Origin of the sequence: Microbacterium pseudoresistens, from assembly GCF_013409745.1 — a bacterium.
In the GTDB taxonomy this organism is placed as follows: domain Bacteria; phylum Actinomycetota; class Actinomycetes; order Actinomycetales; family Microbacteriaceae; genus Microbacterium; species Microbacterium pseudoresistens.
Map to the genome: position 1 here is coordinate 1,461,388 of NZ_JACCBH010000001.1, position 55,648 is coordinate 1,517,035.

General features: G+C 69.7%; 53 protein-coding genes (2 of these 53 running past the window's edge). 29 read left to right on the top strand and 24 right to left on the bottom strand.

Annotated features, from left to right (window positions below; translation table 11 throughout):
- The 6 genes in view from prpB to fgd are tightly spaced (at most 13 nt apart) and all read left to right on the top strand, a layout consistent with a single transcriptional unit that may run on beyond the window.
- Positions 1-425, top strand: the 3' end of a protein-coding gene (prpB, locus tag BKA02_RS07245; RefSeq protein WP_179432657.1) for a methylisocitrate lyase. The gene continues 478 nt to the left of window position 1, outside the view; the window shows 425 of its 903 coding nt (coding positions 479-903); its start codon lies beyond the left edge, outside the window; its stop codon occupies positions 423-425.
- Between the two features lie 3 nt (positions 426-428).
- Positions 429-1,619, top strand: coding sequence for a bifunctional 2-methylcitrate synthase/citrate synthase (locus tag BKA02_RS07250; protein ID WP_179432659.1), 1,191 nt, complete (start codon positions 429-431; stop codon positions 1,617-1,619).
- Positions 1,619-2,800, top strand: a complete 1,182-nt coding sequence (locus BKA02_RS07255) for a thiolase family protein (protein ID WP_179432661.1) — start codon at positions 1,619-1,621, stop codon at positions 2,798-2,800. The genes BKA02_RS07250 and BKA02_RS07255 overlap by 1 nt, the downstream gene beginning before the upstream one ends.
- A gap of 13 nt (positions 2,801-2,813) precedes the next feature.
- Positions 2,814-3,800 (top strand): TIGR03557 family F420-dependent LLM class oxidoreductase, encoded by a 987-nt coding sequence (locus BKA02_RS07260; RefSeq protein WP_343045367.1) that lies wholly within the window; start codon positions 2,814-2,816, stop codon positions 3,798-3,800.
- 13 nt (positions 3,801-3,813) lie between these two features.
- Positions 3,814-4,599: a coenzyme F420-0:L-glutamate ligase gene (gene cofE / locus BKA02_RS07265; protein WP_246285992.1), complete on the top strand. Its 786-nt coding sequence runs from the start codon at positions 3,814-3,816 to the stop codon at positions 4,597-4,599.
- A complete protein-coding gene (gene fgd / locus BKA02_RS07270; protein WP_179432665.1) occupies positions 4,596-5,612 on the top strand; it encodes a glucose-6-phosphate dehydrogenase (coenzyme-F420) in 1,017 nt (338 codons plus the stop codon). The genes cofE and fgd overlap by 4 nt, the downstream gene beginning before the upstream one ends.
- A gap of 102 nt (positions 5,613-5,714) precedes the next feature.
- Here the strand turns inward: fgd and BKA02_RS07275 are convergent, their stop codons facing one another.
- Entirely contained in the window at positions 5,715-6,566 is an 852-nt protein-coding gene (locus BKA02_RS07275; RefSeq protein WP_179432667.1) for a TIGR03620 family F420-dependent LLM class oxidoreductase, read from the bottom strand.
- A gap of 129 nt (positions 6,567-6,695) precedes the next feature.
- Between BKA02_RS07275 and BKA02_RS07280 the strand changes: the two genes are divergently transcribed.
- A complete protein-coding gene (locus BKA02_RS07280) occupies positions 6,696-7,688 on the top strand; it encodes an LLM class F420-dependent oxidoreductase (RefSeq protein ID WP_179432669.1) in 993 nt (330 codons plus the stop codon).
- A 33-nt stretch (positions 7,689-7,721) separates the two neighbouring features.
- Here the strand turns inward: BKA02_RS07280 and BKA02_RS07285 are convergent, their stop codons facing one another.
- The 6 genes from BKA02_RS07285 to BKA02_RS07310 form a co-directional block, all read right to left on the bottom strand.
- A complete protein-coding gene (locus BKA02_RS07285; protein ID WP_179432671.1) occupies positions 7,722-8,117 on the bottom strand; it encodes a PPOX class F420-dependent oxidoreductase in 396 nt (131 codons plus the stop codon).
- A complete protein-coding gene (locus BKA02_RS07290) occupies positions 8,114-8,968 on the bottom strand; it encodes an ABC transporter ATP-binding protein (protein WP_179432673.1) in 855 nt (284 codons plus the stop codon). Before BKA02_RS07290 ends, BKA02_RS07285 begins: the two co-directional genes overlap by 4 nt.
- Positions 8,965-10,071 carry a putative F420-0 ABC transporter permease subunit gene (locus BKA02_RS07295; protein WP_179432675.1) on the bottom strand — a complete coding sequence of 369 codons (1,107 nt, stop codon included), beginning with the start codon at positions 10,069-10,071 and terminating at the stop codon, positions 8,965-8,967. Before BKA02_RS07295 ends, BKA02_RS07290 begins: the two co-directional genes overlap by 4 nt.
- Positions 10,068-11,069 carry a putative F420-0 ABC transporter substrate-binding protein gene (locus BKA02_RS07300; RefSeq protein WP_179432677.1) on the bottom strand — a complete coding sequence of 334 codons (1,002 nt, stop codon included), beginning with the start codon at positions 11,067-11,069 and terminating at the stop codon, positions 10,068-10,070. Before BKA02_RS07300 ends, BKA02_RS07295 begins: the two co-directional genes overlap by 4 nt.
- A gap of 118 nt (positions 11,070-11,187) precedes the next feature.
- Positions 11,188-11,802, bottom strand: a complete 615-nt coding sequence (locus BKA02_RS07305) for a GyrI-like domain-containing protein (protein ID WP_179432679.1) — start codon at positions 11,800-11,802, stop codon at positions 11,188-11,190.
- 29 nt (positions 11,803-11,831) lie between these two features.
- Positions 11,832-13,025 (bottom strand): thiolase family protein, encoded by a 1,194-nt coding sequence (locus BKA02_RS07310; protein ID WP_179432681.1) that lies wholly within the window; start codon positions 13,023-13,025, stop codon positions 11,832-11,834.
- Positions 13,026-13,208: 183 nt separating this feature from the next.
- Between BKA02_RS07310 and BKA02_RS07315 the strand changes: the two genes are divergently transcribed.
- A complete protein-coding gene (locus BKA02_RS07315) occupies positions 13,209-14,354 on the top strand; it encodes an acyl-CoA dehydrogenase family protein (protein WP_179432683.1) in 1,146 nt (381 codons plus the stop codon).
- 120 nt (positions 14,355-14,474) lie between these two features.
- Positions 14,475-14,975, top strand: coding sequence for a putative immunity protein (locus BKA02_RS07320; protein ID WP_179432685.1), 501 nt, complete (start codon positions 14,475-14,477; stop codon positions 14,973-14,975).
- A 159-nt stretch (positions 14,976-15,134) separates the two neighbouring features.
- Here BKA02_RS07320 and BKA02_RS07325 read toward each other — a convergent pair whose 3' ends face one another.
- Genes BKA02_RS07325 through BKA02_RS07340 form a run of 4 tightly spaced genes read right to left on the bottom strand, consistent with a single transcriptional unit; the run spans position 15,135 to position 18,889 of the window.
- Entirely contained in the window at positions 15,135-15,881 is a 747-nt protein-coding gene (locus BKA02_RS07325) for a hypothetical protein (protein WP_179432686.1), read from the bottom strand.
- A 58-nt stretch (positions 15,882-15,939) separates the two neighbouring features.
- On the bottom strand, positions 15,940-17,103 hold the full coding sequence (locus tag BKA02_RS07330) for an enolase C-terminal domain-like protein (protein WP_179432690.1): 1,164 nt from the start codon (positions 17,101-17,103) through the stop codon (positions 15,940-15,942).
- A gap of 35 nt (positions 17,104-17,138) precedes the next feature.
- On the bottom strand, positions 17,139-17,888 hold the full coding sequence (locus BKA02_RS07335; RefSeq protein WP_179432691.1) for an SDR family NAD(P)-dependent oxidoreductase: 750 nt from the start codon (positions 17,886-17,888) through the stop codon (positions 17,139-17,141).
- Positions 17,885-18,889, bottom strand: coding sequence for a substrate-binding domain-containing protein (locus BKA02_RS07340; RefSeq protein ID WP_179432693.1), 1,005 nt, complete (start codon positions 18,887-18,889; stop codon positions 17,885-17,887). Before BKA02_RS07340 ends, BKA02_RS07335 begins: the two co-directional genes overlap by 4 nt.
- Before the next feature lie 272 nt (positions 18,890-19,161).
- On the opposite strand from BKA02_RS07340, the gene BKA02_RS07345 reads away from it, so the two are divergent.
- The 6 genes from BKA02_RS07345 to BKA02_RS07370 all read left to right on the top strand — a co-directional run bounded on the left by BKA02_RS07345 (position 19,162) and on the right by BKA02_RS07370 (position 24,539).
- Positions 19,162-20,271 (top strand): ABC transporter substrate-binding protein, encoded by a 1,110-nt coding sequence (locus BKA02_RS07345; protein ID WP_179432695.1) that lies wholly within the window; start codon positions 19,162-19,164, stop codon positions 20,269-20,271.
- Between the two features lie 61 nt (positions 20,272-20,332).
- Positions 20,333-21,208, top strand: coding sequence for a carbohydrate ABC transporter permease (locus BKA02_RS07350; protein WP_179432697.1), 876 nt, complete (start codon positions 20,333-20,335; stop codon positions 21,206-21,208).
- A 161-nt stretch (positions 21,209-21,369) separates the two neighbouring features.
- The gene (locus tag BKA02_RS07355) at positions 21,370-22,065 is read left to right on the top strand and encodes a carbohydrate ABC transporter permease (RefSeq protein WP_218844494.1); all 696 of its coding nucleotides are present in this window, start codon (positions 21,370-21,372) and stop codon (positions 22,063-22,065) included.
- Positions 22,062-22,709, top strand: a complete 648-nt coding sequence (locus BKA02_RS07360) for a bifunctional 4-hydroxy-2-oxoglutarate aldolase/2-dehydro-3-deoxy-phosphogluconate aldolase (RefSeq protein WP_179432700.1) — start codon at positions 22,062-22,064, stop codon at positions 22,707-22,709. Before BKA02_RS07355 ends, BKA02_RS07360 begins: the two co-directional genes overlap by 4 nt.
- Positions 22,699-23,661 (top strand): sugar kinase, encoded by a 963-nt coding sequence (locus BKA02_RS07365; protein ID WP_179432702.1) that lies wholly within the window; start codon positions 22,699-22,701, stop codon positions 23,659-23,661. Before BKA02_RS07360 ends, BKA02_RS07365 begins: the two co-directional genes overlap by 11 nt.
- Before the next feature lie 17 nt (positions 23,662-23,678).
- On the top strand, positions 23,679-24,539 hold the full coding sequence (locus BKA02_RS07370; protein ID WP_179432704.1) for an SMP-30/gluconolactonase/LRE family protein: 861 nt from the start codon (positions 23,679-23,681) through the stop codon (positions 24,537-24,539).
- Positions 24,540-24,546: 7 nt separating this feature from the next.
- Here BKA02_RS07370 and BKA02_RS07375 read toward each other — a convergent pair whose 3' ends face one another.
- Positions 24,547-24,987: a YdeI/OmpD-associated family protein gene (locus tag BKA02_RS07375; RefSeq protein WP_179432706.1), complete on the bottom strand. Its 441-nt coding sequence runs from the start codon at positions 24,985-24,987 to the stop codon at positions 24,547-24,549.
- A gap of 73 nt (positions 24,988-25,060) precedes the next feature.
- Complete coding sequence (locus tag BKA02_RS07380) at positions 25,061-25,597, bottom strand: MarR family transcriptional regulator (RefSeq protein ID WP_179432708.1); 537 nt, start codon at positions 25,595-25,597, stop codon at positions 25,061-25,063.
- A gap of 167 nt (positions 25,598-25,764) precedes the next feature.
- Between BKA02_RS07380 and BKA02_RS07385 the strand changes: the two genes are divergently transcribed.
- From BKA02_RS07385 to BKA02_RS07395, 3 genes are read left to right on the top strand one after another with little or no spacing between them, the layout of a single operon-like run.
- Positions 25,765-26,538 carry an electron transfer flavoprotein subunit beta/FixA family protein gene (locus tag BKA02_RS07385; RefSeq protein WP_179432710.1) on the top strand — a complete coding sequence of 258 codons (774 nt, stop codon included), beginning with the start codon at positions 25,765-25,767 and terminating at the stop codon, positions 26,536-26,538.
- A gap of 1 nt (position 26,539) precedes the next feature.
- Entirely contained in the window at positions 26,540-27,517 is a 978-nt protein-coding gene (locus BKA02_RS07390) for an electron transfer flavoprotein subunit alpha/FixB family protein (RefSeq protein WP_179432712.1), read from the top strand.
- Between the two features lie 7 nt (positions 27,518-27,524).
- Positions 27,525-29,312 carry a cytochrome b/b6 domain-containing protein gene (locus BKA02_RS07395; RefSeq protein WP_179432714.1) on the top strand — a complete coding sequence of 596 codons (1,788 nt, stop codon included), beginning with the start codon at positions 27,525-27,527 and terminating at the stop codon, positions 29,310-29,312.
- Between the two features lie 132 nt (positions 29,313-29,444).
- Here BKA02_RS07395 and BKA02_RS07400 read toward each other — a convergent pair whose 3' ends face one another.
- Positions 29,445-29,951: a GNAT family N-acetyltransferase gene (locus BKA02_RS07400; RefSeq protein WP_179432716.1), complete on the bottom strand. Its 507-nt coding sequence runs from the start codon at positions 29,949-29,951 to the stop codon at positions 29,445-29,447.
- 153 nt (positions 29,952-30,104) lie between these two features.
- Here BKA02_RS07400 and BKA02_RS07405 point away from each other — a divergent pair, with 153 nt between their 5' ends.
- Positions 30,105-30,665 carry a thioesterase family protein gene (locus BKA02_RS07405; protein ID WP_179432718.1) on the top strand — a complete coding sequence of 187 codons (561 nt, stop codon included), beginning with the start codon at positions 30,105-30,107 and terminating at the stop codon, positions 30,663-30,665.
- Positions 30,666-30,714: 49 nt separating this feature from the next.
- Positions 30,715-32,121 (top strand): hypothetical protein, encoded by a 1,407-nt coding sequence (locus BKA02_RS07410; RefSeq protein WP_179432720.1) that lies wholly within the window; start codon positions 30,715-30,717, stop codon positions 32,119-32,121.
- Here BKA02_RS07410 and BKA02_RS07415 read toward each other — a convergent pair.
- The 3 genes from BKA02_RS07415 to BKA02_RS07425 are packed head-to-tail and all read right to left on the bottom strand — an operon-like array spanning position 32,070 to position 33,786.
- The gene (locus BKA02_RS07415; RefSeq protein WP_179432722.1) at positions 32,070-32,621 is read right to left on the bottom strand and encodes a hypothetical protein; all 552 of its coding nucleotides are present in this window, start codon (positions 32,619-32,621) and stop codon (positions 32,070-32,072) included. The genes BKA02_RS07410 and BKA02_RS07415 overlap by 52 nt on opposite strands.
- On the bottom strand, positions 32,606-33,163 hold the full coding sequence (locus BKA02_RS07420) for a DUF4352 domain-containing protein (RefSeq protein ID WP_179432724.1): 558 nt from the start codon (positions 33,161-33,163) through the stop codon (positions 32,606-32,608). Before BKA02_RS07420 ends, BKA02_RS07415 begins: the two co-directional genes overlap by 16 nt.
- Positions 33,160-33,786 carry a hypothetical protein gene (locus BKA02_RS07425; RefSeq protein WP_179432726.1) on the bottom strand — a complete coding sequence of 209 codons (627 nt, stop codon included), beginning with the start codon at positions 33,784-33,786 and terminating at the stop codon, positions 33,160-33,162. Before BKA02_RS07425 ends, BKA02_RS07420 begins: the two co-directional genes overlap by 4 nt.
- A 149-nt stretch (positions 33,787-33,935) precedes the next feature.
- Between BKA02_RS07425 and BKA02_RS07430 the strand changes: the two genes are divergently transcribed.
- The 4 genes from BKA02_RS07430 (at position 33,936) to BKA02_RS07445 (ending at position 40,743) form a co-directional block, all read left to right on the top strand.
- On the top strand, positions 33,936-37,616 hold the full coding sequence (locus tag BKA02_RS07430; protein WP_179432728.1) for a proline dehydrogenase family protein: 3,681 nt from the start codon (positions 33,936-33,938) through the stop codon (positions 37,614-37,616).
- Positions 37,617-37,990: 374 nt separating this feature from the next.
- Positions 37,991-38,869, top strand: coding sequence for a dimethylargininase (gene ddaH, locus BKA02_RS07435; protein ID WP_179432730.1), 879 nt, complete (start codon positions 37,991-37,993; stop codon positions 38,867-38,869).
- Positions 38,869-40,125 carry an ornithine--oxo-acid transaminase gene (gene rocD / locus BKA02_RS07440; protein ID WP_179432732.1) on the top strand — a complete coding sequence of 419 codons (1,257 nt, stop codon included), beginning with the start codon at positions 38,869-38,871 and terminating at the stop codon, positions 40,123-40,125. Before ddaH ends, rocD begins: the two co-directional genes overlap by 1 nt.
- A gap of 33 nt (positions 40,126-40,158) precedes the next feature.
- Entirely contained in the window at positions 40,159-40,743 is a 585-nt protein-coding gene (locus tag BKA02_RS07445) for a hypothetical protein (RefSeq protein ID WP_179432734.1), read from the top strand.
- A 23-nt stretch (positions 40,744-40,766) separates the two neighbouring features.
- Here BKA02_RS07445 and BKA02_RS07450 read toward each other — a convergent pair whose 3' ends face one another.
- The 3 genes from BKA02_RS07450 to BKA02_RS07460 form a co-directional block, all read right to left on the bottom strand.
- Positions 40,767-42,356 carry a molybdopterin-dependent oxidoreductase gene (locus BKA02_RS07450; protein WP_246285994.1) on the bottom strand — a complete coding sequence of 530 codons (1,590 nt, stop codon included), beginning with the start codon at positions 42,354-42,356 and terminating at the stop codon, positions 40,767-40,769.
- A gap of 95 nt (positions 42,357-42,451) precedes the next feature.
- Complete coding sequence (locus BKA02_RS07455; protein WP_179435308.1) at positions 42,452-43,831, bottom strand: MFS transporter; 1,380 nt, start codon at positions 43,829-43,831, stop codon at positions 42,452-42,454.
- 5 nt (positions 43,832-43,836) lie between these two features.
- Complete coding sequence (locus BKA02_RS07460) at positions 43,837-44,277, bottom strand: MarR family winged helix-turn-helix transcriptional regulator (RefSeq protein WP_179432736.1); 441 nt, start codon at positions 44,275-44,277, stop codon at positions 43,837-43,839.
- Between the two features lie 107 nt (positions 44,278-44,384).
- On the opposite strand from BKA02_RS07460, the gene BKA02_RS07465 reads away from it, so the two are divergent.
- The 4 genes from BKA02_RS07465 (at position 44,385) to BKA02_RS07480 (ending at position 48,333) form a co-directional block, all read left to right on the top strand.
- Positions 44,385-45,146: a copper homeostasis protein CutC gene (locus BKA02_RS07465; protein WP_179432738.1), complete on the top strand. Its 762-nt coding sequence runs from the start codon at positions 44,385-44,387 to the stop codon at positions 45,144-45,146.
- Positions 45,147-45,170: 24 nt separating this feature from the next.
- A complete protein-coding gene (locus BKA02_RS07470) occupies positions 45,171-46,028 on the top strand; it encodes an alpha/beta fold hydrolase (protein ID WP_179432740.1) in 858 nt (285 codons plus the stop codon).
- Positions 46,029-46,294: 266 nt separating this feature from the next.
- Positions 46,295-47,344 (top strand): lipoate-protein ligase LplAB, encoded by a 1,050-nt coding sequence (gene lplAB / locus BKA02_RS07475; RefSeq protein WP_179432742.1) that lies wholly within the window; start codon positions 46,295-46,297, stop codon positions 47,342-47,344.
- A 116-nt stretch (positions 47,345-47,460) separates the two neighbouring features.
- Positions 47,461-48,333, top strand: coding sequence for a DNA-methyltransferase (locus tag BKA02_RS07480; RefSeq protein WP_345475411.1), 873 nt, complete (start codon positions 47,461-47,463; stop codon positions 48,331-48,333).
- Here the strand turns inward: BKA02_RS07480 and BKA02_RS07485 are convergent.
- On the bottom strand, positions 48,315-49,205 hold the full coding sequence (locus BKA02_RS07485) for a LysR family transcriptional regulator (protein WP_179432746.1): 891 nt from the start codon (positions 49,203-49,205) through the stop codon (positions 48,315-48,317). The genes BKA02_RS07480 and BKA02_RS07485 overlap by 19 nt on opposite strands.
- An 89-nt stretch (positions 49,206-49,294) precedes the next feature.
- Between BKA02_RS07485 and BKA02_RS07490 the strand changes: the two genes are divergently transcribed.
- Positions 49,295-52,765 carry a bifunctional proline dehydrogenase/L-glutamate gamma-semialdehyde dehydrogenase gene (locus tag BKA02_RS07490; RefSeq protein WP_179432748.1) on the top strand — a complete coding sequence of 1,157 codons (3,471 nt, stop codon included), beginning with the start codon at positions 49,295-49,297 and terminating at the stop codon, positions 52,763-52,765.
- A gap of 242 nt (positions 52,766-53,007) precedes the next feature.
- Here BKA02_RS07490 and BKA02_RS07495 read toward each other — a convergent pair whose 3' ends face one another.
- The 3 genes from BKA02_RS07495 to galE form a co-directional block, all read right to left on the bottom strand.
- Positions 53,008-54,498 carry a carboxylesterase/lipase family protein gene (locus BKA02_RS07495; RefSeq protein WP_179432751.1) on the bottom strand — a complete coding sequence of 497 codons (1,491 nt, stop codon included), beginning with the start codon at positions 54,496-54,498 and terminating at the stop codon, positions 53,008-53,010.
- A 176-nt stretch (positions 54,499-54,674) separates the two neighbouring features.
- Positions 54,675-55,202: a GNAT family N-acetyltransferase gene (locus tag BKA02_RS07500; RefSeq protein WP_179432753.1), complete on the bottom strand. Its 528-nt coding sequence runs from the start codon at positions 55,200-55,202 to the stop codon at positions 54,675-54,677.
- A gap of 159 nt (positions 55,203-55,361) precedes the next feature.
- On the bottom strand, positions 55,362-55,648 hold the end of the coding sequence (galE, locus tag BKA02_RS07505) for a UDP-glucose 4-epimerase GalE (RefSeq protein ID WP_179432755.1). 691 nt of this gene lie beyond the right edge of the window; the window shows 287 of its 978 coding nt (coding positions 692-978); its start codon lies beyond the right edge, outside the window; its stop codon occupies positions 55,362-55,364.

Consider the following 55,648-nt stretch of genomic DNA (forward strand, 5'->3'; position numbering starts at 1 on the left):
CGCGCACCGACATCGCCGCCGTCGACGGGCTTGAGGCGGCCAAGGATCGTGCCAAGGCGCTCGTGGATGCGGGGGCGGACGCGATCTTCCCCGAGGCGATGCGCTCGCTGGAGGAGTTCGCCGCCGTCCGTGCGGCCGTGGACGTGCCGATCCTGGCCAACATGACCGAGTTCGGCAAGAGCGACCTCTTCTCCGTCGACCAGCTGCGCGACGTCGGCGTGAACATCGTCATCTGGCCGGTGTCGATGCTGCGCATCGCGATGGGTGCCACCGGTCGTGCGCTGGATACGCTTCTGGGGGAGGGGCACCTCACCTCGAAGCTCGGCGAGATGCAGCACCGTGCCGACCTCTACGACCTCATCGACTACGAGGACTACAACCACTTCGACACGAACGTCTTCAACTTCACCATCACGAAGGAGTGACCCATGGCGGACACCGACATCAAGAAGGGTCTGGCCGGCGTCGTCGCCGACGAGACGGCGATCAGCAAGGTCAACCCCGAGACGAACAGCCTCCTCTACCGCGGCTACCCCGTGCAGGAGCTGGCCGCGACCCAGCCGTTCGAGGCCGTGGCGTACCTGCTCTGGCACGGCGAGCTGCCCACCGAGGAGCAGTTGGCCGGGTTCCGTGCCGAGGAGCGGAAGCACCGTGCGCTGAGCCCCGTCGTGAAGGACGCGATCGACCGCCTGCCGCTGGATACGCATCCGATGGACGAGGTGCGCACCGCGGTCAGCGTCATCGGCGCGATCGAGACGGCCGGCACCGGCAACGTGCTCGATGCCGTCGGCACCCCGGAGGAGAACCTGCAGCGCAGCCTGCAGCTGTTCGCGGTGCTGCCCGCGATCGTGTCGTACGGTCAGCGCCGTCGCCGCGGCGAGGCGCTCGTGGAGTCGCGCGACGACCTCGACTACGCCGCCAACTTCCTCTGGCTCACCTTCGGCGAGGAGGCCGATCCGGTCGTCGTCGACGCCTTCAACCGTTCGATGATCCTGTACGCGGAGCACTCGTTCAACGCGTCCACGTTCACCGCGCGCGTCATCACCTCGACCCTCAGCGACCTGTACTCGGCCGTGGTCGGCGCGATCGGGGCGCTCAAGGGACCGCTGCACGGCGGGGCGAACGAGGCCGTCATGCACATCTTCGACGAGATCGGATCGGCCGACAACGTCGTCGAGTGGCTGGATGCGGCGCTCGCCGAAAAGCGCAAGATCATGGGCTTCGGCCACCGCGTGTACAAGCGCGGCGACTCGCGCGTGCCCACCATGAAGGCAGCCCTGGACACCCTCGTGGCGCACTACGATCGCCCCGAGGTCGCCGAGCTGTACACGAAGCTGGAGGACGAGTTCGTCTCCCGCAAGGGCATCTATCCGAACCTCGACTACCCCTCGGGGCCGGCGTACAACCTCATCGGCTACGACACGCTCACCTTCACCCCGCTGTTCATCGCGGCCCGCATCACCGGCTGGACCGCGCACATCCTGGAGCAGCAGGCGTCCAACGCCCTCATCCGTCCGCTGTCGGCCTACAACGGCGCCGACGAGCGGCACATCGAGGGATATGTTCCCGACACCGCCGCACTGGACGTGCAGGAGAGGCCGGAGGAGGCGGCGGGCTGATGGTCGAGCAGCAGAAGGTCGCGATCGTCGCCGGCGCGCGCACCCCGGTCGGGCGCTTCGGCGGGGCCTTCAAAGACACCCCCGCGCACGAGCTTGGTGCGGCCGTCGTCGTCGAGGCGCTTCGCCGGTCCGGCATCGACTCGTCTCGGGTGGGCGAGGTCGTCATCGGCACGATCGGCCAGGTAGCCGGCGACGCCTATATCTCGCGCCGCATCGCGCTCGCCGCGGGACTGGACAACAACACGCCGGCCTTCACTGTGAACCGTCTATGCGGCTCGGGGCTGCAGGCGATCTGGTCGGGCGCGCAGGAGCTGCTCTGGGGCAGCACCGATGTCGTGGTCGCCGGTGGCGCCGAGAACATGACACGGATGCCGTTCTACGACTTCAACGCGCGGTTCAACGACCGGCTGGGGCACCGGCAGCTGCTGGACGGCACGATCGCCATGCTCACCGATCCGTTCACCGAGAAGCACATGGGCACGACGGCCGAGAACGTGGCGTCGCGTTTTGACGTGTCGCGTGAGGATCAGGATTCCTTCGCCCTGGAGTCCCAGCGGCGCGCCGCGACCGATGAGGCGCAGGCCGCGTTCGCAGAGGAGATCGTGGAGGTGACCACCTCGGGGCGCAAGCCCGTGCAGGTGTCGAAGGACGAGCATCCTCGGCCCGAGACGACGCTGGAGGCGCTGGCCGAGCTGCCCTCGGCCTTCGCGAAGGACGGCACGGTCACAGCGGGCAACGCCTCCGGCATCAACGACGGGGGAGCGGCGACCGTGCTCATGCGCGAGGCGGATGCCCGTGCCGAGGGCGCACCGGTGCTCGCGACGATCGAGGCGGTGACGACGGCTGCGCTGGAGCCCGAGATCATGGGCTACGCGCCCACCCTCGCGCTGCGCAAGCTCTTCGCGCAGACCGGGCTTACGCCGTCGGAGATCTCGACCGTCGAGCTCAACGAGGCCTTCGCCTCACAGGCGCTCGCCGTCATCCGCGACACGGAGCTCGACCCGGCGCAGGTGAACCCGTACGGCGGTGCGATCGCCCTCGGGCATCCGGTCGGCGCGACCGGCGCGATCCTCACCGTCCGCGCAGCGCTCACACTGCAGCGCACCGGCGGCGAGTACGGCATCGTCACCATGTGCATCGGTGGCGGGCAGGCGCTCGCGGCGTTGATCAAGCGGGGCTGAGGAAAGGCCGACCGTGTCCATCGACATCCATCACGTCGTCGCGCTCGAGCAGTTCAAGCCTATGCATACGGTGTCCGTAGCTGCAGCGGCCGATGCCGCCGGCTTCGCCGGCTCGGTCGTCGCGGACCGCTTCCAGCCGTGGCTTCCGAGTCAGGGCGAGGCGCCGTTCGTGTGGACGCTCGCCGGGGCCATCGCGCAGGCCACATCGGGCAAGGTCACTGTGTCGGCGATACCCGGATATCGGATGCATGTCGCTGCTGTCGCGCAGGCCAGTGCGACGCTGGCGGCAATGGTCCCCGGACGGCACACACTGACGCTGGCCGCGGGCGACGCGATCGACGAGCACGTCGTCGCCGGATACTGGCCCGAGGCCGCCGATCGCATCTCGAACCTGTTCGACGCCGCCGATGCCATTCGCAAGCTGTTCGCTGCGTCGCTCAAGGGGAAGGACATCCGCCACAGCGGCCCCGGAATCCGCTTGGAGAGCGCCCGGCTGTGGACGATGCCCGACGAGGCGCCGCCGGTCGCGGTCTGGGCGGCGGGCCCCGCGACCGCGCGACGGGCGGGCCGCACGGTCGACGGGATCGTCGTGCAGGCCGGACGCCCGGAGCGGATGGCGGCCCTGCTCGCGGCCTATCGCGAAGGATGCGCGGAGTCTGGCAGGACGGGCTCGGCCACTGCGCACGTGCAGCTGTCGTGGGCCGACACCGACGAGCAGGCGACGCAGAACGCCCTCCGCGAATGGCCCATGGCGGGGCTGCGGTTCCCCAGGGGCGACATCCGATCGCCATTCGATGTCGCCCAGCTCGTCCGTTCGGTCACCGCTGAGGACCTTCGAGAGCGGATGTGCATCTCCTCCGACCCCGACATTCACCGTGCGCACGTGCAGTCGTTCCTGGACCTGGGCTTCGACACGATCCACGTGCACAATATCGGGCGCAATCAGCAGGAGTGGATCGACGTCGTCGGCCGCGAGATCCTGCCCAGGCTGGTGAGGTGAGATGAACGATCGGATGAGCGTCTGGGCACTGCCGGGGATGCCCGAGGTGAGGCCGGGCGATGACCTGGCCGTGTTGATCCGTGAGGCGGTCGCGGCGGACGGGTATCCGCTCGTGGACGGTGACATCCTCGTCGTCACCTCGAAGATCGTCTCCAAGGCCGAGGGCCGCGTCGTGCGCGCGGACGACCGCGAGGCGGCGATCACGGCGGAGACGGTCCGCATCGTCGCCACACGCGAGCGCGCCGGTGGCGGGATCACGCGCATCGTGCAGAACCGCCTCGGCATCGTCGGGGCCGCCGCCGGCGTGGACGCTTCGAACACGGCGGAGGGAACGGTGCTCCTTCTTCCCCTCGATCCCGACGCCTCGGCGCGTACGCTCGCCGCGGAGCTGCGCCGGGACGCGAAGGTCGGCGTGATCGTGAGCGACACGCTGGGCCGCCCGTGGCGCGATGGCCAGACCGATGTCGCGATCGGTGCGGCCGGCGTGCGCGTCTTCGACGAGCTGCATGGCGAGGTCGATTCCGCGGGCCGTCCGCTCATCGTCACGCGTCCGTGCGTGGCCGATGAACTCGCCGCGGCGGGGGATCTCGTCAAGGGCAAGCTCAGCGGCTGCCCGGTCGCGATCGTGCGCGGGATGGGGCGGCTCGTGGGTCCGCTGGACCTGCCGGGAGCGGCGACGATCGTGCGCGCTCCGGAGAAAGATATGTTCCGCCTCGGGGCGGACGAGGCGCACCGCGCCGGGTACGACGAAGGCTTCGCTGCGGGGCGCGCCGCGGCACGAGGAGAGGATCGACGATGACATTGACCCTGGGATACAAGGCGTCGGCCGAGCAGTTCGGTCCGCGGGAACTGGTGGAGATCGCGGTCGCGGCGGAGGGGCACGGCTTCGAGTCCGTCGCGGTGAGCGATCACTTCCAGCCGTGGCGGTACACGGGCGGCCACGCGCCGTTCTCGATCGCATGGGCGGCGGCGGTGGGCGAGCGCACGGAGCGCATCCGGATCGGGACGAGCGTGATGACGCCGACGTTCCGGTACAACCCGGCGGTCATCGCCCAGGCCTTCGCGACACTCGGATGCCTGAATCCCGACCGTGTCTTCCTGGGTGTGGGCACCGGGGAGGCGCTGAACGAGATCGCGACCGGATTCCGGGGTGCGGGTGAGCAGGACTGGCCCGAGTTCCGGGAGAGGTACGCGCGGCTGCGGGAGTCGGTGCGGCTGATGCGGGCGCTGTGGTCAGGCAAGCGCACGAGCTTCGAGGGCGAGTACTACTCGACGCACGACGCGTCGATCTACGACGTGCCGGAGGGCGGCATCCCGGTGTACATCGCCGCCGGTGGCCCGCAGGTGGCGAAGTACGCCGGGCGTGCGGGCGACGGGTTCATCTGCACCTCCGGAAAGGGACGCGAGCTGTACGTCGACAAGCTCATCCCGGCCGTCAAGGAGGGCGCCGAGGCGGCCGGCCGCGAGTTCGACCAGATCGACCGGATGATCGAGATCAAGATCTCCTACGAGGAAACCGAGCAGGCGGCCCTGGAGAACACCCGGTTCTGGGCGCCGCTGTCGCTGAGCAAGGAACAGAAGCACGACATCACCGATCCGGTGGAGATGGAGAAGGCGGCCGACGCGCTCCCGATCGAGCAGGTCGCCAAGCGCTGGATCGTGGGCACCGATCCGGATGCCGTGGTCGCGCAGATCAAGGACTACGTCGACTGGGGCTTCAACCACCTGGTCTTCCACGCGCCCGGCCACGACCAGGAACGGTTCATGACGCTGTTCGAGCGCGATCTCGCCCCGCGCCTGCGGGCCCTGTAACCGGGACCCATCCCTGGGTTGGGGCGCCCTTTCGTGTTCGGGGCGGAGAAACCGCGCCCCAGGCGCAAGACTGCGCCCCAAACCGGAGAGGGAACCCGCCGCTCAGCCCTCCGTCAGTGCTTCGACCAGCACCTCGAGCGGGCGGGTCGGATCCTCCCGAGGGGAGAGGAACTGCACGCAGACGTGATCGGCCCCGGCCTCGTGCTGCGCCCGCACGGCGGCCGCGAGCGTTGACGGCGCACCATGCGGCGCCAGGGCGTCGACGGCCGCATCCGTGGCGCCATCGTCGAGGTCGGATGCCGTGAACCCGTGCGCCTCCAGTGTGCGGCGGTAGTTCGCGAGACCGAGATAACGGGCGAGGAAGCGCCGGGCGGTCGCCCGGGCGGCGTCGGCGTCCTCGTCCATCACCAGCCGCTGCTCGACCGCGATCACCGGGCCTGCCCCGATCGTCTCCCGCGCGAAGCGCGTGTGCGCAGGCGTCGTCATATAGGGATGCGTTCCCAGGGAGCGCTCGGCGGCGAGGTGCAGCGTGCGCGGGCCGAGCGCCGAGATGATCCGCCGCTCGGCGGGCACGCCTTCGGCATCCAGCACATCGAGATACTCCACGAGCGCGGAGTACGGGCGTCGGTACGTCTCGCCCTGGTTCTCGCGGTGCCCGATCCCGATGCCGAGGACGAACCGTCCCGGATGCGCCTTCTCGATCCGGTGGAACGATGCGGCGATCTCCGCGGCCGGTGCCGTCCAGATGTTCACGATGCCCGTGGCCACCGTGAGCGTCTGCGTGGCGTCCAGGATCTCCTCCACCTGGGCGAGGTCGGCCGCGGGCGAGCCGCCGACCCACACCGTCCCGTAGCCGAGGCGCTCGGCGGACTGCGCGATCTCGGGTGTGAGCAGCGGCCCGCCGCGCCAGAGCCCGATTCGTCCGAGGTCCGGTGTGGTGGAGGGGATGGACATGGGACTCCTGTCGCCTGGAAGGAGAATGCGGATGCTGTGCCCAGCCTACGGTCAGGGGTCGACGCGAGGGCCGGTGTCCGCGAAACCGATCGAGGCGCCGACGTCCGACGCCGTCGCTAGACTGCCCGCATGCGCTTCGGACTCTTCATCCCGCAAGGCTGGCGATTCGATCTCGTCGGCATCGATCCCGCCGAGCAGTGGCGCACGATGCGCGACCTCGCCCGGGCGGCGGATGCCGGCCCCTGGGAGTCGCTGTGGGTGTTCGACCACTTCCACACCACGCCGGAGCCCAGCGACCAGGCGACGCACGAGGCGTGGACGCTGATGTCGGCGTTCGCCGCGTCGACCGACCGCATCCGGCTCGGCCAGATGTGCACCTGCATGGCGTATCGCAACCCGGCGTACCTTGCGAAGGTCGCCGCGACCGTCGACATCGTCTCGGGCGGACGCACCGAGATGGGCATCGGCGGCGGCTGGTACGAGCATGAGTGGCGGGCTTACGGCTACGGCTTCCCCTCGGCGGGCGAGCGCCTGCGGATGCTCGACGAGGGCGTGCAGATCATGCGCCAGGCGTGGACGACGGGAACCGCGACGCTCGACGGTCGGCATTATCAGGTCGACGGGGCGATCGTGCGGCCCTTGCCGCTGCAGGGCGGGGGCATCCCGCTGTGGATCGCCGGCGGCGGAGAGAAGGTGACGCTGAAGATCGCGGCGAAGTACGCCGCGTACACGAACTTCGCGGGCGGCGACCCCGAGACCTTCGACGCCAAGAGCGCGATCCTGCGCGCGCACACCGAGACGGTCGGCACAGACTTCGACGCCATCGTGCGATCGACCAACTACAACACCGTGGTGGGGGCTACCGAGGCCGAGGTGGAGGATCGCCTGGCGGCGATCGAGGCGCGGATCACCCCGTTCCTCGGCGAGCGCACCGACGTCTTCATGCGCAACTACCGCGGCGAGAACGCCCTCGGCGTGGGCACGCCGGAGCAGATCGTCGAGCGGCTGCAGGACATGAAGGCGCGCGGCCTCGGATATGCGATCCACTACTTCCCGGAGGCGGCATACGACCGCTCGGGCATCGAGCTGTTCGAGCGCGAGGTCATCTCTGCGCTGAGCTGAGCTGAGCGAGCTGCGCGGCGCCGCGCCCGGCGGTCAGTGCCCGATGACCTTCTCGATCGACATGACCAGGATCACCCGGTCGGCGGCATCTGCGGGGGCATCCGGGTTCGCATTGCCGTATCGCTTCGCGAGCTGCTGGTAGAACGCCCCTGTCGGGTCGGGTGTCGCCTCGGTCAGGCGACCGCGCACCTCGATGTACCGGTACGGGTTCTCCGGGTCGTAGACGGTGAAGCTCATCGACGGGTTGCGCTGCAGGTTGCGGTACTTGGCGCGTCCGGTGGTGTGGGTGAAGCGGATCGTGCCGTCGACCAGCTCGAACCACATCGGGCTGGATTGGGCCGTGTCGTCGCGGCCGACGGTCGCCAGCACGCCGTACACCGGGCGCTCCAGAAGGTCGATCAGGGTGTCGGGGATCTCGGATGCGCTCATGCGTCCGAGTGTATCGACGCCTCTTCGGGGGTGGGCGCGGAATCGAGCGGCGAGAACGCGATGAGCGGGGTGCCGTCCGCGGGATGGGCGACGACATCGGCGCGCACGCCGTAGACGAGCTCGATCAGCGACGGTGTGAGCACCTCGGCAGGGGAGCTCGCGGCGACGACGCGTCCGGCGTCGAGCACGATCACGCGGTCGGCGTACCGTGCGGCGAGGCCGAGATCGTGCAGGGCGGCGAGCACGCCCATCCCGTTGTCGGCGAGCGCGCGCAGCAGCCCCAGAGCCTGCAGCTGCGCCCGGATGTCGAGATGGTTGGTCGGCTCGTCCACGAGCAGCAGGGCCGGATCCTGGGCGAGAGCCCGGGCGAGAAGGATGCGCTGGCGCTCGCCGCCCGAGAGCTGGGCGAAGCGGCGCCCGGCGAACTCCGCGGCACCGACGCGGGCGAGGGCGGATACGGCGATCTCCTCGTCCGCCTGCCCCGGACCCGCCAGTGCCGAGACGTGCGGTGTGCGACCGAGGAGGACCACCTCGCGCACCGTGAGATCCAGATCGGTGTCGGCCTGCTGCTCGACGAGCGCGGTGAAGCGCGCCCTGGCCTTGCGCCGCAGCCCGCGCGCGTCGCGGCCGTCGAGGAGCACGGCGCCGTCCGAGGGGGCGTCGATCGCGGCGATGACGTGCAGCAGAGACGACTTGCCCGCGCCGTTCGGGCCCACCAGGGCTGTGAGCGAGCCATCGGGCACGGTGCAGTCGATGCCGTCGATGAGCAGGCGCCCGCCCTTGCGGAGGGAGAGCGCGCGGGTGCGCAGTGGCGTCCTCACCTCGTCGCTTGCCGACCCGGCGTCCGTCATCGGTTCCTCCGCGCACGGAGGACGAGCAGCGCCATGAACACCGGACCGCCCAGCAGCGCCGTGACGATGCCGACGGGCAGCTCCCTCGGATCGAACAGCGTGCGCGCCAGCGTGTCGGCCCAGATCAGCACCACCGCGCCGGCGAGCGTCGACAGCGGAAGCAGCGCGCGGTGCCCGGGCCCGGCGATGAGCCGGACGGCGTGCGGGACGACGAGCCCGACGAAGCCGATCGACCCGCTCATCGCGACCAGGCATCCGGTGAGCAGCGCGGTCGCGCCCAGCAGCATCCAGCGGGCGCGCTCCACGGGGATGCCGAAGGATGCCGCCGAGCGGTCCCCGAAGGCGAACGCCTCGAGCGTCCCGGCACTCAGCAGCAGCGGAAGGCCGATCAGCGCGATCGCGCCGAGCGCGAGGAGCGCCGTGGGCCAGGTGACCCCCGCCAGCGAGCCGAGCAGCCAGCCGAGGATCTCGCGGTAGGTGTCGCCCGTGGCGCTCCAGAACACGACGAGGCTCGTCAGGGCGCTGAGCACGGCCGAGACGGCGACCCCGGCGAGGATCGTGCGCGAGGTCGTCATCCGTCCGGCGACCCCGGCCACGAGCAGGGTGAGCAGCAGCGCGCCGACGGCACCGCCGAACGCGGCGACGGGCAGCGCCAGCGCGGCCCCGAGCACGATCACGATCACGGCACCGAACGACGCGCCCGACGAGAGGCCGAGCAGGTAGGGGTCGGCGAGCGGGTTGCGCAGCACCGCCTGCATGATCGCCCCGCAGATCGCCAGGCCCGCGCCGACCGCGGCCGCGCCGAGTACGCGCGGCATCCGCAGCTCCCACACGATGCCCTCGCGAAGAGGTGAGAGCGAGGATTCGCCGAGACCGAACCGAGCGAGGATGCTCCGCCACACGTCTGCGGGGGAGATGTCGGCGGGCCCCAGTGCCACGGCGACGATGACGGAGAGGAGGAGCAGGCCGAGCAGCACGAGCGCCCAGCCGCCCGCCCGCGGCCGGCGTCGCGGGGCGCGCTCCGAGGCGCCTGCGTCGGCCGTTGCGAGGATGCCCTGCTCGCCACCAGGATTCACCGCAGACCGCCCCGCAACCGTCGTCATGGCGACGGCACCTCCGCCAACTGCGCGAGCAGGGTCTCGACGGCCTCGACGTTGCGCACGCCGGCCTCCGTCGTCGCGAAGGGGACGATGAGATAGCGACGGTTCACGACCGCCGGCAGCTGCGCGGTGGCGGGGTTGGCCTCCAGCACGCCGATCTTCTTCTCCGTCGATCCCCACGCGGAGTCCACGAGCACGATCACGTCGGGGTTCGTGTCGACCACGGTTTCCCAGCTCATGCTCGACCACGTCTCGTCGATGTCCGCGGCGATGTTCGTCAGCCCCGCGGCATCCATGATCATCTGCGGAGCGCCGATCCCGCCGCCGACGAAGGGGGTGTCGCTGCCCGAGCTGAACCACAGGGCGCTTAGACCTCGGTTGTCGGGGGTGAGCGCATCTAGGCGTGCGCGCAGGTCGTCGATGAGCTCTGTTGCGGCGTCGGAGGCGTCGAAGATCGTACCCGCCTGGTCGATCTCGGCGAGCACGTCGTCGAAAGTCAGCGACTCGGGCTGGTAGCCGGGCTCCTGGCAGGCGGCGGGGGATACATAGGTGTTCACGCCCAGCGAGGCGAGCGTGCCGCGATCGCCCGCACCCTCGGCCGTGACGTTCGACTCCCACCCCGCGTAGACGAGGTCGGGCTCCAGATCGAGCACGGCCTCTTGTCCCGGCACCTTCTCGTCGATCACCGGGATGCCGTCCGCGCGGTCCGCCCATTCCTCCGAGACGGGGCCGTCGGAGAACGCCGTGCCGATGAGTCGGTCCTGCAGACCGAGTGCGAGCATCATCTCGGTCGAGGTCGACTTGATCGCGAGCACGCGTTCGGGAGCGCGATCGAAGGTCACGGCGGTTCCGCAGTTGTCGACGGTGAGCGGGTACCCGGCCGTCGCGGGGGGCTCGGAAGCGGGTTCCGATGCGGTCGCGTCCGCCGTGCAGGCGGTGACGGCGAACGCGGCGCCGACGAGGGCGACGATGCCGAAGGAGCGGAGAAGGCGGTGGCGCATGGCACTCCTGAACGCGAGTCGATGAAGGACAAGCGGCCAAGCTCCGGCCGGAATCACTCCGTCAATGAGGACGGGGCAAGGTCAGACTAACGGATGCTGGCAGCGGATGGCCGCTGGATCAGCTCCGCTTCACCGGTTGACGAAGGATCGTGCGGAGCTTCTCGGGCGCCGAGCGACGGGGATCGCCGAGGTAGATCTCATGGTGCTTCCCTGTGGGGTGCAGCCCCTGAGCGGGGAGGAACTCGTCGTGCAGCCGCGCGAGCACGGGGCCCTCGTCGTCGTAGGGGCCGACGTGCAGCGTCTGCACGCACAGGCCCTCGTCGAGAGCCTCCAGGCGGATGCGGTCTATCGCCGGGGCGGTCCCCTTCGCGGCGGCGGTCGCCCGGGTCGTGTCGACATGGGCTGCGGTGATCCAGTCCGGCGTGAGGATCATCATCGTCCAGCTCCACTGCGACTTGTCGCGGTTCGCGGTGAAGACGCTCAGATCATCCGCCCACCACAGCCCCTCCAGCGGCATGACGGCGTAGTCGCGATCGAGTTCCTTCTTGCTGAAGAACTTCAGGCCGTACGCGAGGGGATACAGGCTCGCGAGCGCGTTGCCGTAGGCGGATGACGTGTTCGGATCTCCCGCCCCGTCGATCATCAGATACTGCAGCGGAGGGACGCTGATGACGTCGAAGCGTCCCTTCCGCGCGGAGTAGGCGGGAATCTCCTTCTTCAGATCCGTCTTCACGGTGCTGTCCCGTCTCTTGCTCCGCCCGGTCAGAGCCGTTCGATGATGGTGGCGTTGGCCATGCCGCCGCCTTCGCACATGGTCTGCAGTCCGTAGCGGCCGCCGGTGGCCTCCAGGTAGGAGAGCATCGTGCCGAGCAGGCGCGTGCCGGATGCGCCGAGGGGATGGCCGAGCGCGATGGCTCCGCCCCATGGGTTGAGCTTTGCGGGGTCGGCGTCGAACTCCGCGGCCCACGCGAGCGGCACGGGGGCGAACGCCTCGTTGACCTCGTAGGCGTCGAGGTCGCCGATGCCGAGGCCGGAGCGTTCGAGGATGCGCTGCGTGGCGGGGATCGGGCCGGTGAGCATGAGGAGGGGGTCGTCGCCGACGACGGCGAAGGAGTGGAATCGCGCCCGGGGGGTGAGCCCGAGGGCGAGCGCCTTCTCCTCGCTCATGATGAGCACGGCCGAGGCGCCGTCGGTGAGCGGCGAGGAATTGCCGGGCGTGATGCTCCACCCGATCTGCGGAAACCGCTCCGCGGCCGCATCCGTGTGGAAGGACGAGGGGAGCCCGGCGAGCTTCTCCGCCGTGGTGCCCGCCCGCACGGTCTCGTCGCGGGTGGCCGTACTCTCGGCACCATCGTCGGCGACCACCGGCACCGGGATCAGTTCGCGGGCGAACCGGCCCGCGTCGATCGCCTCGGCGGCGCGTTGGTGGGAACGGGCGGCGTACTCGTCGAGGCGCTCGCGGTCCAGGCCCCACTTCGCGGCGATGAGCTCGGCCGAGACGCCTTGGTTCACGAGCCCTTCCGGGTAGCGCTCGCGCATCCTCGGCGACAGGGGCGAGCCGCCCTGGGCGGAGGATCCGAGCGGTACCCGGCTCATCGACTCGACGCCGCCGGCGATGACGACGTCATACGCGCCCGCGATCACGCCCTGCGCGGCGAAGTGCGCGGCCTGCTGGCTCGAACCGCACTGCCGGTCGATCGTCGTGGCCGGCACGCGGTCGTCGAACCCGGCGGCGAGCACCGCCTGGCGGGCGATGTTGCTGCTCTGATCGCCGACCTGGCTCACGCATCCCAGCAGTACGTCGTCGATCTGTGTCGATTCCAGGCCGTTGCGCTCGAGCAGCGAGGTGAGCATGAGGGCGGCGAGGTCGACGGGGTGCACGTCCGAGAGTGCGCCGCCGGGCTTGCCGCGGCCGGAGGGAGTGCGTACGGCGTCGACGATGACTGCGGTCTGCATGGTGATCCTTTCGGCGTCTGCGACCAGTCTGCCCTTTCGGGGGAGGGCCGGCACGCGGATCCGCAGATACAAGGGCGCCCTAGTAAATAACCGGAGGACCGTCTAATAATGTCATGATGTTCAGATACATCGGAGCGGATCACGCACAATGATCCGCTAGATCGCTATCAAAGAGGAGAACCGATGACCATCGTCACCACCTCCGACGAGCGCGCCGCCATCCTGGGCGCCGTGCGCGAGTTCGCCGAGACGGAACTCGCCCCGTACGCGATCGAGCGCGACGAGCAGCACCTCTTCCCGCGCGACACGCTGCATCGCGCCGGTGAGCTCGGGCTCGGCGGCATCTACGTGCGCGAGGAGTCCGGCGGCACCGGCCTTTCGCGCGTCGACACGGTCGCGATCTTCGAGGAGCTCGCGAAGGGCGATCCGACGATCGCCGCCTTCCTCTCGATCCACAACATGGTCGCATGGATGATCGACACGTACGGCGACGACGCCCAGCGTGCGCGGTGGCTGCCGGCGCTCACCGCCATGGATCGGTTCGGCTCGTACTGCCTCACCGAGCCCGGCGCCGGATCCGACGCTGCCGCGATCGCGACCAGTGCGATCCGCGACGGCGACGAGTACGTGCTCACGGGAGTCAAGCAGTTCATCTCCGGGGCGGGCGAGGCCGCGGTCTACGTCGTCATGGCGCGCACCTCGAACGACGGCGCGCGCGGTGTGACCGCGTTCCTCGTGCCGGCGGATGCGGCGGGCCTGAGCTTCGGCGCCCCGGAGAAGAAGATGGGCTGGCGTGCGCAGCCGACCCGGCAGGTGATCCTCGACGAGGTGCGCGTGCCGGCGGCGAACGTGCTGGGCGAGGCCGGGCGCGGATTCGGGATCGCCATGTCGGCGCTCAACGGCGGCCGTCTCAACATCGCCGCCTGTTCGCTGGGCGGTGCGCAGTGGGCGCTGGAGCGGTCCGCGGCCTACGTGCACGAGCGATTCACCTTCGGCGAACCGCTGGCCGAGAAGCAGTCGATCGTGTTCGCCCTCGCCGACATGCGCACCGAGCTGCACGCCGCCCGCCTCATGGTGCGCGACGGTGCGGAGGCTGTTGACGAAGGCGCGGCTGATGCGGCGGCGCGCTGCGCCATGGCCAAGAGGTTCGCCACCGATGCCGGATTCGAGGTCGCCAACCGCGCCCTGCAGCTGCACGGCGGCTACGGATACCTGCAGGACTACGGCATCGAGAAGGTCGTGCGCGACCTGCGGGTGCACCAGATCCTCGAGGGCACGAACGAGATCATGCGCCTGATCGTCGGGCGCGACACTCTCCGGGCCGCCTGACCCTCGACCGGCCTCCCGCAGCGCGGTTGTTCACGGGCCGTTCATCCGTCATGGACACGATGTCGGCGTGACGGGGGATACTGGAGGGGTCGCGACGATGCGACGGAGAGAACGGCCACGATGAACAGCACTGCGCACCGCGCCGGGCGCAGGTATGGCGACGGCATCCCTGACCTGCGGGTCGTCGAGAACCTCCCGGATGACGACGACCTGACGCTGTCCGAAGCCGACCGCCGCGAACTCGTGGCCTGGACGGTGGCGTGCGCGCAGCGTCTGCTGCCCTTGTTCGTCGCCCAGCGCCCCGATGATCGCCGGCCGCAGGAGGCGCTGGATGCGGCCTGGTCGTTCCTGCGCGGCGAGATGGGAATCGACGCCGTGCGCGAGCGCGCCTTCGCCTGCCATGCGGCCGCCCGCGAGGTCGATGATCCTGCTGCCGAAGCCGCCGCGCGCGTCTGCGGTCAGGCCGTCGCGGTGGCCCACATGGCCGGGCACAGCCGCCAGGTTCCGCGGCACACCGCCCGCGCGTTCCCCGGCAATCACGCGCGCCGCGACGAGGAGCTCGCCTGGCAGCGCAAGAGCATCCCGGCGCGCTTCGAGCAGTACGTGTACGACGGCGACTGATATGTGACTGGTTTTGTCGAGGGGACAGGAAGAAGTGCCGCCGAGCTGGCTGGTTGGCGGCGCTTCTCCGTTCGGCCCGTCGGTCTTCGGTGTGCGGCGTGTCTGGTCTACTGAAGGCCCGTGCCAGATGAACCGGATCGAGCAGGGGCTGTGTGCAGCTCACCGTCGGTACGACGTGATGGACAGCGTCCAGTCCCGAGGCACTCCCCGTCCTGCGGGGATCGTGGGCTGCGGACTGATGACGGGTTCTCGCGCGTAGAGACCGTTGTCGTACCAGATGTGAAACTCTGGAATGACCCGACCGTCCCATTCCAGCGTGATCGCCTCGTCAACTCGGGAGAGGGTCAGCACTATCTGGGAGGGGCAGCTCTCGACTGCGATCTTCTTTCCCTCGCCTTTCGGGACGAGTGCAGAGAGCGAGGGAAGGACGACGCCGGTTCCATGTTTGCGGCAGTACGGCGCATCGCCGCAGCGCAAGGTGATATTGATAAGCGACTTGGCGACGAACTGAGGGTGTGCTGCCCAGAGTACGCGCGTGCTGGTTGCGCTGTCCGGGAACCGCGCGTGATAGGTGAGCCGCGATCGGTGCGGCAGCTCGCGGGTGACCTCACGGTGTAGCTCGCATCCCCGCAGGATCCAGGACCCTTGCGAGCGCTCTGGGCACTTCGTGGAGGACCTGTACTCGGCGTTCCAGGCCTGACCGTGGTCAGGGAATGCCTCGTTCTCGGGGTCCGCGGTCAGGCAGGGAAAGCACTCGTCCCATCCACCGAAGTCGGATGCATCGAGGAAACGTGAGCGTGAGGTCGTTCCGTCTCGGGAGTCCGCTTGGGGTGTCAGTAGCCAGTTCCCCGAACCAGAAGTGCGTACGGACGTGATCTTGCCGGACAGCGTCGGGTCGACGCTCACTGTCGATGGGGCGAAAGCAAGTGGCGGCCGGCTCTCACGACTCGTCATGAGAGAGGGCTCACCAATCAGCGACGGATCCGTCCGCACGCGTGAGCTGAGGCATCTCCACAACGATCTCAGGCTTGCTGCGACACAGATTCATGTCGAGTTCGATGCCCCACCCGGGCCCTGACGGAACGTCGATATAGCCATCGGAGACCTCGAGCGGCGGGAGGATGACCCGGTCGCGCCAGTCGTCCAGCAACAGTCGTTCTTGTATCAGGAAGTTCGGCAGCGTCGCATCGAGGTGCAGGGACGCGACAGCGACGAGCGGGCTCATCGGCGCGTGCGGTGCAGCCCAGCTGCCGAAAGCATCGGCAAGTGCGGCGATGTCTCGTGCTTCTGCAAAGCCATGGCAGTGTGCGAGATCGGGCTGCACGACTGCCAACGCTGACGCGGTCAGATAGGGAAGCACCTCCTCCTTCGTGGTGAGACGTTCTCCCGCCGCAATAGGCATGGGCGCCTGACCGGCGACCGCGGCCATGTCATCGACGCGATGCGGCTGAACCGGCTCCTCGAAGAACAGGAGATCGACGTCCGCAAGGCCGCGTGCGATCTGAACTGCCAGGTGGCGGTCGTACCGGCCGTGACCGTCGAGCATGATCGCGCTGTCGGGGCCGACGGCTTCGCGAATGGTCTCGGCCATGGTCACGATGAGTCTGGTGATCTCCGCGTCGCGCACCGGCTCGGAGGCCACCGCGGTGCTGAACTTGAAGGCGCGATAGCCACGTTCGTATGCCCGCTGGGCGCCGTCTTTGATCTGCTCCTTGTCCAGCGCGCCGCCAGTCCACCCGTTGGCGTACACGCGGATTCGATCGCGTATCGCTCCACCGATCAGCGCGTGGACGGGAAGCTGCGCCCGGCGCCCGGCAATGTCCCACAGCGCGAGTTCGATGCCCGCAATGGCTGATCCCTTGATCACACCACCGCCCCAGAACTTCTGACGGCGCAGCTTCTGCGTGATGTAGGAAATACGCGCAGGATCTTCTCCTATCACGAGCGAGCGGAGATCCTCGATAGCGCCCAGGACGGATCGATCGTGTCCCTCGAGTGTCGCTTCTCCAAGCCCCGTGATGCCGTCATCGGTGTGAACGAGCACGAAGATGTAGTTGCGGTTGGAGAGCCGACCGTTGCCCGGTGTCGGAGCGCCGACCACGATCGTCTCGATGTCCTTGATGCGCACGTCTGGCTTCTCCTCTTGATTGATTGCGGGTGGCGTCATTCGCCGGAATCGATGGAACGACCGCCGTCAACAGTGATCGTCTGCCCGGTGATGTAACTCGAATCGGATGAGAGCAGGAACGCGACGACGCTCGCGATCTCTTCAGGGTCGGCGATCCGCCCGAGCGGCACGCGACCGGCGACTGCTCGTTGGAATGCCTCGTCGCGCCGATCCCAGATCGCCGTGCGTACTGCTCCAGGCGCCAGCGCATTGACTCTGACCTGGGGGGCGTAGTCGACAGCCAGCTGCCTCGCGAGAGCGGTGAGGGCACCCTTTCCCGCGGCGTATGCGGGGAAGGTGCGGAAGGCGAGAGCAGCATGGATCGAGGTAGTGAAGACGACCGAGGTCGGGGCTCCGAACAGCGGATGGAGCGCCTGGAAGCCCAGGACGTTCGAGTCCAGCGTGAGGCGAAGCGCGTCGCGCCAGGCCTTGGCGCTGAGTTCGGTCAGCGAACCGGGCATGTTTCGACCCACGTTCAGCACGCATCCGTCGATGGTGGGCGCGGAGTTCCGGATGAAGTCGACGCAGTCATGCCACTGGCTTTGGCTCGTCGTGTCGATCGTGTGCGTGCGGAGATGCGCGCTGGGAGTATCGACCACCAGAGTGTCGAGCCCCTTCTCATCGATGTCCAGCGCAAACACGATCGCGCCGTCGTCGAGCAGTCGGCGCACGGTGGCGCGTCCGATTCCTGATGCTCCGCCGGTGACGACGTAGGTTCGTCCTTCGTGAGCACGTGCGCGCTTCATCGGTGCACCGCCGTCGACTGACGGAGGATGACGACCGGGTCATCCGAGACGACGTGATCACGATGTTCGCCGCTGAGGATCTGATCCACGAGAGCATGAGCGCCGACGCGGCCCATCTCGAACAGCGGCGTTTGAATGGTCGTGAGCGGAGGGGACGTGTAGGCGGCGACGGGGAAGTCGTCATTGGCGATGATCGACAGGTCGTCAGGAACCGCGATCCCTCGTCTGGAGGCCTCTGCGAGAGCTCCGATGCCCTGAGCGAGCGAGCTTGTGTAGATCGCTGTCACGTCGTGCGCATCGTAAAGGTAGGCGAAGCCCTCCTTCCCGCCCTCCTCGCTGAAGTTCGTCGAAACGACCGTGCCCTCGCACCCGTTCGCGCGATCGATGACGGCGGCGAAGGTGTCCTGGCGCTCTTTGCTCGGCCAGATGTCTGCGGGGCCTGCGATGTGGCCGATGCGACGGTGCCCCAGAGACACTAAGTGATCGACGGCGAGCTCACTGGAGCGGCCGAACTGCATGACGACGTTTCGTCCGGATCGTTCGACTGCTCGGTTGACGTAGACGTGAGGAAACTTCAGTGCGGCGAGCTTGGACGAGAGAGGATGCTCGATGGTGGCGGAGCCGATCATGACGCCGTCGATGCGGGCACCATCGATGAGGGCCTCCAGGCTCGACGTGAGTGTTGCCGCACCGAAATCCTCGACCATGAATGCGACGTGATCGCGTTCGAGAGCTCCCGCTTGAGCGCCGCGGACGATCACGGAGTGGGTGGGGTTGTCGAGAGAGGGCGACAGGAGCAGCAACGCACGTGTGGGCATGCCTGCAAGAGCACGCGCACTGCTGTGCGGGACGTATCCGAGTCGGGTCGCGGCCTTGTGCACGGCTTGTCGCGTGCTCTCCTTCGTCGAGAACTGAGGGTCGCCGTTCAGGATGCGTGACGCGGTCGCCTTGGATACTCCGGATTCGCGTGCGACATCCTCGAGCCGAGCGCGTCGTGCCACCGTGAGACCACCCCCTCGCCTGTTGACATTGCTTGTGACTCGACAGTAACGTGTCCACGAACAGCGCGCAACCGGTTTACTAAAGCGGTTGCCTTACGAAGGGGTTTGCAATGAGGCACTGGATACTTGGTACTTCTGTGCTCGCCGCAACGGTTGCCGTTCTGGCCGGATGCAGCGGTACGACGTCGACGTCGGGCGGATCGTCCTCGGATGGCGACAAAACTGTTCTCAGAGTTTCGTCTTGGAAGGGGGGAGAATCCGAGCCGGCGAACATGGCCGAGATCAACGCGCTCTTCGAGAAGGAGCACCCGGAGATCAAGCTCGAGTTCGAAGTGGTTCCCCCCAACGATGCCTATGTGCAGGCATTGTCGCCGCAGTTCCTCGCGGGGGACGCGCCCGATGTGGTCATGACCGATGCTCCAAAGATGACGGCATGGGCGGAATCGGGATACTTGGAACCGCTGGCGGATTCCACCTGGGCCGATGATGTGGATCCGAATCTGAAGCCGTTCACGACCGTGGACGGTGAACTGTACGGCTTCCCGATGGAGCAGATCGGGATCGGCATCTTCGCGAACATGGACATGCTGGCTGCGGCCGCCGTCGACGCAGTCCCGACGAACTGGAGCGACTTCACTGCTTCGCTCGAGGCGCTCCAGGCCGCGGGCCAGCCTGGACTCAACCTGCCCAACAAGGCGGGCTGGACCGGGCGCATGCTTCTCACCGCCAGTGCCGCGAGCCTCGTGTACCCGGGTACATCTGATCTGGACGAGAAGATACTCCTTGGAGAGGAGACACTGGATCCGACATGGGTTGGGGCGCTCGACCAGGTGATGGAACTGCAGGATCTGGGTTTCGTGGACTGGCCCACGCAGCTGGGCGTCGATGAGTTCACCCAGGGCAAGTCCGACTTCATCGCGGGCAACTCCGCGTACTGGTTCCAGGGCGCCTGGAACCTCCAGTCGATGATTGACGAGGGTGTCAACGTGGCGTTCGCGCCCTGGCCGGGCGCTGACTCCGGGACCAGTCACGGCCTGCTCTTCCCGGGAACGATGTGGTCGGTCAACGCCAGTTCGGACGTCAAGGATGCCGCCGCGGCGTACCTGGAGTTCTGGAACGATCCCGAGGTGCTCGGTCTGTATCTCGACGCAGAGAACGCATTCACGACGTTCACCGGCGGGACCAGCCCTGACAAGGAGCAGCTCTCGGTCTTCAGCGATGCATTCGACGCGGGAGACGTCGCGTACACGCCGGTGAGCACGTGGATGGTGGGCGATGCGCTCACCGCGGTGAACTCCAACGTCCAGTCACGCATGCTCGGTGACGTCGAATCGGCGGCCGCCCTCGAGGCGATCGACGACGCCGTCTCACGACTTCGGTGACGATCCGATCGGTGGGCGGGGCATCATCGTCCCGCCCACCGCGTAGCAGGCAAGGTCACAGATGAACTCCACCCGCCGATTCTCACCGGTCGCGACCGCTCTCCTCCCGGCGCTCGCCATCTACGGCGTCTTCACGATCTATCCGATCGTGCAGGGCCTCTTCCTCAGCTTCACCGATACGAAAGGGGGGCCCAAAGCCGACTTCGCGGGAACGGCGAACTACGAGTACGCCTTCTCGCAGCCCCTGACCGGGCAAGCGGTCGTCAACACCCTGTTCTACGCAGTGATCGTGGTCATCGTGCAGAACGGGCTCGGGCTCGTCTTCGCACGAATCCTGTCGAAGAAGTCGGATCGTGTCCGCACGACGATCAGCATGATCCTGCTCTGCCCCGCGTTGATCTCGCCGGTCATGGCGTCCTTCATCTGGTCTTACCTGTATCGGCCGGACACCGGATTCAACGCCGTGCTGGAGATGCTGGGACTGGAAGCTTTGCAGCGCGTGTGGCTCGGTGATCCGTCGACAGCGCTCGGAGCTGTGGCCGCCGTCAACATCTGGATGTTCGCCGGCTACTCCACCGCGATCTTCCTCGCAGGGTTCCTCTCGCTCCCCCAAGATCTCCTCGAGGCCGCAGAGATCGACGGTGCGGGGCCGTGGCGACGGTTCTTCCGGGTGGAGTGGCCACTGCTCGCGCCGTCGCTCACGGTGAACGTGAGCCTGTCGCTGATCGGATGTCTGAAGGTCTTCGAGTTCCCTCTCGTCCTCACCGGAGGCGGGCCTGTCGGATCGACCCAGACCCTGTCGCTCCTGATCTACAACAACATCTTCGGCGGTGACTTCGCCTACGGTCTTGCGCTCGCCATGATCCTGCTCGTGCTGATCGCCGTCGTTGCCGGCGGAGTCAACACTCTGTTGCGACGCCGCGAACTGTACATCTAGGAGACTCCCGAATGACTATCACTACTGCACGGACCGCTCGTCGAGTTCGATCGGGCGTCTCGACGGTGCTCCTCTTCTGCGTTGCGATCGGGTTCATTTGGCCGTTCCTGTTCGCCGTCCTGACGTCCTTCCGTCCGACGTCAGACGTGTACGCTGATCCGTTGGGATTGCCGACGCGGCTGACATTCGACAATTTCGCGAACACGATCGAACAGCTCCACTATGGCCGCAGCGTGTTGAACACCGTTCTCATCCTGGTCGGGACGTCGGTTCTCGTGGTGGTGTTCGGATCGCTGGCGAGCTATCCGCTGGCGCGCATCAGCAGGCGCTGGACGGGGTGGGCGTATCGCCTGTTCATCCTCGGAATGAGCCTCCCCGTTTTCGTGACGCTCGCCCCGCTGTATCTTCTGATGCGGGATCTCGGACTCCTGAACTCTCTATTCGGCGTTGTCCTGATTTACACGGCGACGTATCTTCCGATCACGATCTTCTTCTATACGAGCTTCCTGCGTCAGGTTCCGGCGGAGCTCGAAGAGGCTGCCGCAATTGATGGCGCGGGCTTCTTCCGCATGTTTTGGCAGATCGTTCTTCCTCTTCTCAGGCCGGTGACGGGGACACTCCTGGTCTACATCGCCCTGCACGTGTGGAACGACCTCGTCATTCCTCTCGTCTTCCTCAACGAACCGGAGACGCGCACAGTGATGGTCAACGCCTATGCGTTGGTGAATCCGAACACCGTGGAGCCGACCATGCTCTTCCCGGCAGCGGTGCTCGGTGTGCTTCCTCTGCTCATCGTGTTCCTTGTGCTCCAGAAGCAGGTCGTGGCGGGGATGACAGCAGGGGCGGTCAAGGGATGAACGACGTGCTGGAAGCGCTCCGACGTGCTCGGGTCTTTGGAATCGTGAGAGAAGCGACACGCGAGCGCGGGCGAGCCGTGGCGGAAGCCGCGATCGAAGGTGGTGTTCGCGCGCTCGAAGTCTCGCTCGTCAGTGCAGAGGCTGAACTCTTGATCAAGGACCTGGTCGGTGCATATGGGAGCGCCGTTCTGATCGGTGCGGGAACAGTTCTCACACCGGACGAACTTGACCGTGCCGTCGACGCGGAGGCACGGTACTGCGTGTCTCCCTCGCTCTCGGCCGAGGTTCAGCGACGCAGTGCGGAGATCGGTCTGCCCTGTTTTCCTGGCGTTCTGACTCCGACGGAGGTGGCTGCCGCGGCGGCACTTGGAGCACAAGCTGTCAAGATCTTCCCCGTAGGAGCTCTAGGCCCGAGCTACCTGCGTGACCTGCGTGGCCCGTTTCCCTCAGTGCCTCTTTTAGCAGTCGGTGGAATGGACCTGGATAAGGCTCGACTCGCGATCGCTGACGGCGCGCATGCAGTAGGCGTAGGCAGTCCGCTGTTCCGCTGCCCGGCGGGGCTTCGAGCAGGATCGGCTGAGCACCTCGCGCACATCAGGACGATTGCTGCACGATTCACGGAGGCGGTCTCGGATGCGAAGTAGTGGAGAACTCGACATCGTCGCCTTTGGCGAGGCACTCGGTGTGTTCGAGACGACCGGTACAGGGCGCCTGCGTTCGGGGGACGACATGAGGTTCACGTTCGCCGGCGCCGAGTCCAATGTTGCGATCGGTGCCGCAAGACAAGGCAAGCGGGTTGCGTGGGTGAGCGCGCTGGGTGGCGATCCGATGGCCGCCGCGATTGAGCGCGAGTTGCGCGCTGAGGGTGTTGATGTCTGCGCATGGCGCGATGCGCGCCATGCCACTGGGGCAATCGTGAAGGTGCGCCGGACGGGGCATCGCACCCAGATGATCTACATGCGCGCTATGTCTGCCTTCGCCATGGCCCCCGCGCGAGCATTCGACTTCTCGCCTATCGAACGGTCGCGCTTCCTCCACGTCAGCGGAGTCACTTTGGGGGTGGGCGCCGACGCCCGAGAAGCGATGCGTGAGGCCCTGGAGGTCGCACATCGCAATGGCGTGATGGTGTCCTTCGATGTCAATTTCCGGCGAACCATGTGGAGCGCCGAAGAGGCATCACCATTCATGCAGGAAGTCGCTCGACGTGCTGATGTGGTCTTCGCGAGTCCGGATGAGGCCGAGCTCTTGGTCGGAAGCGGGTCTGTGGCCGAACTCGCCAGGGCGGTCAAGGCGATGGGTCCATCCTCGGTCGTCATGAAGTTGGGCGCTCGAGGAGCGCTTGCGCTGGACGCTGAGGGAATCGATCACTATGGGCCGGCCGCGGAGGCGCAGGCATTGGATGTCGTCGGCGCCGGTGACGCGTTCGCGGCGGGGTATCTGTGTGCACTGCTCGACGGATGCGATGCGACGAGTGCGCTCGACACCGCAAACAGAACTGCTGCCGCTGCGATCTCGTCGAGGGGGGACTGGGAAGGGCTGCCGTCGGCGGAAGAGCTGGCTGAGGGCGGCATCTTCGAAACTGAGGTATGGCGATGAGAACCACGGGTGCGAGGATGCTCACTTCGCCGGTGGCGGAGCACGGTGAGGGTGTCTTCTGGGATCCCGCCTGGCCGGGGCCACGTTGGGTCGACATGCTCCGGGGTGATGTCTTGGAGTTTGACGAAGGGACCGGGATCATTTCCCGGATGCATCTCGATGCTTCTCATGTCGTCCTGGTCCGTCCGAGACAGAGCGGTGGGATGGTTGTCGTCACGGCGACAGACGTGCATCTCTTCGATCCGAGCTCGGACGGAGACATCGCGTCGCTTTCGGTCGGTCCCGTCCTCCGCGGGCCCGCGCTGGTCCCGGGAGAAAGATTCAACGAAGGAACGGTCGACCCCGACGGGCGCCTGCTCCTCGGTACTCTGCGCAAGCCGCGCGTTCCAGGTGGCGCATCGCTGTACCGCCTGGAGATCGAGCGTTGCCCTCGCCTCGTAGAGGGGTTGACACTGTGCAATGGGGCGGCATTCGATCACATCGGCGATCTCTTCCACGTGGATTCCGCTCAAGGCGTCATCCGGCGGTTTGCGTATGCCTCAGGGGATTTATCTCTTGAGGGCAGTGTGTTCGTCGACGTCGGTGAACTCGACGGCGAGCCTGACGGCATGTGCATCGATGCCGATGGAGGTCTTTGGGTTGCGATGTACGGCGGAGGCGTCGTGCATCGTTATTCGGCCGAAGGTGAGATCACACATATCGTCCGAGTGCCGGTTTCGCAACCGACTGCGTGTTGCATTGCGCCCGACGGCTCCGGTCGACTTCTTATTTCGACCTCGTCGTTGGGGGTGCCGGAGGAACGCGTAGGGGGCGCGGGGGCGCTGTTCTGGGCCGACGTGAACGTAGCACCTGCACCCACGCACTTAGTCGCGCTCTAGCGAGGCGTCAGCCGCCGAGTTCGTCGATCACCTTCGCGATGCGGCGAGCGCGCGTGGCCTCCTGCTTCGCGTCGGCGACCGTGCGCGCCATCTCCTTGCGGCGCGAATAGGCGAGGGCGTCGAAGCCCTCGCGCAACCCCGACTCGTCGAGTGCGGTGGCGAGCGGTGCGGGCACCTCGACCGTGCGTTCCGCGGTGTCCAGCGCCACGACGGCGTCGAGCGTCTCTCCCAGCTCGACACCGAGTTCGGCCCGGGCGGCCTTGCTGAATCCGATGAGGTTCTCGCCCCGCATCCGGCTCAGTCGCAGCCGGATGGATCGATCGCCGACGGTCACGACGACCGGGGCGGTCTTCGCATCCGTGAGCTCGGCGACCTGGGCGTCGGTCAGCACGAAGGCGCCGGCGGGGCCCATGGCGCGCAGTTCGGTGTGCAGGTGCAGTTCGGGCATGCCCTCAGGCTACGGATGCGCGGGCGTCAGCAGAAGAGGGGATTCTGTCGGAGTGCGCTCCGCCAGGGGTGCGTCAGAGCGGATCGGGCTGCGGACGCGGATCGGCGAAGTCGCCCGCGCGGCGTCGCATCCGTGCCACGATCGCGATGAGCTCGGCCGCGTCGTCGGGATCGACGCCCGGGTCGGTGAAGACCTCGGCGTTCAGTGCGGCGGTGGCCCGCTCGACGAGTTCCCGGCCGGCCTCGGTGAGCTCCAGCATCGCCGCGCGCCCATCGTACGGGTGCCTGCTGCGCCGGACGAGGGTGTCTTTGACGAGGCGCTCCGCCGTGCTCGACACGCTCGTGGGATGCACCTGCAGGCGGGAGACCACGCTCGACAGCGGCAGCACGCCCTCACGGCTGAACGCCAGCAGCCGCAGCAGCTCGTAGCGCGCGAACGACAGCTCGAAGGGGCGCAGGGCCGCATCGACCTTGGCCTGCAGCAGCTGCTGCGCGCGCATCACCGAGGTCACGACGGTCATGCCGTCGGCGGTCGTCGTCCACCCGTGCGCGATCCACTGCCGCTTCGCCTCGGCGAGCGGGTCGACGGGGAGGGGGCCGGGGCGACTCACGTTCCTACGCTATCGGCCCGTCGTCGCGGTCGTCACCAGGCCGACCGTTTCCCCGTGAATGTATACATAAGCGGGGATGGGCGCGGGGATCGACGCCGAGGTTGCGGCCCGATTGGGTACATAGAGATGCATCCCGATAGACTCGCGAAAGTCGTGAGGAGTGGTCGATGAAGATCTTCGTTCTGGTCAAGGAGGTCCCCGACACGTACGGGGATCGCAAGCTCGATCTGGATACCGGACTGGCCGATCGCGCCGTCGGCGACGTCGTGCTCGATGAGATCACCGAGCGCGCGCTGGAGGTCGCACTCACCTCGGCCGATGCACTCGGCGCCGAGGTCGTGGCCTTGTCGATGGCGCCGGAATCGGCAACGGCATCCATCCGCCGTGCTCTCGCGATGGGGGCGGCATCGGCGGTGCAGATCGTCGATGAGGAGCTGCGCGGCGCCGACCTCGGGGTGACGGCCAAGGCGCTCGCCGCCGCCATCCGCCGCGGCGAGCCGGATCTCGTGATCACCGGGAATCTCTCCACCGACGGCTCTGCAGGCGTGCTGCCCTCGATGCTCGCCGAGCACCTCGGCTGGGCCCAGCTCACGGCGCTGAGTGCGGTGCAGATCGCCGCCGACTCCGTTTCGGGCACCCGCGCCACCGACTTCGGCGCGCAGGAGGTCTCCGCAGCACTGCCGGCCGTGATCTCGATCACCGAGGCGCTGCCGGATGCGCGCTTTCCCAACTTCAAGGGCATCATGGCGGCCAAGAAGAAGCCGCTCGAGGTGCTCTCGCTCGCCGATCTCGGTGTGACCGCCGACCCGACCGAGGCGCCGCAGACGATCATGACCTCGGTCGCCGAGAAGCCGCCGCGCGCCGCGGGCGTCAAGGTCGAAGACGACGGCACGGCCGCCGAGCAGCTGGTGGACTACCTCGTGCAGAACAGGCTGGTGTGACATGAGCTTTCCCGAAGACGCGATCCTCGTACTCGTCGACGTGACTCCCGCAGGGGCCGCGGCACCGAGCACGGCGGCCCTCCTCGGCGCCGCCTCCGAGATCGGCACACCGGTGGCCCTCGTCGCCGCCCCGGCCGACACGGCGCAGGCCGCCGTCGACACCGCGGCCGCATCCGGCGCCGCCGTCGTGCTGACCGCCGCCGTCGATGCCGAAGCCCTCACCGTGCCGGTCGCGGATGCGTTGCAGGCCGCCTATGGCGCCGTCAAGCCCGACGCTGTGCTCGTGTCGAACTCGATCATCGGGCGCGACGTCGCAGGACGCCTGGCGGTGCGCGAACAGCTCGCCCTCTCGGTCGACGCGATCGGCGTCGCCCGCGACGGGGAAGGCATCGTCGCCCACCATTCGGTGTACGGCGGCGCGTACCTCGTCGACTCGGCGCCGACCTTCGGCGCCCCGATCATCACGCTCCGTCAGGGCGCCGTCGACACCCGCGCCGAGGCGAAGGATGCCCGGATCGAAGCCCTCGACGTCCCCGCATCGGGCGCTCCGGCCGGCACGGGCGGCGAGATCCAGGCCGTCGAGCAGGCGTCGTCGCGCCCTGAGCTCCGCGGCGCGAAGGTCGTCGTCTCGGGCGGGCGCGGACTCGGCTCGCAGGAGAAGTTCTCGCTCGTCGAAGACCTCGCCGATGCACTCGGCGGTGCGGTCGGCGCATCGCGCGCGGCGGTCGATGCCGGATACGTCCCCTACGCGCACCAGGTCGGCCAGACCGGCGTCTCGGTGTCGCCGCAGCTGTATGTCGCGCTGGGCATCTCGGGTGCGATCCAGCACCGTGCGGGCATGCAGACCTCGAAGGCGATCGTCGCGATCAACAAAGACGGGGATGCCCCGATCTTCGAGGTCGCCGACTTCGGCATCGTGGGCGACCTGTTCACGGTCGTGCCGCAGGTGATCGACGCGCTCCAGGCGCGGAAGAAGTAGCAGGCCGATGGCAGAGCGCACTCTCCGACGCGGCCTGCCGCGGGTGTCCGGCGGCGACCCCTGGCCTCCTGAGCTGAGCGTCGACGTCGCGGATGCCGGGGCCGGCGCGAGCGCATCCGTCGAAGCCGCGGCACCGGATGCCGCCACCGCGCTGAGCGATGCGCTCGCCGCGCCGGAGACTGCCACGACGGCGTCTGCCACAACGCCGGCTGCCACGATTCCACCCGTTCCGACGATCTCCGCGGCCGAGGCGGCGGCCCTCCCGGCCATGCCTGCCGCGCCCGCACCCGAGCCGGGATCGACCTCAGCCTCGACCGCATCCTCGCCGTTGCGCCGTGGTCTGCCGCGTGTCGCCGGCGGAGACCCCTGGCCGCCGGCCGGCGCCGCGTCGACAGCCGCGGACCCGGGATCCGTGGCGTCCTCCGTTCCCGCGGTGGCCGCGGCCGCCGCTGCCGACGAGACTCCCGCCGCGCCTGCGCCGACGACCGCGGTGGCGGCCGAGCCCGCACCCGCGTCCACGCAGCGCAGCGCAGGGGTTCGCGTGCGCTTCCCCGGGTCGTCCGCCGCGAACGGTGCACCGTTGCGTCGCGGGCTGCCGCGCGTGGCCGGTGGCGACCCGTGGCCGCCGGAGGGTCTGGCGCACGTGCGCTCGGTTCCCGCCGGATCCCGCCCCGCCGAGGGACCCGGCCCGGTGGACGGTCTGCCGGTCGTGCAGGCCCAGGGTGGTGCCGCCGCAGCGGCCGTCGCCGAGCCCGACTCCCAGACGGTCGCCGTGCAGCAGGATGCCGCGCCCGCTGCCGTCGCGGCGTTCGACGTCTCCACACCGCTGACGGTGCCGCGCACGGTGTGGAACGGCACCGCTCCGCGCCGAGTCGCCGGCGCCGTCGAGGAGGGCGCCCGGCGGCGCCCGACGTGGCCCCAGGCGATCGCGGGCCTGCTCGCCGCCGCCGGACTCGGCATCCTCGCCGCGGCCGCCGTCGCCTTCGTCCGCGCGTTCCTCAGCCTCCCGTTCATGCAGGACTTCCTCGCCGCGTTCCCGGGCGAGTACCACCCGGCCTTCGAGGTCGAGGCGGGCTTTGCACCCTGGATCGGCTGGCAGCACTTCTTCAACATGTTCCTGATGGTGCTGATCATCCGCTCGGGGCTGCGCGTGCGCACCGAGAAGCGCCCGACGGCATTCTGGACGCCGCGCGGCAACGACAAGGGCAAGATCAGCCTCACGCTCTGGTTCCACCAGTCGCTCGATATCCTGTGGCTCGTCAACGGTGCGATCTTCATCGTGCTGCTGTTCGTCACCGGGCACTGGATACGCCTGGTGCCGACGAGCTGGGAGGTCTTCCCCAACGCGCTCTCAGCGGCTCTGCAGTACGTGTCGTTCGACTGGCCGACCGAGAACGGCTGGGTCAACTACAACAGCCTGCAGCAGCTGGCGTACTTCGTCACGGTGTTCATCGCCGCGCCGCTGGCCGCGATCACCGGGTTCCGGATGAGCGGGATGTGGCCGAAGAAGGCCGAGAAGCTCTCGAAGGCGTACCCGATCGAGTGGGCCCGCGCCGTGCACTTCCCGGTGATGCTCTACTTCGTGCTGTTCATCATCGCCCACGTGGCGCTGGTGATGCTCACCGGGATGCTGCGCAACCTCAACCACATGTTCGCCTCGAACGACGCGGTGTCATGGACCGGCTTCTGGGTGTTCATCGCGGCGCTGGTGGCCATCGTGATCGGATGGATCGCCGCCCGACCGTTCGTGCTCGCACCCATCGCGAAGCTGTTCGGCAGCGTCAGCAGCCGCTGATCCCCTGCTCCCGCATCCGCGAGACCCCCACGTAGCGTCGAGACCCCTGCCTGTTGACGTCAACAAGCAGGGGTCTCGACGCTAGATAGGGGTCTCGCGAGCTGTCGTCCGGGGAGGCCGCGCGCGAGGCGCTCAGCGGGTGAAGCGGACCTCGGTGAGAGTCTCGCCGAGGAACGGCTCGGTGTGCGTCGCGCCGTCGAGCACGAAGCCGTTGCGCACGTAGAAGCGGTGAGCACGGGGGTTGTCGTCGGCCACCCAGAGGTAGGCCTCTTCGCCCTCGTCGATGGCGGCATCGAACAGCTTCTGGCCGAGGCCGGTCCCGTGCCACGCGTCGAGCAGGTAGATGAAGTACAGCTCTCGCAGACGGGGGGCGTCTTTGTCGCGGGCGGGGCCCGAGCCGACGAAGCCGACGATCTCGCCGTCGACCAGCGCGGCGCTCATGCGGAAGTCCTCGCCCTGCGCGGCCCAGTGGGTCCACAGCTCGGCGAGGCGCCGCGGCGAGACGTTCTCCAGCGCCGCCTTGCTGATCAGGTGATCGTAGGTCTCGTGCCAGCACTGGGCGTGCACGCGGCCGAGGGCTTCGGCGTCCACATCGCGGACGGGCCGGACGATGACTTCAGGCTGGGCTTCGGCGCTCATGCCGTGACTCTACGCGGGCTCTCGGCAGACACGAAATCGAGCGTCTCGCGGCGGCATCCGGCCCTTCGGCCGAACGAGCGGGACGGCTCATCTCTGTCTGCTTCCCACAATGGATCAGGGATTTCGTGCCGTATCTGGCTAGGATCGCGGATCGTGAACGTGATCTGGCGCACCCTCCTCATCCTGATCTCCTCCCGACGCCGACGGCGCCGGGAAGGACGGCTGCCGCTGACCGCCGTCGGCCGCATCCGCCTGACGACGCTGCCGACCGACCTCGACGTTCTGCGGCACATGAACAACGGCCGGTACCTGTCGCTGTTCGACCTCGGGCGGTGGGATCTGCTCACCAGAACCGGCCTGATGGATGCGATGAAGTCGCGCGGCTGGTACGCGGTGGTCTCCAGCGAGACCGTCACATTCCGCAAGTCGCTCGAGCTCTGGCAGCGGTTCGATGTGGAATCGCGAATGATCGGCCACGACGAGAAGGCGGTGTTCCTCGAGCACCGCGCCGTCGTCGACGGCGAGGTCTACGCGAAGGCCATCATCCGCGCCCGGATGATGAAGCGCAGCGGGGGCACCCTCTCGCACGAAGAGCTGTTCGGCGCCCTCGGCCGGCCCGAGGGCGTGCCGGATGTGGAGGACTGGATCCACGACTGGGCGCAGGCCGCCACGCTGCCGCCGACCCGCGCGGAGGCGCCCAGCATCTGGCACTGAGCATCCGGTGACGCTGCGCCGCGTGCACGCCCCGCGATAGCGTGTGCTCGTGCCGACCATCCTCCGCTCCACCGGCCGCGTGCTGCTGATGCACTGGCCGCTGCTGCTGGCCTGGTTCCTCGGGGGCACGCTTGCACGCTACGGCGCGATCGAGCTGTCGGGCTTCGCCGGCGCCCACTGGTCGGTCGGTGGCCTACTGCTGCTGCCGCTCGCCGTGCTCGCGCGGTTGATCTCCTTCGTGGGGATGTTCCTCGTCGTGCGCGACGGACTGCGCGAGCTGCAGTCCATCGCTCCGCTGCCGGAGAGCGGCCGCGAGCGGCGCGCGACGTTCGTGCAGTCGCTGCTCGCCGGCATCCTGCCCTTCTTCGCCGTGTATGCCGCGTGGGGCATGCTGCGGGACGACACCGAAGCGTATGCGATGCGCGCCCTCGACGTGCACACCGGACTCGGATGGCAGGCGTTCGCCGAGGCGATCGAGAACGGCACGAGCGTGCCCGAGCCCGCCGAGCAGTGGTCGGCGCTGGATGCGGGCATCGGGCCGTGGACGCTGCTGATCATCGCGGCCGCCTTCGCGCTGCGATGGGCGTGGAAACGCTGGCAGAGCGGACTGCCGCGTGCGTTCGCCCTCGTCGCGGTGTACCTCGAGGCGGTCTGGGTGTTCTTCTTCGTGTGGACGGTGAAGGACATCACCGTGGCCGTGGGGGAGTGGGCCTCGCACCGTGCGGCGGTCGTCTGGTTCGAGGGGCTGCGTGACGCGATCGCCGAACGGGTCGCCGTGCTCGGCGCGATCTGGGACGGTGTGGCGTGGCTGCTCGGCCAAGCCGGCGGCGTGCTGCTGCAGCCCCTGGCCTGGCTCACCGTGGCGGGGGTGATCTACGGTCAGGCGATCGCCGTCGAGAAGCTGCGGTTGGCGGAGCGCTACCTGGCGGAGAACCGGTTCGGCGGGCGGTACGTGGCGGGCGCGCGGGCACGTTACGCCAAGGTGCCGGAGTGGACCCGCAAGCGGATGGGCGACCTCGGCAAGGAGTTCACCTCGCGCTTTCAGCCGGTGTGGCGATCCGTGCGGCTCATGTGGCGCGCGGGGCCCATCCCCATTGCGACGTACGTGCTGCTCTACACCGTCGTGCTCGCTCTCGAACCGCTGCTGCGCACGGCGATCATCCGCCTCGTCGGCCCGCATGACCTGTACTCCTTCTGGATCGTCGCCGACGGGCTGCTGTTCCTCCTCGTGCCGCTGATCGTCGAGCCCGTGCGGATCGCCGTCGTCGCGAGCGCGTACGACGCGACGCTGGGAGCGCTGCGGCGCACCGAGGGCCGCGCGGCGGCCGCGGCCGAGGCCGACCCTGACGCAGACCCGGATGCGGTGTCCGGCTCGCATGCCGTGGCCGAGCAGGTCTCCCGCGATCAGGATCCGTCGGTCGAGGGATCGATCGGGAAGCGCGCGAACGACGGATAGGCGTCGATGGTGGGCACGTCGAGCCAGAACGGGCCCGTGGCGTCGTCGGGCACGACATAGGCGACGTAGAGCGTGAACGGGCCGGGGCCCTGGCCCCCGCAGCTGCTGGGCTCGTCGCTGCTCGAGGGAATGCCGAGGTCGAAGCGCGCCTCCTCCCACTGCCGTCCGGTGGCCTGCTCGACAAGTCGCGGGCGCTCGCAGGAGGCGGCATCGGCATCGGGAGCGACGGGGACGGCGGCGATGATGACGCGGGCATCGGCGGGCAGGGTCATCCCGGTCGTGTCGTCGAGCACGGTCGAGCGCACGGGCCCCCAGGTGGCGCCGCCGAGAGAGAGCTCGCCGTCGTCCTCGGCGACCACGGGCGCGGCGGGGCGGCCGCTGAAGTAGTCGTACCATTCGTATCCGCCCACGGCGAGGGCCGTCGCCGGGGCGAGCACGGCCACGGCCGCGAGCCCGATCGCGTTGCGTCGCCACCATCCGCGCGTCATGATCGTGCCCATCCGGTCTCGGACAGCTCGACGGCGGCCTCCTCGCGCACCTCGGACAGGTCGATGCTCACCCGGATCTGCGAGTCGGAGCGTGCATCGGCGTTCACCGAGAAGGCGAGCACGGCCGCGCCGAGCTCGAGATCGCCGGGCAGCTCGAAGGCGACGCTGCCGTGCCGCGCGAGCCCGGGGTAAAGGGATGCGCCGCGGAAGGAGTCCGGACGGTTGCTCGCCGAGAACGTCAGCCCCGCGGTCTCGAGCGTCACGCCGTTGAGCAGCGTCGCGTTCTGCACGGTGACGGCGGCGGCATCCACGTCGACGACGAGCCAGCGCCCGGTCGCGTTCCACCCCCGCGGCGTGCTCACGGTGCGGGCGAGGCGCACATCGGTGACGGTGACGTCGATGTTGCGGCCCACGCCGCGTTCGCCCACGGCCACGACGACGGCGAACGGCTCCTCGCCCGCGTCGTCGGGCGGGGTGATGCCCTTGACCGCGCAGGCCACGACGACGATCGCGATCGCGGCGACCCAGGCGAGCGCTTGATGAGCGCGGCTCACGGCGCGTCTCCCGCATCCGAGACGACGAGCGTCACGCGCGCGCCGACTCCGTCGAGCTGCCACCCCGTGCCTGCGGACAGGGTGAGGTCGTGCTCGGTCGCCGCCGGAAGAAGCAGCACCAGCTCGTCGCCGTCGTGGTACGCGTCGGCGGGCACGATCCATGTCAGCAGCAACGGGGCGCCGACACGCGGCTGCAGCTGCACGCCTGTCGTGTCGTCGTCGCGGCGACTGACCCACGGATCCTCATCGGGGCCGCCGTCGATGCGTACGGCGTCGACGCCGGTGGCGTTCACCGTGCCGCGCGGGGTCGTGCCGAGATTGCGGGCGTCGAGCTCGACACGCAGCACGCGCTCGCCCTCTTCCGGGGCAACGAACGTGCCCCGCGGATCGTCGCTGAGGCTGGCGGAGAGCACGGTCATCTCCAGCCCGGCGCCCTCGTACGCATCGCCCACGGCGACGACAGGGACGGGCGTGGCGACCGCGGCGAGACCGCCGAACGCGGCGGTGGCGGCGAGCGCCGCCCCGGTGCCCGCCGTGACGAGCCAGCCGGTGGGGATGCGCTCGAACGCGCGATGCGCCCAGCGGCGCGGTGCTGCGCCGGCGTCTTCGGTGCCGTCCCCCACGAGCACAGCATAGAACGCGCTTGTCGCGGAACGGGCGGGTCACGGGGCGAATCCGGGCGCGCCCCACAGCCCGCGGCGCCGCCAGGAGGCATGCTGGGAGGAGGCGTGCGCACGGTGCGCGCGCCCCGCCGAGAGGACGACGCACGCTGATGCCGGACAAGCTGACCGAGGTCGATCGGGATCGAGCCCGCAAGGCGGTCGAACTCGCCCAGCGCTGGATCGACGAGGCGGCGGGGGCGTCGTCGGATCCGGCCGCCGCGCGCCTGGCCGGCGTGCTGCAGGATCCGAACGGGCTGGCGTTCACGGTCGGCTTCGTCGACGGCGTCATGCGGCCCGAGAGTCTCGCCGCCGCCGCGGGCGGGTTGCGCCGCGTGGCCCCGCTCGCCCCCCGATTCCTGCCCTGGCCGCTGCGACTGGCCGTGCGGGCCGGAGGAGCGGTCGCCCCCGTGCTGCCCTGGCCGACCGTGCCGATCGCCCGACGGGTGCTGCGCCGGATGGTGGGGCACCTCGTCGTCGACGCCCGCCCCGCCAAGCTGGGCCCGGCCATCGCCGCCCTGCGCGAGGGCGGCGCACGGCTCAACCTCAACCTGCTCGGCGAGGCCGTGCTGGGCGAGAAGGAAGCGCAGCGGAGACTGTCGGGCATCCACGAGCTCATCCACCGCCCCGACGTCGACTACGTGTCGGTGAAGGTCTCGGCCGTCGTCAGCCGCATCTCGATGTGGGCCTTCGACGAGGTCGTCGATCAGGTCGCCGAGCGGCTCATGCCGCTGTATCTCACGGCGGCCTCCAACGGCACCTTCATCAACCTCGACATGGAGGAGTACCGCGACCTCGACCTCACGATCGCCGTCTTCACGCGCATCCTCGAGGATCCACGCCTGCAACGGCTCGAGGCGGGCATCGTGCTGCAGGCGTATCTGCCGGATGCGCTGCCGGCGCTGCGCGAACTGACCGCGTGGGCGCAGGATCGCGTCGCGCATGGCGGGGCGCGCATCAAGGTGCGCCTCGTCAAGGGGGCCAACCTCGCCATGGAGCACGTCGACGCCCTCATGCACGGCTGGTCGCCGGCGACCTACGCGACCAAGGTCGACACGGATGCGAACTACCTGCGCTGCCTCGACGTGGCCCTGCGCCCGGAGGCGACCCGCGCCGTGCGCATCGGGGTCGCCGGGCACAACCTGTTCGACATCGCCTACGCCGTGCTGCTGGCCGACGAGAGGGGCGTGCGCGGCGGCGCCGACGCCTCCGGCGTCGAGTTCGAGATGCTCCTCGGCATGGCGCAAGGACAGGTCGAGGCCGTGCGGCGCGACGTCGGCGCGGTACTGCTGTACGTGCCCGTCGTCGCCCCGGCGGAGTTCGACGTCGCCATCAGCTACCTTGTGCGGCGCCTGGAGGAGAACGCCTCCTCCGACAACTACCTCTCCGCCGTGTTCCGCCTGCACGACGACCACGCGCTGCTCGAGCGCGAGGTCGCGCGCTTCGCCTCGTCGCTGGAGCGCTCGGCCGACCCCGACCTGCTCATCGGCCCCCGTCGCGCCCAGGATCGCCTCGCCCCCGCGCACGAGTCGATGGCGCGCGCGGTCGACACCGATGCCGGCGAGGATGCGATGACGCAGGCCGTGCTGGGCATCGCGCGCTCGCCGGAGGCCGACCCGAACGACACGTTCGTGGAGACCGCCGTGTACGCCGCGCGCGAGCAGCAGGGACAGGTCGCCGCGGGCGCCCCCGGATTCGCGAACACCCCCGACAGCGACCCCGCCCTGGCGCCCAACCGCGAGTGGGCGCGCGGGATCATCGCGCACATCCCCCGCTCCACCGCCGGAGACGCCGTGGCAGGATCGGCGCGGATCGACGACACCGCAGTGCTCGAGCGCACGATCACCGGGGTGCGCGCCGCGGCGACGGCATGGGGCGCGCGCTCGGCATCCGAACGCGCGGAGGTGCTGCTGCGCGCAGCCGCCGTGCTCGAGTCGCGCCGTGGCGAGCTGATCGAAGTCGCCGCCGCCGAGACCGGGAAGGTGTTCGCCGAGGCCGACATCGAGGTGAGCGAGGCGGTCGATTTCGCCAAGTACTACGCTGCCAAGGCCCGTGAGCTCGACGCCGTGCCCGGCGCGAGCTTCGTGCCGTCGGCGCTCACCGTCGTCGCCCCGCCGTGGAACTTCCCGCTCGCGATCCCGTCCGGCGGCGTGCTCGCCGCGCTCGCGGCCGGATCCGGCGTCGTGTTCAAACCCGCCCCGCAGGCCCGGCGCTGCGCGGCCGTGATCGCGGCGGCGCTGTGGGATGCGGGGATCCCGCGCGAGGTGCTCGCGCTCGTCGACATCGAGGAGGGAGCGCTCGGGCGTCAGCTCGTGGCGCATCCCGGGGTCGACAGGGTCATCCTCACCGGGTCGTGGGACACCGCGGCGCTGTTCCGCAGCTGGCGGCCCGATCTGCCGCTTCTGGCGGAGACGAGCGGCAAGAACGCGATGATCGTGGCGCCCACCGCCGACCTCGATCTCGCGGTGGCCGACCTCGTGCACAGCGCGTTCGGGCACGCGGGGCAGAAGTGCTCGGCGGCCTCGCTCGCGATCCTCGTCGGCCCGGTGGGGCGGTCCAAGCGCTTCGTCCGGCAGCTCGTCGACGCCACCCGATCGCTGCGCGTCGGATCGCCCGCGGATCCGCTCACCGAGATGGGGCCCGTCATCGAGGTGCCCGAGGGCAAGCTGCGCTGGGCGCTGACCGAGCTGGAAGCCGATGAGAAGTGGCTGCTGACGCCGCGGCAGGTCGCCACCGACGACCCGGCGCTGGCCGGGCGGCTGTGGACCCCGGGCATCCGCATCGGCGTGCGCGAGGGTGCGCGCTTCCACCGTGAGGAGTTCTTCGGTCCTGTGCTGGGGGTCATGCACGCGGCCACGCTGGAGCAGGCGATCGCGCTGCAGAATGCGGTGGACTACGGCCTCACGGCCGGGCTGCACACCCAGGATCCCGCCGACCTCGCGACGTGGCTCGACGAGGTGCAGGCCGGCAATCTCTACGTGAACCGGGGCATCACCGGCGCGATCGTGCAGCGTCAGCCGTTCGGCGGGTGGAAGCGCTCCTCGGTGGGCGCGGGAACCAAGGCCGGCGGGCCGAATTACCTCATCGGGCTCGGCTCCTGGCGCGGCACCTCCGGCGGGGCGCCGTCGAGCACGCTGCACCTGCGCGGACTCGACACGCGCATCACGGCTCTCATCGAGGCCGCTCAGCCGTCGCTGGATTACGCGGCGTTCGAGTGGTTGCGTCGCGCCGCGCTGTCGGATGCGCTGGTGTGGGATCGCGAGTTCGGCCGTGTGCGCGACGTGTCGCGGCTGGGTGTGGAGCGCAACCTGTTCCGTTACCGCCCCGTGCCGGTCGCGATCCGGGCGACGGGCGAGGCATCCTGGCGCGAGCTGCTGCGGGTCGCCATGGCGGCGATCCGCACCGGAGCGGCGTTCACCCTCTCCACGCCCGCGGGTCTGCCGGCGGCGGTGCGGCACGTGCTCGCCGATCTGCGGGTGACGGTGTTCGTGGAGTCCGACGAGGAGTGGATACGCCGGATGGACCGGTCCGGCGACGGCGTCGAGCTTCTCTCCGAGAGCGCCTCGGCGCCCGGCCCTGCCCGGGCCCGGCTGGTCGGCCCGGCCGCGGATGTCGCAGCGCTGCACACCGCTCTGGCCGATGCGGTGGAGGGCGATCCGGATCTCGCGATCTACCCCGGCGAGGTCACGACGGCCGGTCGGATCGAGCTGCTGCCGTTCCTGCACGAGCAGTCCGTGACGATCACCGCCCACCGCTTCGGCGACCCCGACGACTGGAGCGCCGCGGTCATCTGACGGGCACGGATGGCTGAGTGACGCGGTTCTGTCGAGCACGGATGGCTGACTGCCTCGCCAATCGTCGGGACGGATGGCTGAGCGTGCGGGGGTCACGGGCACGACACGCCGCATCTTCGTCCGGCGAAGCCCCACGGGCTCAACCATCCGTTGCTGAGCTTCGCGCTGGGGTTCAGCCATCTGTCCCGAGCGGGTCGTGACCGTTCAGCCATCTGTCCGGGCGCGGTCGGAATGTGGCGAATGCACGGCGCGGGATGAGAAGATGAGGTCTGGCGTGCCCGAGTCGCATCTTCCCCGCGCTGCTCTCCGAGCCGCGGGTCGAACTTCCGCCGGGCCCCTGGACAGCGTCCGCCGCACCCGTTGGAGGAGCACCCATGACGACGCCCGAGACCGCCACGGCGACCGAAGCCCCCGCCCGCACGGCGCAGCACCGCCGGTACCTGATGTGCCGCCCGGAGCACTTCACCGTCAGCTACACGATCAATCCGTGGATGGAGCCGGCCAACCCGACCGACACCGCCAAGGCCGTCGCGCAGTGGCAGAAGCTGTACGACCTGTACCTGGAGCTGGGCCATGAGGTCGAGCTCATCGATCCGCTGCCCGGATACCCCGACATGGTCTACACGGCCAACGGCGGGTTCGTGATCGACGGCCGCGCGTACGTGCCCAAGTTCCGCTTCGTCGAGCGCGCCGGCGAGGCCCCCGCGTTCGCGGAATGGTTCCGCGCCGCCGGCTTCGACACGGTCATCCCGGAGGAGGTCAACGAGGGCGAGGGCGACTTCCTGCTCGCCGGCGACGTCATCCTGGCGGGCACCGGCTTCCGCTCCACGGGCGACAGCCACCGCGAGGTGGGCGAGGCCTTCGGCCGCGAGGTGATCTCGCTGAACCTCGTCGACCCGCGTTTCTACCACCTCGACACCGCGCTGACGATTCTCGACCCCGTCGTGGGTGCGGAGAACGGCGGTCCGGAGCGGGCGAACATCGCCTACCTGCCGCACGCCTTCGACGACGCGAGCCGCGCGATCCTCGAGGAGCGCTTCCCCGAGGCGATCCTCGTCTCGGATGAGGACGGCGCCGTGTTCGGCCTGAACTCGGCCAGCGACGGCTACAACGTCATCATCTCGCCGCGCGCGACCGGGTTCGACAAGCAGCTGCGCGAGCGCGGCTACAACCCGATCATGATCGACCTGTCCGAGCTGCTGCTCGGCGGCGGCGGCATCAAGTGCTGCACGCTCGAGCTGAGGGCGGCATGATGAGCGAGCCCCTCACCTCGTCGATCACCGTTCCCGGGCCGGCCACCTCGGCGACCGCGATCGTCGGATCCCGCGCCACCGGTACCGAGCCGCACGTGGCCGAGAACTACAGCCCGCTGCCCGTCACCATCGCGCGCGGCGAAGGCGTGTGGGTGGCGGATGCGGAGGGCAAGCGCTACCTCGACCTGCTCGCCGCGTACTCGGCCGTGAACTTCGGCCACCGCCACCCCGCGCTCGTCGCCGCCGTGGAGGAGCAGCTGGGCCGGATCACCCTCACCAGCCGCGCCTTCCGCAGCGACATGCTCGAGCCCTTCGCCGCCGCGCTCGCGCGCCTGTGCGGCAAGGATCTCGTGCTGCCCATGAACACCGGTGCCGAGGCGGTGGAGACCGGCATCAAGGTCGCCCGCGCCTGGGGCTACCGCGTCAAGGGCGTCGCGCCGGAGGCGGCGCGCATCGTCGTCGCGGCGGGCAACTTCCACGGCCGCACCACGACGATCGTCGGCTTCAGCGACGACCCCGTGGCCCGCGAGGGCTTCGGGCCGTTCGCGCCCGGCTTCGACGTCGTGCCCTACGGGGATGCCGAGGCTCTCGTCGCCGCGATCACCGACGAGACGGTGGCCGTGCTCATCGAGCCGATCCAGGGCGAGGCGGGGGTCATCATCCCGCCTGAGGACTATCTGCGTCGCATCCGCGAGGTGTGCACGGAGCGGAACGTGCTGTTCATCGCTGATGAGATCCAGTCCGGCCTCGGCCGCGTGGGCGAGACGTTCGCGTGCGACCGCGAGGGCGTCGTGCCCGACCTGTACCTGCTGGGCAAGGCGCTCGGCGGCGGCATCCTTCCCGTTTCGGCTGTCGTCGGCGACCGCGACGTGCTGGGCGTGATCCGCCCCGGTGAGCACGGCTCGACGTTCGGCGGCAACCCGCTGGCTGCGGCCGTGGGACTGCGCGTGGTCGAGATGCTCGAGTCGGGAGAGTTCCAGGAGCGCGCCGCCGCACTCGGCGAGCATCTGCGCTCGGGGCTCGAGGCCTTCCTCGGCCACGGCGTGACCGAGGTGCGCGTCGCCGGGCTCTGGGCCGGTGTCGACATCGACCCGGCGATCGGCACGGGCCGCGAGATCGCCGAGCGCCTCATGGAGCGCGGCGTGCTCGTGAAGGACACGCACGGGCAGACCGTGCGCATCGCCCCGCCGATCGTCATCCGCACCACGGAGCTGGACTGGGCGCTGGAGCAGCTGCGCTTCGTGCTCGACGCCTGACCCGCGGAGTAGGCTCGGCGGCCAGGGGGCAGCATGACCACGGATGCGCGTGAGAAGGTGATCGGGCCGGAAGACGCCGGGCTGCGCGGCTTCGTCTGGTACGCATGGCCGTGGGTCAACTGGCTGCTGCCGGTGTACGTCGTCTTCCACGGCTTCCTCGGCAACGGCGGGTGGGAATCGGTGATGCTGATGATGGGCTCGCCGGTGATCATCCCCGCCGCGGGCCTGCTCGGCTCGCTCCCGCGCTTCATCATGCGCAAGAGCGGTCACCGCTACGCGCCCTGGCCGCTGCTGCCCGCTCTGTTCGTGCTGTGGTGGAGCTGGCTGACCGCCGCGATGGCGATGCCCGCGGTGGGCGATTCCGGATCGGACCCCTCGATCCTCAGCGGGTTCGTCAGCGGAGGGCTCTCGGAAGGATTCGAGAACGGCGTGATGGCGGCATCCATCCTGCTCGGCGCGCTCGCCTGGGTGCTCGTGCTGGGCCTTGCCTCGAGCCTGCCGATCGGCGCGGGCGAGCGGCCGCCGGCGCCGCTGCTCGGCCGCCTGTCGTTCTTCGTCGTGCCGCTGATCCTCGTCGCCGTCGTCGTGATCGGCGGACTCGTCGGCGACCACGCGTAGCCGACCGACTCCGCGGCACATGGTCAGGCGTCGACGCTGACCCGCACGCTGTGCCAGCCCGACGCGCCGTCGGGAGCGGGGGGAGCCTCACTGCCGGTCTGCACCCGGCCGTGGGCATCGACCGCCCGGCACTGGATGCGGTGCTCGCCGGGCGTGGCATCCCACGGCAGCGACCACTGCGCCCAGATGTCGGCCGAGGCGCTCGCGCCGCTCTGGGCCGCGAGGGTGGCGGGCAGCCACGCGCCGTCGTCGATCTGCACCTCCACGCCCGAGACGCCGGTGCCCGGCAGCCACGCGACGCCAGCGATCACGGTCGCGCCCGCGGCGACGGGTCGCCCGGCGCGCGGCACGTCGATGCGCGACTGCAGCTTGATCGGCCCCTCCGCAGCCCAGCCGCGATCCGTCCAGTACGCACGGGCGCGATCGAACCGGGTGACCTCCAGGTCGGTGACCCACTTCGTCGCCGACACGTAGCCGTACAGGCCCGGCACGACCATCCGCACCGGGAAGCCGTGGCTCAGCGGCAGCGGTTCGCCGTTCATCCCGACCGCCAGCAGCGCATCGCGCTCGTCGGTGAGCGCGGTCAGCGGCGTGCCCGCCGTGAACCCGTCGATCGAGCGCGAGAGCACCATATCTGCGCCGGCGAGCGGATGCGCCCGCGCGAGCAGGTCGCGGATCGGATGCCCCAGCCACACGGCCGTGCCGACGAGACTCCCGCCCACGGGATTCGACACGCACGACAGCGTCACGGCGCGTTCGATCAGCGGCAGGGCGAGCAGCTCGTCCCAGGTGAGCACGACCTCGTTCTCGACCATGCCGTGGATGCGCAGGCTCCAGTCGGCGGGGTCGACGGACGGCACGATCAGCGCCGTGTCGATGCGGTAGAAGTCGCTGTTCGGCGTGATCAGCGGCGAGAGTCCGGGGATGTCCTCGGCGGCATCCGGCGGGGGCGCGGCCGCGGGCGAGGATGCCGCGGGGAGGCGGATGGCGTCGCGCACGGCGGAGATCGCCGTGGACCCTGCACGCAGCGCCTCGCCGAACAGCGTCGCGATGACGCCGATCCCGGTGGTCACGCCCGCGGCCACGAGGAACCGGCGCCGGTCGAGTCGCGACGGCTCGGGCGCCCCTTCCTCCTCATGCCGCACCGCCGCCATGGGCGGCAGGCGCCGGACCAGCAGCCGCAGGGCGACGACGGCGGCCGCTCCGGCGGCGACCGACGGCAGCCAGGCCAGCAACCCCGCATTCGCACGTGTGAGGGCGAGGGCGCCCACGGCGATCCCCAGGACGCCGAAGATCACGGCGCCGACGGGCGGTCGCCGCACCTCCAGCAGTCCGACGCCCGCGGCCAGCAGCACGAGCACGAGGGCGATGCCGACCAGCAGCGCCACCTTGTCCGCCGTGCCGAACCAGGCGATCGCGGTGTCCTTCGCCCATGCGGGCGCGGCGTCGATCAGCGCACCTCCGATCACGGCGAACGGGGCGGAACCGGGGGCGAAGACGGCGACGAGCTGTCCGATGCCGACGCCGAGCACGGCGGATGCGACGCCGGCGACGGCCGGACGCAGATGCATCCCGGCGGAGCGCGTCGGCGTCGGCGTCGTGCGGAGGGTCATCTGCTCAGGTTAGGAGTCCTGTGCCTCCGCGGGTGCGAAGAGAACGGATTCGTAAGAAGTGGCGCGGTGGGCCCGGGGCGCGCAGGGGACCGCTCTCAGGGGTTGCGGACGATCGGCCCTTCGGGCGGGCGCGGCTCCGCGTCGCCGTGATCGATCCGGATGGGCGTGGTCACGGCCGGCGCGACGCTGGGCGCGCCGGCGAACGCATCCTCGTCGACGGGGTCGATGACGCGGAGCGGGCGGGTCTCGTCGAGGGACAGCATGAAGCGCTTCTCCTCGTGCCGGTGCAGCCGGCCCGAGCTGATCATCCACGTGATGCCGATGCCGAAGGCCACCAGCCCCGCGACGCCGCCGACCGCGATCGCGGCGCGCGGGCCGAACGTGTTCGCCACCCAGCCGGCGATCGGCGCGCCGATGGGCGTGGAGCCCATGACCACCGCCATGTACAGCGCGAGCACGCGGCCGCGCAGCGCCGGGTCGGTCGTCGTCTGCACGTAGCCGTTGGCCGTGGTGAGGATCGTGACGGTGGAGAATCCGACGAACACGAGCGTCACCGCGTACGTCCAGTACACGGGCATGAGGATGGAGATGAGCGAGACGACCCCGAACGCACAGGCGCCGATCACGAGCACGCGCACGCGGGCCCGGTCGCGGCGCGCCGCCAGCAGTGCGCCGGTGAGCGAGCCGATGGCGAGCACCGAGCTGAGCAGGCCGTAGCCGTCGGCGCCCTGGTCGAACTCGAGTGCCATGGTCGAGGCGAAGATGGGGAAGTTCATGCCGAACGCCCCGATGAGCAGCACCATGGCGAACACGACGAGCAGGTCGGGCCGGCGCCGCACGTAGTGGAAGCCCTCGGCGAGCCCGCCCGAGCGGCGGTTCTTCGCCCGCGGCAGCAGCTCGCGGGTGCGGATGGCCAGCAGGGCGACGAGCATCGCCAGGAAGGTCACGGCGTTGGCCGCGAACACCCATCCGGATCCGATCGCCACGATGAGGATGCCGCCGACGGCCGGGCCGATGAGGCGGGCCATGTTGAACGACGCGGAGTTCAGCGCCACCGCGTTGGAGGCGTCTTCCAGGCGCACCATGTCGGACACGAAGGCCTGGCGGGCCGGGGCGTCGAAGGCGTTGGTCGTGCCGAAGGCGAGGGCGAACAGGAACATCAGCGGCAGGGTCATCACGCCGGTCAGCAGCAGCACCGAGATCGCAATCGCCAGCAGCATCAGCACGGTCTGCGTGGTGAGCAGGATCTTTCGCCGGTCGAACCGATCGGCCACCCATCCGGTGAGGCTCACGAGCAGGAGCGGGGGTCCGAATTGCAGGGCCATGGTGATGCCCATCGCGGTGGCGTCGTTGTCGGTGAGCTCGGTGAGCACCACCCAGTCCTGGGCGGTGGACTGCATCCATGTGCCGATGTTCGAGATGACCGCGCCGAGGAACCAGGTGCGGTAGTTGAACACGCGGAAGGACCGAAACATCGCGGTCATCGCTCCGCCGCCTTCCGCATGATGGCGCTGGCCTCGCCGAGCAGGCGCAGCTCGTCGTCGGAGAGGTGCAGCTCGGCGAGCACGTCGGCGAGCATGGCGTCGCGGCGGCGGATGGTCTCGACGACCACGTCGGTGCCGTGCTCGGTGATCTCCACGTGCACGCGCCGCCGGTCGTCGTCGTCGGGGATGCGCACGACGTAGCCCTGCTCCTCGAGCGTCGTGATCATGGCGCTCATCGAGGGGGAGGTGACGCGCTCGTGCTCGGCGAGCGCGGAGATGGTGCGCCGCCCGTGCGTGCGCAGAGAGGCGAGCACCCCGAGCTGGGCATCGCTCATCGCATCGACCGCGCGGATGGAGCGCAGGCGCCGCGCGAGGCGGAACGTCGCAAGGCGCAGGGCGGAGGCGGTCGTGTCGGAAAGGCGTTCAGCGGGACTCATTACTTAGGTAGTCTACCTAATCTTTGGGAGGCGAGGGCCGTTCGCCGGCGGATGATCGTGTGGACATCACGGATGGGCGCTCGCATCCGCGGGAGGAGAATGGCGGCATGATCGCACTCGAAATGGCCATGCAGGATGCCGAGGGAGTGCGCATCGCCCGGCAGATCGGCGCCGCGCGCGTGGAGCTCACCCAGGCCCTCGCCCTCGGCGGACTCACGCCGTCGCCCGCGACCCTGGAGCGCGCCGTCGAGGAGGCGGGGGAGTCCGGCCCCGAGATCCATGTGCTCATCCGCTGCCGTGCCGGCGGATTCTGCTACGACCGCGACGAGCTCGAGACGATGCGTCGCGACGTCCGCGCCGCCGTGAGCCGTGGCGCCAAAGGCGTCGTCATCGGCGCGCTGGACGCCGAGGGCCGCCTCGACGCCGACGCGCTCGCCGGCCTGCGCGATGCGGCCGAGGGGGCAAGCGTGACGCTGCACCGCGCGATCGACGTGACGCCTGACCCGGTCGCCGCGCTGCCGACCGCGCGGGCGCTCGGGCTGCGCCGCGTTCTCACCTCCGGCGGGGCATCGGCGGCCATCGACGGGATCGACACCCTGCGGGCCCTCGTCGCCGCGGCCGACGGGATCGAGATCATGGCGGGCGGCGGCGTGACGGCGGCGAATGCCGCACTGCTCGCCGCCACGGGCATCGACGCCGTGCACTTCTCGGCCAAGCGCACCGTCTCGGCGGCGCCGCACGGTGTGCGGATGGGGTCGGCCGCCGACGGGGCGGACGGGCACGAGGTGACCGATCCCGATGAGGCGGCGGCCATCCGCGACGCGCTCGCCGGGGTTTCGTCATCCGCCGTCGTCGATCGCGTGGTCTGATCCGGGACTCCGTAGACTCGCCCCATGGCAGAGCCCCGCACCGCCGAGTTCACCGACGCGCACGGCATCGCGATCGTCTACGACGTGCATCCCGCCGCGGGCGAGGCGCGCGGCGTCGTGCAGCTGCTGCACGGGGTGGGCGAGCACGCCGGGCGCTACGGCGCCGTGATCGCGGCGCTCACCGCGGCCGGCTTCACCGTCTACGCCGACGATCATCGCGGGCACGGCCGCACGGGCATCCGTCAGCACGGCGGTCCCGAGCGGCTCGGCCGGCTCGGTGCGGGCGGACTCGGCGCCGCAGTCGCCGCGGAGTGGCAGCTCACCGGCATCATCCGCGATGAGAACCCGGGCCTGCCGCTCGTGCTGCTCGGGCACTCCTGGGGCTCGTTCCTCTCGCAGAAGCTGCTGAACGCGCATCCCGAGGCGTACGACGCGATGATCCTCAGCGGCTCCGCGCTGCTCACGCCCCGGTTCCTCAATGCCGCGCCGCTGAACAAGCGCTGGGCGGGGCCGGAGGCCACGGGGTTGGAATGGCTGTCGCGGGATCCGGCGGTGTGGCAGGAGTTCGCGGACGACCCGCTCACGACGGATGTGCCGTTGCTGAAGCTGTTCGGCCCGATCGAGGCCGCCAAACTCTATGGTCGGCCCGCGAAGGACCTCGGGCACGACGTGCCCGTGCTGCTCATGGTCGGCGGCGACGACCCGGTCGGCGGACCGCGCAGCGTGCACCGCCTCGCCGAGGCGTACCGCTCGCGGTCGGGGCTGACCGACGTGACGACGCTCGTGTACCCCGATGCGCGGCACGAGATCTTCCAGGAGCTGCAGCAGGACGAGGTGCGCTCCGACCTGCTCGCCTGGCTCGACGCACGCTTCCCCGCCTGATCGCCGCCTCCCGGGTACAGATGGCTGAGCGTCGGCCATCGCCCCGGTACAGCTGGCTGAGGGTCACCCGGGCCACGTGGCACGGATGGCTGAGCCTGGAGGCGATTCGAGCACGAGATCGGCCGGTTTCCCCGTTTCTCGGCCATTCGGTCGGCCAGTTGTACCCGCGCAGGTGGGTGACGCCCAGCCATATGTACCAGCCGGCCTCGGGCCGCTCCGTCATCTGTACCCGGACCGTGGCCGGAACGCGACAGTAGGCTGGTGCCGTGCACGGTGAATACAAGGTTCCTGGCGGCAAGCTCGTCGTCGTCGACTTCGAGGTCGTCGACGGGACGATCGCCGATTTCCGCCTCGCCGGAGACTTCTTCCTCGAGCCCGATACGGCGCTGGAGGCGATCAACGCGGCGGTAGAGGGCCTGCCCGTCGAGACGGATGCCTCGGCCATCGCCGCCGCCGTCCGCGGCGCCCTTCCGGACGGTGCGCAGCTGCTCGGCTTCACCCCGGATACCGTGGGCACCGCCGTGCGCCGGGCGCTGGTGACCGCACCCGGCTGGCGCGACTTCGACTGGGAGATCGTGCACGACAAGGCGGTTTCGCCGCGTGTCAACCTCGCCCTCGATGAGGTGCTCACCACCCGTGTCGGCGCGGGTCTGCGCCGACCCACCCTGCGCATCTGGGAGTGGGAAGAATCGGCCGTGGTGATCGGCTCCTTCCAGTCGTACCGCAACGAGGTCGACCCCGAGGGTGCCGCGAAGCACGGGTTCGACGTCGTACGCCGCATCTCCGGCGGCGGGGCCATGCTCATGGCAGCGGGCCAGATCATCACCTATTCGCTGTATGTTCCCGCCTCCCTCGTACAGGGGATGACCTTCGCCGATTCGTACGCCTTCCTCGACGACTGGGTGATGCAGGCGCTGCGCTCGCTGGGGATCGACGCGGTCTACCAGCCGCTCAACGACATCGCCGGCCCCAGCGGGAAGATCGGTGGTGCCGCGCAGAAGCGCCTCGCCAACGGTGGCGTGCTGCACCACGCGACCCTGTCGTACGACATCGACGGGCAGATGATGACCGAGGTGCTGCGCATCGGGCGCGAGAAGCTCAGTGACAAGGGCACGGCGTCGGCCGCCAAGCGCGTCGACCCGCTGCGGACGCAGACGGGCCTCAGCCGTGCGCAGATCATCGACCGCTTCATCGAGACCTTCCGCGGTCTCACGGATGCCGAAGACGGCACGGTCTCGCCCGACGAATACGCGGAGGCCGAGGCACTCGTCGAATCGAAGTTCGCCACGGACGCGTGGCTGTACCGGGTTCCGTGACCGGCCTCGACGCCTCGCCTTGGGGCGCATCCTCGCATTCGGGGCGGAAAACCGGCGCCCCGAACGCGAGAACGCGCCCCGAACCGGGGGAGCATCCCTCGCCGGGACGCGTCGAGATCGTGCATGGCGACGCGCTCGACGCGGCGGCCACCCTGCCCGACGGCTCGTTCACGCTGATCTACCTCGACCCGCCGTTCAACACCGGCCGCACGCAGGAACGGCACGGCGTCGCGGTGCGCCGCGCCCGTGAAGACGCAGAGCCGGCCGAGGATCCTCCCGCACCCCGCGAGGTGAACCACGGCTTCCACGGGCACCGTTACGAACGCGTGCGCGAGCTGCTGCACACCTACGATGACCGTTTCGACGACTACGGCGACTTCCTCATGCCGCGCCTCGAAGAAGCCTGGCGGCTGCTCGCCGACGACGGCACGCTCTATCTGCACCTCGACTACCGCGAGGCGCACTATGCGAAGGTCATGCTCGACGCCGTCTTCGGGCGCGACAGCTTCCTCAACGAGATCGTCTGGGCCTACGACTACGGCGCGAAGCCCCGCACCCGCTGGCCCACCAAGCACGACACGATCCTCGTCTACGCGAAGAATCCGGGTTCGCACGTGTTCGATGTGGATGCGATCGAGCGCGAGCCGTACATGGCGCCGGGCCTGGTCTCGCCCGAGAAGGCGGCGCGCGGCAAGCTGCCCACCGACGTGTGGTGGCACACGATCGTGCCGACGGCAGGGCGCGAGAAGACCGGTTATCCCACGCAGAAGCCGGAGGGCATCCTGCGCCGCATCGTGCAGGCGTCCAGCCGCCCCGGCGACCGCGTGCTCGACCTCTTCGCCGGCAGCGGCACGACGGGAGCGGTGGCTTCGGCGCTGGGGCGGGATGCGCTGCTCGTCGACTCGAATCCGGAGGCGATCCGGATCATGCGCGACCGCATCCCGCACGCCGACGTGCGCACGGCGGGCGATCAGGGCGTGCGCCGATAGTCCGCGAAGGCGTCGACGAGGGCTTCACGCACGAGCCGGATTTCGGGGCTCTCGCCCGACACCGCGCGCACCGCGGCGAACACCTCGCGCACCGGCGAGCCAGGAAGATCGGCGAGCGTCACCGGCACCGGCGCCCGGCCCCACAGCAGGTCGGGGAGCATCCCCACCGCGTGCCCGGCGGCGATGAGCCGCAGGTGTGCCGTGAGCCCCTCGGCCTCGAAGCGCACATCGGGCTCGAAGCCGGCGGCCCGGCACTGCTGCACGGCCCACTGCCGCACGGCCGATCCGGGCGGCTCCATCACCCACGCCCGCTCGCGCAGCGCCCCCAATGCTGCGGGCGCTTCGGTCGGCGGCAGGGCCAGGCGCAGCGGGTCGGCCCCGATCAGCAGATGCTCGGTGCCCTCGCGCCGCTCGCGGGTGTGCCCGGGATACTGCTCGGCGATCACGAGGTCGAACCGTCGCGTGGTCAGCTCGAACAGGCCCTGCTCGGGCGGTGCCTCGGTCATCTCCACGCGCAGATCGGGCGCCCGGTCGGCGAGCAGGGTGAGAGCGTCGGGCACGATCGTCTCGGCCGCGGTGGCCATGGCGCTGATGCGCACCGGCTCTCGCCGGCCCGCCTCCGCGAGGGCGTGCTGCGCCGCCTCGTCGAGCTCGAGCGCGCGGGCGGCGTGCTCGGCGAGCAGTCGCCCTTGCGCGGTGAGGCGGATGCGCCTGCCGTCGGGTTCGAGCAGCGCGACGCCCGCCTCGCGCTCGAGTTGGGCGAGCTGCTGAGACACCGTGGACGGGCTGTACGAGAGGGCCGCGGCGACGTCGGCGATCGTGCCCCGCAGGGCGAATTCGCGCAGCAGGCGCAGACGGCGCAGCTCGAACATCCGGCCTCCTCAATGCATCGATGATGACGATGAGTATAAGTCGATAATGATCGCTTTTCATACATGATCCCCGCCTCCACACTGAGAGCATGACCGCCGCTGCGCCCGCCTCTTCTCCCGCGCCCTTCCCCGGCGAGAGCACGTCGTCCTCTTCCGACCTGAGCGCGCTCGCCGATGACGCCGTCGCCCTGGTGCAGCGCTGGCTCGCCGAGAGCCGCGACGTGCCGGTCGACGCGGCCGCCGAGCGCCTTGCCGGCGTGCTGCGCGACGAGAGCGGCCTCGCCTTCACCGTCGGGTTCGTCGACGGCGTCGTGCGGCCGGAAGACACTCGCGTCGCGGCGCGGAAGCTGCGCGAACTCGTGTCGCTGACGCCCCGCTTCCTGCCCGCCCCGCTGCGCGGAGCGATCGCCCTCGGCGGCGCCCTGGCCCCCGCTTTCCCCGGGATCGTCGTGCCCATCGCCCGGCGCGTGCTGCGGCAGATGGTGCGCCACCTCATCGTCGATGCCCGCGACGCGAAGCTGGGCTCCGCCATCCGCCGCATCCGCGACGCGCAGGATGTGAAGCTCAACATCAACCTCCTCGGCGAGGCGATCCTCGGGCAGGACGAGGCCTCGCGCCGGCTGGAGGGCACGCGGAGGCTGCTGCAGCGCGACGATGTCGACTACGTGTCGATCAAGGTATCCTCCACCGTCGCTCCGCACAGCCCGTGGGCGTTCGATCAGGCCGTGTCCCACGCGGCCGAAGCGCTGCTGCCGCTGTACCGCATCGCCGCGGCCGGCGAGAAGTTCATCAACCTCGACATGGAGGAGTACAAGGACCTCGATCTCACGATCGCCGTGTTCACGAGCATCCTCGACCGCGCGGAGTTCCGCGATCTCGAGGCCGGGATCGTGCTGCAGGCCTATCTGCCCGACGCCCTGGCCGCGATGCGGAGACTGCAGGAGTGGGCGGCCGCGCGCGTGGCCGACGGCGGCGCGCTGATCAAGGTGCGCGTCGTCAAAGGCGCGAACCTGCCGATGGAGACGGTGGATGCCGAGAGCCACGGATGGCCGCTGGCCACCTGGTCGAGCAAGCAGGAGACCGACTCGTCGTACAAGGCCGTGCTCGAATACGCGCTGCGGCCCGAGCACATCCGACACGTGCGCATCGGCGTCGCCGGGCACAATCTCTTCGACATCGCCCTGGCCTGGCTGCTCGCCGAGAAGCGCGCGGTGACCGAGGGCGTCGAGTTCGAGATGCTGCTGGGCATGGCCTCGGCGCAGGCGAGCGTGGTCAAGCGCACCGTCGGCTCGCTCCTGCTCTACACGCCGGTCGTGCATCCCGATGAGTTCGATGTCGCCATCGCGTACCTCATCCGTCGTCTGGAGGAGGGCGCGTCGCAGGAGAACTTCATGTCGGCCGTGTTCGACCTGGATGCGGTGCCCGCGCTGTTCGAACGGGAGAAGGCGCGCTTCCTCGCCTCCGTCGAGACGGTTCCCGCCGAGACGCCGGCACCGAACCGCACCCAGAACCGCACCGAGCAGGCCGAGCCCGCGCCGGCCGACGGATTCGCGAACACTCCCGACACCGATCCGAGCCTCGCGCCCAACCGCGCGTGGGGCGACGCGATCCGGGGACGGATGGCGTCGTCGACCCTCGGAAACGACACCGTCGCCGCGAACACCCTCGTCGAGACCGCCGAGGTCGCGGCGACCATCGCCCGGGGCGCGGCCGCGGGCGAGGCGTGGCGCGCGCTGGGGGCGGAGGGTCGCGCGGCGATCCTGCACCGCGCCGGCGACATGCTCGAGAAGCGCCGCGCCGATCTGCTGGAGGTCATGGGATCCGAAGCGGGCAAGGTGCTCGAGCAGGGTGACCCCGAGGTGTCGGAGGCGATCGATTTCGCCCACTATTACGCCGAGAGCGCGCGTCGGCTCGCCGACGTCGACGGCGCGACGATGCGTCCGGTCGGGCTGACCGTCGTGACCCCGCCGTGGAACTTTCCCGTGGCGATCCCCGCAGGGTCCACGCTGTCGGCCCTGGCGGCAGGCTCGCCCGTCATCATCAAGCCCGCCCGGCAGGCACGCCGCTCGGGCGCGGTCATGGTCGAGGCGCTGTGGGAGGCGGGGGTTCCCCGCGATGTGCTGCAGTACGTGCAGCTCGACGGGCGTGAGCTCGGCGAGGTGCTCGTGAGCGATCCGGCCGTGGAACGCATCATCCTCACCGGCGGGTACGAGACGGCCGAGCTTTTCCGCCGCTTCCGCCCCGACCTTCCGCTACTGGCCGAGACGAGCGGCAAGAACGCCATCATCGTCACGCCCAGCGCCGACCTCGATCTCGCCGCGAAAGACGTCGCGTACTCCGCCTTCGGTCACGCCGGGCAGAAGTGCTCGGCCGCATCCCTCGTGATCCTGGTCGGCTCCGCGGCGCGTTCGGGGCGCTTCCGCCGGCAGCTGATCGACGCCGTCGGTGCCTACGCGGTGGGAGCCCCGGAAGACGGCACGAGCCGGATCGGGCCGCTCATCGGCCCCGCCGAAGGCAAGCTGCTCTCCGCGCTCACCACGCTCGAGCCGGGACAGCGCTGGATCATCGAGCCGCAACGGCTCGATGACGCGGGCGCGCTCTGGCGGCCCGGCATCCGCGAGGGCGTCGCCCGCGGCAGCGAGTTCCACCGTGTGGAGTACTTCGGACCCGTGCTGGGCATCATGACCGCCGCGACGCTGGATGACGCCATCGACATCGTCAACGACATCGACTACGGGCTCACCTCCGGCCTGCATGCGCTCGACGAGGAGGAGATCCAGCGCTGGCTCTCACGTATCGAAGCGGGAAACGTCTACGTCAACCGCGGCACCACCGGAGCGATCGTGCAGCGTCAGCCGTTCGGCGGATGGAAGAAGTCGTCGGTCGGGGCGGGGACGAAGGCCGGAGGGCCGAACTACCTCGTGGGGCTGTCGGACTGGGACGACGCCCCCGTGCGCAGTGCGACGGCGCCGGATGCGCTCACCGCATCCGCTGCGGAGTTGGTGGAGGGCGACGACGCCGCATGGCTTCGTGATGCGCTGGTCACGGACCAGGATGCGTGGGCCGCCGAGTTCGGTGCGGTGCACGATCCGAGCGGACTGGAGACCGAGCACAACGTGCTGCGCTACCAGGCTGTGCCCGTCACGGTGCGGTACGAGGGGGAGCGCGTCGCAGAGCTCGTGCGCGTGGCCGCCACCGGTATCCGCGCCGGTTCGCGCGTGACGGTGAGCGCCGCATCGCCCCTGCCTGCGGCCGTGCGCACCTGGCTGGGGGCGCACGATGTCGTCGTCACCGTCGAGGATGCGCAGGCCTGGGCGGCGCACGCCGGGCGGCTCGCAGTAGGCGACGGACGCGTGCGACTCATCGGCACCGCGGCATCAGAGACGGCCGAGGCGGTCGGCGGATCGCCGAGCCTCGCACTGTATGCGAACCCCGTCGTCGCGGCCGGGCGCGTGGAACTGCTCACCTTCGTGCGCGAGCAGGCCGTGTCGATCACGGCGCACCGCTTCGGCACCCCGCACCGGTACGACGTACCGCTGCTGGCGCCGATGCGCGACTGAACCGGGTCGGATGGCTGAAGGTCTCGTCATCCACGGGGACGGATGGCTGAGGCTCAGGGGACGGATGGCTGAGAACCACCCCCGCGGAGCCGGGGAACCCGCAGAATCTCGCGGCTTCGCTGGTCGGCGTTCAGCCATCCGTTCCCGTGGGGTGTGGGAGGTTCAGTCAGCTGTACCTCTGAGGGGCGGGACGCTCAGCCAGCCGTACCGGTCGCGAGGGTGACGGTCATGCGTCCGGATGCTCAGACCAGCGGCAGTGCGTCGTCGTAGGCGGTCGCCGACACCGTCGCCGTCGCCGGGTCCGCATCGAACACGCGAGACGTGCCCGGATCGGTCCGCCACTGCGGCCACCCCGGATCGTGGTCACGCACGAACGCCACAGCCGCACCATGCATCGCATCCGCGAGGCTCTGCGGCGGCGCATCGCCCGCGATGGCGGGCACGTGATCCTCGTCGAGGCAGTCGAACCAGAACGGCACATCGAGGCAATGGCACGACCAGCCCTTCGTCGGCGACACCCACGCGAAACGGTACGCCCACGTCGCCGCATCGCGGCGCGCCTCGGCCACGCGGGCGACGAGGGCGCGGAACACCGTGTCGGTGACGTAGCGCCCGAGCACCGCCGCCGTGCCCTTGCGCCGCTGCGGGCGGTTGGCATCGAGATACGCCCGCCGCACCCGCCGGTCGCGGAGGAAGCGTCCGAGCAGCAGCGGCGCCGGGATGAGCCGCAGTGTGCTCCGTGCCCTATCGAGCGCCATCGTGAACTCGTCGTCAGTCGCGCCCAGCAGCAGGGGCTTGTCGGATCCGACGCCTGCTCGAAGTGCCTCGACGGTCGGGCGCGAGAGCACATCCCCGTCGATCACGGGACCCCACGGGAGTCCATCGGTGAGCACAGCCGTGGCCGCGGCGAGACCCTTCGCGCCGAGCAGCGAGGCCTCGGGCTGGTGCTTGCGAAGCATCCCTTCGCGCACGCTGCGGAAGCCGGCCAGATCGGGGGCGCATCCGACCAGCTCGGCCAGGCGGCGACTGCGCGCCTGCACCCGCTTGCGCGGCAGGTCGGCCAGCGCCGGCGAGAGGGCGATGGCGGCGTCGAACAGGTGCTGGGCGCGCTCCATCCCGAGCAGCCGCAGCACGGCACCGCCGCCGGCCGACTGCCCGGCGATCGTGACGCGATCGGGGTCGCCGCCGAAGGCTGCGACGTTGCGCTGCACCCACTCCAGCGCCGCGAGCCAGTCGAGCACCCCGCGGTTGGCGGGCGCGCCGTCGATCCACCCGAAGCCGTCGAAGCCGAGCCGGTACGAGATCGACACCGTCACGACACCGTCGCGAGTGAAGGCGCGCCCGTCGTACCAGGGGCTCGCGGGTGAGCCGTCGACGTAACCGCCGCCGTGGATCCACACCATGACCGGCAGGCCCGCGCCGTCGGGTGACAGTGCGGGCGAGGGCGTGAACACGTTCACGTTCAGCGTCGAGGCGCCGGGGATGCTGGGCTCGGGAATGAGCGTGGGCCCGGTGTCGCCGCGTTGCGCGGTGGGGCCGTAGGTGGTCGCGTCGCGCACCTCGGTCCAGGGTGCGGGCGGCACGGGGGCGAGAAACCGTCGTGACCCGGTCGGCGCCTTTGCGAAGGGGATGCCGAGGAAGGCCGCCGACGATCCGGCTGCGCCCGGCTCGCCCCGCCACATCCCCCGCACGGGCCCGGATGCAGTGGTGACCACGGGCCCAGATGCACTCATACCCGCCAGCGTATCGGCGCCCGGAGGTCGGTGCGTCCGCCTGAGCGGCATCTCGTGTGACCTCGTGGCGATCTACGTTCCGGAGGTGACAGGACACGCCATACAGTGCGGCACGATGCGGCAGAAAGTGCTACCTCGGGAAGCAACGGACGCGAGTGGATGCGGGGGCGCGGGGATCAGGCGAGCCGGCGGACGCGACGACGCTCGCGCAGCCGCAGGCCGGGACGCTCGTCGACCTTCACGCCACCGTCCTCGAGCCAGCCGTGGCGTTGGTAGAACGTCTCGGCGCGCGCATTCCCCGCCAGCACCCACAGGTACGCCGAGGCGTGCCCTTCGGCGCGGAACGCCGCCTCGACCGCGGTGATCAGTGCGTGCCCCGCGCCCTGCCCGTACGCCTCGGGATGCGCATAGACGCCCCAGAGCTCGGCTCCGGCCGGCGCGTCGGCATCCCTCGCCTCGCCGAACGACGCCCACCCCAGGATGCGCCGCTCGCGCTCGGCGACGATCGTGCGGCCGCGGTGCGCGGCCGCACCGTCGGGGGCGTCGCCGGAGAGGATGCGGAGCCACCCCTCCTCGCGCTGCGTGACGGAGAGGTCATCGAGCACCGCCTGCGGCATGAGCCCCCGGTACGCGGCCTGCCACGACCGCACGTGCACGACGGCGATGCCGTGCGCGTCGTCGACGGTCGCCTCTCGGATCAGCATCCGTCGAGCCTATCCGTGGGCGTCCGCATCCCGAGTGCGCGGACTATCGCCGAATGCACGGGCTCTTTCCGCGAACAAGCCGTGCACTCGCCGACAAGCCGCGCACTCGCGGGAGGGGAAAGGAACGGAGGGGGCGGGGAGGGGAGGAGGAGGATAGTCTCACCCCGCGCTGCGGCGGGCCTCCCAGCCGGAGCGGACCATCTCGTCCACCGTGTGGCGCATCCGCCAGTCCAGATCGCGGGCGGCGAGCGCGCCGGTGGCGACGATGCGGTCCGGGTCGCCGGGGCGGCGCGGCCCGACCTCGGGCACGAACTCGATGCCGGTGACCCGCACCATCGCATCCATGATCTGCTTCACGCTCAGCCCGTCGCCCGAGCCCAGGTTGTAGGCGGCCTCGATCGGCTCGCCCGACTCCAGGCGCTTCGCCGCGGCGACATGCGCGAGCG

What these genes read in the sequence shown, in the direction of transcription:
- BKA02_RS07250 (WP_179432659.1), top strand. Translation starts at nt 429, where the DNA reads ATGGCGGACACCGACATCAAGAAGGGTCTGGCCGGCGTCGTCGCCGAC.
- BKA02_RS07255 (WP_179432661.1), top strand. Translation starts at nt 1,619, where the DNA reads ATGGTCGAGCAGCAGAAGGTCGCGATCGTCGCCGGCGCGCGCACCCCG.
- cofE (WP_246285992.1), top strand. Translation starts at nt 3,814, where the DNA reads ATGAGCGTCTGGGCACTGCCGGGGATGCCCGAGGTGAGGCCGGGCGAT.
- fgd (WP_179432665.1), top strand. Translation starts at nt 4,596, where the DNA reads ATGACATTGACCCTGGGATACAAGGCGTCGGCCGAGCAGTTCGGTCCG.
- BKA02_RS07275 (WP_179432667.1), bottom strand. Translation starts at nt 6,566, where the DNA reads ATGTCCATCCCCTCCACCACACCGGACCTCGGACGAATCGGGCTCTGG.
- BKA02_RS07280 (WP_179432669.1), top strand. Translation starts at nt 6,696, where the DNA reads ATGCGCTTCGGACTCTTCATCCCGCAAGGCTGGCGATTCGATCTCGTC.
- BKA02_RS07285 (WP_179432671.1), bottom strand. Translation starts at nt 8,117, where the DNA reads ATGAGCGCATCCGAGATCCCCGACACCCTGATCGACCTTCTGGAGCGC.
- BKA02_RS07290 (WP_179432673.1), bottom strand. Translation starts at nt 8,968, where the DNA reads ATGACGGACGCCGGGTCGGCAAGCGACGAGGTGAGGACGCCACTGCGC.
- BKA02_RS07295 (WP_179432675.1), bottom strand. Translation starts at nt 10,071, where the DNA reads ATGACGACGGTTGCGGGGCGGTCTGCGGTGAATCCTGGTGGCGAGCAG.
- BKA02_RS07300 (WP_179432677.1), bottom strand. Translation starts at nt 11,069, where the DNA reads ATGCGCCACCGCCTTCTCCGCTCCTTCGGCATCGTCGCCCTCGTCGGC.
- BKA02_RS07310 (WP_179432681.1), bottom strand. Translation starts at nt 13,025, where the DNA reads ATGCAGACCGCAGTCATCGTCGACGCCGTACGCACTCCCTCCGGCCGC.
- BKA02_RS07315 (WP_179432683.1), top strand. Translation starts at nt 13,209, where the DNA reads ATGACCATCGTCACCACCTCCGACGAGCGCGCCGCCATCCTGGGCGCC.
- BKA02_RS07320 (WP_179432685.1), top strand. Translation starts at nt 14,475, where the DNA reads ATGAACAGCACTGCGCACCGCGCCGGGCGCAGGTATGGCGACGGCATC.
- BKA02_RS07335 (WP_179432691.1), bottom strand. Translation starts at nt 17,888, where the DNA reads ATGAAGCGCGCACGTGCTCACGAAGGACGAACCTACGTCGTCACCGGC.
- BKA02_RS07345 (WP_179432695.1), top strand. Translation starts at nt 19,162, where the DNA reads ATGGCCGAGATCAACGCGCTCTTCGAGAAGGAGCACCCGGAGATCAAG.
- BKA02_RS07350 (WP_179432697.1), top strand. Translation starts at nt 20,333, where the DNA reads ATGAACTCCACCCGCCGATTCTCACCGGTCGCGACCGCTCTCCTCCCG.
- BKA02_RS07360 (WP_179432700.1), top strand. Translation starts at nt 22,062, where the DNA reads ATGAACGACGTGCTGGAAGCGCTCCGACGTGCTCGGGTCTTTGGAATC.
- BKA02_RS07365 (WP_179432702.1), top strand. Translation starts at nt 22,699, where the DNA reads ATGCGAAGTAGTGGAGAACTCGACATCGTCGCCTTTGGCGAGGCACTC.
- BKA02_RS07370 (WP_179432704.1), top strand. Translation starts at nt 23,679, where the DNA reads ATGCTCACTTCGCCGGTGGCGGAGCACGGTGAGGGTGTCTTCTGGGAT.
- BKA02_RS07375 (WP_179432706.1), bottom strand. Translation starts at nt 24,987, where the DNA reads ATGCCCGAACTGCACCTGCACACCGAACTGCGCGCCATGGGCCCCGCC.
- BKA02_RS07385 (WP_179432710.1), top strand. Translation starts at nt 25,765, where the DNA reads ATGAAGATCTTCGTTCTGGTCAAGGAGGTCCCCGACACGTACGGGGAT.
- BKA02_RS07390 (WP_179432712.1), top strand. Translation starts at nt 26,540, where the DNA reads ATGAGCTTTCCCGAAGACGCGATCCTCGTACTCGTCGACGTGACTCCC.
- BKA02_RS07395 (WP_179432714.1), top strand. Translation starts at nt 27,525, where the DNA reads ATGGCAGAGCGCACTCTCCGACGCGGCCTGCCGCGGGTGTCCGGCGGC.
- BKA02_RS07400 (WP_179432716.1), bottom strand. Translation starts at nt 29,951, where the DNA reads ATGAGCGCCGAAGCCCAGCCTGAAGTCATCGTCCGGCCCGTCCGCGAT.
- BKA02_RS07415 (WP_179432722.1), bottom strand. Translation starts at nt 32,621, where the DNA reads ATGGGCACGATCATGACGCGCGGATGGTGGCGACGCAACGCGATCGGG.
- BKA02_RS07430 (WP_179432728.1), top strand. Translation starts at nt 33,936, where the DNA reads ATGCCGGACAAGCTGACCGAGGTCGATCGGGATCGAGCCCGCAAGGCG.
- ddaH (WP_179432730.1), top strand. Translation starts at nt 37,991, where the DNA reads ATGACGACGCCCGAGACCGCCACGGCGACCGAAGCCCCCGCCCGCACG.
- rocD (WP_179432732.1), top strand. Translation starts at nt 38,869, where the DNA reads ATGAGCGAGCCCCTCACCTCGTCGATCACCGTTCCCGGGCCGGCCACC.
- BKA02_RS07445 (WP_179432734.1), top strand. Translation starts at nt 40,159, where the DNA reads ATGACCACGGATGCGCGTGAGAAGGTGATCGGGCCGGAAGACGCCGGG.
- BKA02_RS07450 (WP_246285994.1), bottom strand. Translation starts at nt 42,356, where the DNA reads ATGACCCTCCGCACGACGCCGACGCCGACGCGCTCCGCCGGGATGCAT.
- BKA02_RS07455 (WP_179435308.1), bottom strand. Translation starts at nt 43,831, where the DNA reads ATGTTTCGGTCCTTCCGCGTGTTCAACTACCGCACCTGGTTCCTCGGC.
- BKA02_RS07460 (WP_179432736.1), bottom strand. Translation starts at nt 44,277, where the DNA reads ATGAGTCCCGCTGAACGCCTTTCCGACACGACCGCCTCCGCCCTGCGC.
- BKA02_RS07465 (WP_179432738.1), top strand. Translation starts at nt 44,385, where the DNA reads ATGATCGCACTCGAAATGGCCATGCAGGATGCCGAGGGAGTGCGCATC.
- BKA02_RS07470 (WP_179432740.1), top strand. Translation starts at nt 45,171, where the DNA reads ATGGCAGAGCCCCGCACCGCCGAGTTCACCGACGCGCACGGCATCGCG.
- BKA02_RS07485 (WP_179432746.1), bottom strand. Translation starts at nt 49,205, where the DNA reads ATGTTCGAGCTGCGCCGTCTGCGCCTGCTGCGCGAATTCGCCCTGCGG.
- BKA02_RS07490 (WP_179432748.1), top strand. Translation starts at nt 49,295, where the DNA reads ATGACCGCCGCTGCGCCCGCCTCTTCTCCCGCGCCCTTCCCCGGCGAG.
- BKA02_RS07495 (WP_179432751.1), bottom strand. Translation starts at nt 54,498, where the DNA reads ATGAGTGCATCTGGGCCCGTGGTCACCACTGCATCCGGGCCCGTGCGG.
- BKA02_RS07500 (WP_179432753.1), bottom strand. Translation starts at nt 55,202, where the DNA reads ATGCTGATCCGAGAGGCGACCGTCGACGACGCGCACGGCATCGCCGTC.